The organism is Psychrobacter sp. 1U2, from assembly GCF_051847575.1.
The window spans coordinates 57,672-115,342 of record NZ_JBPYDC010000003.1 but is presented as its reverse complement, the minus strand read 5'-3'; the positions used below and the strand labels follow the sequence as shown (position 1 = coordinate 115,342).

Annotated in this window: 53 protein-coding genes (1 of these 53 only partly in view); 21 read left to right on the top strand and 32 right to left on the bottom strand. The window is 44.6% G+C overall.

Annotated features, from left to right (window positions below; translation table 11 throughout):
• Nucleotides 1-135, top strand: the 3' portion of a protein-coding gene (gene truD, locus ACS8FD_RS02590) for a tRNA pseudouridine(13) synthase TruD (RefSeq protein ID WP_439274313.1). 1,035 nt of this gene lie to the left of the window's left edge; 135 of the gene's 1,170 nt are visible here — the last part of the coding sequence; its start codon lies beyond the left edge, outside the window; it ends in the stop codon at nt 133-135.
• A gap of 52 nt (nt 136-187) precedes the next feature.
• Here the strand turns inward: truD and ACS8FD_RS02585 are convergent, their stop codons facing one another.
• Nucleotides 188-1,633, bottom strand: coding sequence for a GGDEF domain-containing protein (locus tag ACS8FD_RS02585; RefSeq protein WP_439274312.1), 1,446 nt, complete (start codon nt 1,631-1,633; stop codon nt 188-190).
• Between the two features lie 187 nt (nt 1,634-1,820).
• A complete protein-coding gene (locus tag ACS8FD_RS02580) occupies nt 1,821-2,708 on the bottom strand; it encodes a PHP domain-containing protein (protein ID WP_439274311.1) in 888 nt (295 codons plus the stop codon).
• Between the two features lie 161 nt (nt 2,709-2,869).
• Between ACS8FD_RS02580 and ispZ the strand changes: the two genes are divergently transcribed.
• The 6 genes from ispZ (at nt 2,870) to ACS8FD_RS02550 (ending at nt 7,734) form a co-directional block, all read left to right on the top strand.
• Complete coding sequence (ispZ, locus tag ACS8FD_RS02575) at nt 2,870-3,421, top strand: septation protein IspZ (protein ID WP_439274310.1); 552 nt, start codon at nt 2,870-2,872, stop codon at nt 3,419-3,421.
• A 166-nt stretch (nt 3,422-3,587) separates the two neighbouring features.
• A complete protein-coding gene (locus tag ACS8FD_RS02570) occupies nt 3,588-3,899 on the top strand; it encodes a YciI family protein (RefSeq protein ID WP_439274309.1) in 312 nt (103 codons plus the stop codon).
• Nucleotides 3,896-4,348: a hypothetical protein gene (locus ACS8FD_RS02565; protein WP_439274308.1), complete on the top strand. Its 453-nt coding sequence runs from the start codon at nt 3,896-3,898 to the stop codon at nt 4,346-4,348. Before ACS8FD_RS02570 ends, ACS8FD_RS02565 begins: the two co-directional genes overlap by 4 nt.
• A gap of 151 nt (nt 4,349-4,499) precedes the next feature.
• Entirely contained in the window at nt 4,500-6,560 is a 2,061-nt protein-coding gene (gene mnmC, locus ACS8FD_RS02560; RefSeq protein ID WP_439274307.1) for an FAD-dependent 5-carboxymethylaminomethyl-2-thiouridine(34) oxidoreductase MnmC, read from the top strand.
• 12 nt (nt 6,561-6,572) lie between these two features.
• Entirely contained in the window at nt 6,573-6,998 is a 426-nt protein-coding gene (locus ACS8FD_RS02555; protein ID WP_439274306.1) for a secondary thiamine-phosphate synthase enzyme YjbQ, read from the top strand.
• A gap of 118 nt (nt 6,999-7,116) precedes the next feature.
• Nucleotides 7,117-7,734 (top strand): hypothetical protein, encoded by a 618-nt coding sequence (locus ACS8FD_RS02550; protein WP_439274305.1) that lies wholly within the window; start codon nt 7,117-7,119, stop codon nt 7,732-7,734.
• Between the two features lie 47 nt (nt 7,735-7,781).
• Here the strand turns inward: ACS8FD_RS02550 and ACS8FD_RS02545 are convergent, their stop codons facing one another.
• From ACS8FD_RS02545 to ffh, 7 genes are all read right to left on the bottom strand, one after another.
• The gene (locus ACS8FD_RS02545) at nt 7,782-8,429 is read right to left on the bottom strand and encodes a DUF4112 domain-containing protein (RefSeq protein WP_439274304.1); all 648 of its coding nucleotides are present in this window, start codon (nt 8,427-8,429) and stop codon (nt 7,782-7,784) included.
• Complete coding sequence (gene ubiA / locus ACS8FD_RS02540) at nt 8,422-9,360, bottom strand: 4-hydroxybenzoate octaprenyltransferase (protein ID WP_439274303.1); 939 nt, start codon at nt 9,358-9,360, stop codon at nt 8,422-8,424. The genes ACS8FD_RS02545 and ubiA overlap by 8 nt, the downstream gene beginning before the upstream one ends.
• A 14-nt stretch (nt 9,361-9,374) precedes the next feature.
• The gene (locus ACS8FD_RS02535; RefSeq protein ID WP_439274302.1) at nt 9,375-9,614 is read right to left on the bottom strand and encodes a hypothetical protein; all 240 of its coding nucleotides are present in this window, start codon (nt 9,612-9,614) and stop codon (nt 9,375-9,377) included.
• 24 nt (nt 9,615-9,638) lie between these two features.
• On the bottom strand, nt 9,639-10,511 hold the full coding sequence (locus ACS8FD_RS02530; protein ID WP_439274301.1) for a class I SAM-dependent methyltransferase: 873 nt from the start codon (nt 10,509-10,511) through the stop codon (nt 9,639-9,641).
• Nucleotides 10,489-11,331 carry an undecaprenyl-diphosphate phosphatase gene (locus ACS8FD_RS02525; RefSeq protein WP_439274300.1) on the bottom strand — a complete coding sequence of 281 codons (843 nt, stop codon included), beginning with the start codon at nt 11,329-11,331 and terminating at the stop codon, nt 10,489-10,491. Before ACS8FD_RS02525 ends, ACS8FD_RS02530 begins: the two co-directional genes overlap by 23 nt.
• A gap of 96 nt (nt 11,332-11,427) precedes the next feature.
• Complete coding sequence (gene tsaB, locus ACS8FD_RS02520) at nt 11,428-12,144, bottom strand: tRNA (adenosine(37)-N6)-threonylcarbamoyltransferase complex dimerization subunit type 1 TsaB (protein ID WP_439274299.1); 717 nt, start codon at nt 12,142-12,144, stop codon at nt 11,428-11,430.
• 134 nt (nt 12,145-12,278) lie between these two features.
• Nucleotides 12,279-13,841: a signal recognition particle protein gene (gene ffh, locus ACS8FD_RS02515; protein WP_439274298.1), complete on the bottom strand. Its 1,563-nt coding sequence runs from the start codon at nt 13,839-13,841 to the stop codon at nt 12,279-12,281.
• Nucleotides 13,842-14,196: 355 nt separating this feature from the next.
• Here ffh and ACS8FD_RS02510 point away from each other — a divergent pair, with 355 nt between their 5' ends.
• Entirely contained in the window at nt 14,197-14,988 is a 792-nt protein-coding gene (locus tag ACS8FD_RS02510) for a cytochrome C assembly family protein (RefSeq protein ID WP_439274375.1), read from the top strand.
• 44 nt (nt 14,989-15,032) lie between these two features.
• Here ACS8FD_RS02510 and purU read toward each other — a convergent pair whose 3' ends face one another.
• Together purU and ACS8FD_RS02500 are read right to left on the bottom strand one after the other, a co-directional pair.
• Nucleotides 15,033-15,887: a formyltetrahydrofolate deformylase gene (purU, locus tag ACS8FD_RS02505; protein ID WP_439274374.1), complete on the bottom strand. Its 855-nt coding sequence runs from the start codon at nt 15,885-15,887 to the stop codon at nt 15,033-15,035.
• Between the two features lie 308 nt (nt 15,888-16,195).
• On the bottom strand, nt 16,196-21,856 hold the full coding sequence (locus ACS8FD_RS02500) for a beta strand repeat-containing protein (protein WP_439274297.1): 5,661 nt from the start codon (nt 21,854-21,856) through the stop codon (nt 16,196-16,198).
• A gap of 485 nt (nt 21,857-22,341) precedes the next feature.
• Between ACS8FD_RS02500 and rpmB the strand changes: the two genes are divergently transcribed.
• On the top strand, nt 22,342-22,578 hold the full coding sequence (gene rpmB / locus ACS8FD_RS02495; protein WP_339340655.1) for a 50S ribosomal protein L28: 237 nt from the start codon (nt 22,342-22,344) through the stop codon (nt 22,576-22,578).
• 46 nt (nt 22,579-22,624) lie between these two features.
• Nucleotides 22,625-22,780 (top strand): 50S ribosomal protein L33, encoded by a 156-nt coding sequence (gene rpmG, locus ACS8FD_RS02490; protein WP_010201403.1) that lies wholly within the window; start codon nt 22,625-22,627, stop codon nt 22,778-22,780.
• A gap of 158 nt (nt 22,781-22,938) precedes the next feature.
• Here the strand turns inward: rpmG and ACS8FD_RS02485 are convergent, their stop codons facing one another.
• From ACS8FD_RS02485 to ispH, 13 genes are all read right to left on the bottom strand, one after another.
• Nucleotides 22,939-23,250, bottom strand: a complete 312-nt coding sequence (locus ACS8FD_RS02485; RefSeq protein WP_439274296.1) for a hypothetical protein — start codon at nt 23,248-23,250, stop codon at nt 22,939-22,941.
• Nucleotides 23,251-23,380: 130 nt separating this feature from the next.
• Nucleotides 23,381-23,692 carry a hypothetical protein gene (locus tag ACS8FD_RS02480; RefSeq protein WP_439274295.1) on the bottom strand — a complete coding sequence of 104 codons (312 nt, stop codon included), beginning with the start codon at nt 23,690-23,692 and terminating at the stop codon, nt 23,381-23,383.
• A 79-nt stretch (nt 23,693-23,771) separates the two neighbouring features.
• On the bottom strand, nt 23,772-24,104 hold the full coding sequence (locus ACS8FD_RS02475; RefSeq protein WP_439274373.1) for a hypothetical protein: 333 nt from the start codon (nt 24,102-24,104) through the stop codon (nt 23,772-23,774).
• Between the two features lie 264 nt (nt 24,105-24,368).
• The gene (gene rpe, locus ACS8FD_RS02470) at nt 24,369-25,055 is read right to left on the bottom strand and encodes a ribulose-phosphate 3-epimerase (RefSeq protein ID WP_439274294.1); all 687 of its coding nucleotides are present in this window, start codon (nt 25,053-25,055) and stop codon (nt 24,369-24,371) included.
• Nucleotides 25,056-25,108: 53 nt separating this feature from the next.
• Nucleotides 25,109-25,360, bottom strand: a complete 252-nt coding sequence (locus ACS8FD_RS02465; RefSeq protein ID WP_439274372.1) for a TIGR03643 family protein — start codon at nt 25,358-25,360, stop codon at nt 25,109-25,111.
• 216 nt (nt 25,361-25,576) lie between these two features.
• The gene (gene fghA, locus ACS8FD_RS02460) at nt 25,577-26,467 is read right to left on the bottom strand and encodes an S-formylglutathione hydrolase (protein ID WP_439274293.1); all 891 of its coding nucleotides are present in this window, start codon (nt 26,465-26,467) and stop codon (nt 25,577-25,579) included.
• Between the two features lie 241 nt (nt 26,468-26,708).
• Nucleotides 26,709-28,118 carry a C13 family peptidase gene (locus tag ACS8FD_RS02455; protein ID WP_439274292.1) on the bottom strand — a complete coding sequence of 470 codons (1,410 nt, stop codon included), beginning with the start codon at nt 28,116-28,118 and terminating at the stop codon, nt 26,709-26,711.
• Nucleotides 28,119-28,391: 273 nt separating this feature from the next.
• The gene (gene htpG / locus ACS8FD_RS02450) at nt 28,392-30,353 is read right to left on the bottom strand and encodes a molecular chaperone HtpG (RefSeq protein ID WP_439274291.1); all 1,962 of its coding nucleotides are present in this window, start codon (nt 30,351-30,353) and stop codon (nt 28,392-28,394) included.
• A 219-nt stretch (nt 30,354-30,572) separates the two neighbouring features.
• Complete coding sequence (locus ACS8FD_RS02445) at nt 30,573-32,093, bottom strand: catalase (RefSeq protein ID WP_439274290.1); 1,521 nt, start codon at nt 32,091-32,093, stop codon at nt 30,573-30,575.
• 249 nt (nt 32,094-32,342) lie between these two features.
• On the bottom strand, nt 32,343-32,495 hold the full coding sequence (locus ACS8FD_RS02440; RefSeq protein ID WP_439274289.1) for a hypothetical protein: 153 nt from the start codon (nt 32,493-32,495) through the stop codon (nt 32,343-32,345).
• A gap of 11 nt (nt 32,496-32,506) precedes the next feature.
• Nucleotides 32,507-33,322, bottom strand: a complete 816-nt coding sequence (locus tag ACS8FD_RS02435; protein ID WP_439274288.1) for a thioesterase family protein — start codon at nt 33,320-33,322, stop codon at nt 32,507-32,509.
• 76 nt (nt 33,323-33,398) lie between these two features.
• Nucleotides 33,399-33,641 carry a hypothetical protein gene (locus ACS8FD_RS02430; protein ID WP_439274287.1) on the bottom strand — a complete coding sequence of 81 codons (243 nt, stop codon included), beginning with the start codon at nt 33,639-33,641 and terminating at the stop codon, nt 33,399-33,401.
• Between the two features lie 35 nt (nt 33,642-33,676).
• Nucleotides 33,677-34,633, bottom strand: coding sequence for a 4-hydroxy-3-methylbut-2-enyl diphosphate reductase (gene ispH, locus ACS8FD_RS02425; protein ID WP_439274286.1), 957 nt, complete (start codon nt 34,631-34,633; stop codon nt 33,677-33,679).
• A gap of 301 nt (nt 34,634-34,934) precedes the next feature.
• Here ispH and gmk point away from each other — a divergent pair, with 301 nt between their 5' ends.
• Nucleotides 34,935-35,561, top strand: coding sequence for a guanylate kinase (gmk, locus tag ACS8FD_RS02420; protein ID WP_439274285.1), 627 nt, complete (start codon nt 34,935-34,937; stop codon nt 35,559-35,561).
• A 259-nt stretch (nt 35,562-35,820) separates the two neighbouring features.
• On the top strand, nt 35,821-36,081 hold the full coding sequence (gene rpoZ, locus ACS8FD_RS02415; RefSeq protein WP_025644612.1) for a DNA-directed RNA polymerase subunit omega: 261 nt from the start codon (nt 35,821-35,823) through the stop codon (nt 36,079-36,081).
• A gap of 185 nt (nt 36,082-36,266) precedes the next feature.
• Here rpoZ and ACS8FD_RS02410 read toward each other — a convergent pair whose 3' ends face one another.
• Nucleotides 36,267-36,392 carry a hypothetical protein gene (locus tag ACS8FD_RS02410; protein ID WP_439274284.1) on the bottom strand — a complete coding sequence of 42 codons (126 nt, stop codon included), beginning with the start codon at nt 36,390-36,392 and terminating at the stop codon, nt 36,267-36,269.
• 13 nt (nt 36,393-36,405) lie between these two features.
• On the opposite strand from ACS8FD_RS02410, the gene ACS8FD_RS02405 reads away from it, so the two are divergent.
• The 6 genes from ACS8FD_RS02405 (at nt 36,406) to ACS8FD_RS02380 (ending at nt 46,027) form a co-directional block, all read left to right on the top strand.
• Nucleotides 36,406-38,586 carry a RelA/SpoT family protein gene (locus tag ACS8FD_RS02405; protein ID WP_439274283.1) on the top strand — a complete coding sequence of 727 codons (2,181 nt, stop codon included), beginning with the start codon at nt 36,406-36,408 and terminating at the stop codon, nt 38,584-38,586.
• Nucleotides 38,587-38,638: 52 nt separating this feature from the next.
• Nucleotides 38,639-39,019, top strand: a complete 381-nt coding sequence (locus tag ACS8FD_RS02400; protein WP_439274282.1) for a RidA family protein — start codon at nt 38,639-38,641, stop codon at nt 39,017-39,019.
• 240 nt (nt 39,020-39,259) lie between these two features.
• The gene (locus tag ACS8FD_RS02395) at nt 39,260-41,515 is read left to right on the top strand and encodes a primosomal protein N' (RefSeq protein ID WP_439274281.1); all 2,256 of its coding nucleotides are present in this window, start codon (nt 39,260-39,262) and stop codon (nt 41,513-41,515) included.
• A 167-nt stretch (nt 41,516-41,682) separates the two neighbouring features.
• The gene (locus tag ACS8FD_RS02390) at nt 41,683-42,837 is read left to right on the top strand and encodes a cation diffusion facilitator family transporter (protein ID WP_439274280.1); all 1,155 of its coding nucleotides are present in this window, start codon (nt 41,683-41,685) and stop codon (nt 42,835-42,837) included.
• A 533-nt stretch (nt 42,838-43,370) separates the two neighbouring features.
• Nucleotides 43,371-44,075: a hypothetical protein gene (locus ACS8FD_RS02385; protein WP_439274279.1), complete on the top strand. Its 705-nt coding sequence runs from the start codon at nt 43,371-43,373 to the stop codon at nt 44,073-44,075.
• 65 nt (nt 44,076-44,140) lie between these two features.
• Nucleotides 44,141-46,027 (top strand): monovalent cation:proton antiporter-2 (CPA2) family protein, encoded by a 1,887-nt coding sequence (locus ACS8FD_RS02380; RefSeq protein WP_439274278.1) that lies wholly within the window; start codon nt 44,141-44,143, stop codon nt 46,025-46,027.
• A 3-nt stretch (nt 46,028-46,030) separates the two neighbouring features.
• Here the strand turns inward: ACS8FD_RS02380 and ACS8FD_RS02375 are convergent, their stop codons facing one another.
• Nucleotides 46,031-46,960, bottom strand: coding sequence for a DUF2628 domain-containing protein (locus ACS8FD_RS02375; protein ID WP_439274277.1), 930 nt, complete (start codon nt 46,958-46,960; stop codon nt 46,031-46,033).
• Between the two features lie 346 nt (nt 46,961-47,306).
• On the opposite strand from ACS8FD_RS02375, the gene trmB reads away from it, so the two are divergent.
• From trmB to ACS8FD_RS02360, 3 genes are all read left to right on the top strand, one after another.
• On the top strand, nt 47,307-48,158 hold the full coding sequence (gene trmB / locus ACS8FD_RS02370) for a tRNA (guanosine(46)-N7)-methyltransferase TrmB (RefSeq protein ID WP_439274276.1): 852 nt from the start codon (nt 47,307-47,309) through the stop codon (nt 48,156-48,158).
• 1,174 nt (nt 48,159-49,332) lie between these two features.
• A complete protein-coding gene (gene recA, locus ACS8FD_RS02365; protein WP_439274275.1) occupies nt 49,333-50,400 on the top strand; it encodes a recombinase RecA in 1,068 nt (355 codons plus the stop codon).
• A gap of 50 nt (nt 50,401-50,450) precedes the next feature.
• On the top strand, nt 50,451-51,578 hold the full coding sequence (locus ACS8FD_RS02360) for a regulatory protein RecX (RefSeq protein WP_439274274.1): 1,128 nt from the start codon (nt 50,451-50,453) through the stop codon (nt 51,576-51,578).
• A 163-nt stretch (nt 51,579-51,741) separates the two neighbouring features.
• Here ACS8FD_RS02360 and ACS8FD_RS02355 read toward each other — a convergent pair whose 3' ends face one another.
• The 6 genes from ACS8FD_RS02355 to ACS8FD_RS02330 form a co-directional block, all read right to left on the bottom strand.
• Nucleotides 51,742-52,467 (bottom strand): YidB family protein, encoded by a 726-nt coding sequence (locus ACS8FD_RS02355; RefSeq protein ID WP_439274273.1) that lies wholly within the window; start codon nt 52,465-52,467, stop codon nt 51,742-51,744.
• A gap of 225 nt (nt 52,468-52,692) precedes the next feature.
• Nucleotides 52,693-53,160 (bottom strand): hypothetical protein, encoded by a 468-nt coding sequence (locus ACS8FD_RS02350; RefSeq protein ID WP_439274272.1) that lies wholly within the window; start codon nt 53,158-53,160, stop codon nt 52,693-52,695.
• 82 nt (nt 53,161-53,242) lie between these two features.
• Nucleotides 53,243-53,518: an FAD assembly factor SdhE gene (locus tag ACS8FD_RS02345; RefSeq protein ID WP_439274271.1), complete on the bottom strand. Its 276-nt coding sequence runs from the start codon at nt 53,516-53,518 to the stop codon at nt 53,243-53,245.
• A gap of 124 nt (nt 53,519-53,642) precedes the next feature.
• Nucleotides 53,643-54,545 (bottom strand): dihydropteroate synthase, encoded by a 903-nt coding sequence (folP, locus tag ACS8FD_RS02340; RefSeq protein WP_439274270.1) that lies wholly within the window; start codon nt 54,543-54,545, stop codon nt 53,643-53,645.
• 244 nt (nt 54,546-54,789) lie between these two features.
• Nucleotides 54,790-56,685, bottom strand: a complete 1,896-nt coding sequence (gene ftsH, locus ACS8FD_RS02335) for an ATP-dependent zinc metalloprotease FtsH (protein WP_439274269.1) — start codon at nt 56,683-56,685, stop codon at nt 54,790-54,792.
• Between the two features lie 305 nt (nt 56,686-56,990).
• On the bottom strand, nt 56,991-57,623 hold the full coding sequence (locus ACS8FD_RS02330; protein WP_439274268.1) for an RlmE family RNA methyltransferase: 633 nt from the start codon (nt 57,621-57,623) through the stop codon (nt 56,991-56,993).
• Nucleotides 57,624-57,671: the final 48 nt, after the last annotated feature.

Here is a 57,671-nt window from a genome sequence, read left to right as displayed (position 1 = left end):
CTACGCCTGCCGGTCGAGGATTTGAGTTGGCACTGGACAGATGAGCAGACGCTAGTGCTCGACTTTACTTTAACCACAGGTAGCTTTGCCACTAGCGTATTGGCAAGCTTGGTTAGGCATTTAAACGTGCGGTAGCTTATAAACGTTTAAATGCCTATTTCTTGCTACAAAGTTAAAAATTGCGACTTTATACTTCTACTGCTAGTAAATCATTAGCACTGACGACCTCATTGCGCCCTCTATCTTTGGCTTCGTATAGTGCTTTGTCAGCGCTACTGATCAAGTATTGGCAAATATCTTTGGGCAGCTGCTGAATGTCAGACAAGGCATTAGCAGAGCCGCTTGCGTTATTTTGGCTAAATGCTGGTAGTCGCGTGCGCGTTTGCTTCGCTTGCGAGCTGAGTACTGCTTTTTGTTTTAAGACATGCTCTTCTTTTATCACCCCTAGCTCATCAGCCGTTAAGGTATAAATCCCTAAGCTCGCAGTCACTTTGACGCTAGCTTGTTCCTCGGTTTGTATGATGTGTTCAGCGATGCTTTCTCGTAACTGCTCAGCGATGCTTAGAGTCTCGACATGCGCTGTATTAGGGAGAAAAATCAAGAACTCCTCACCGCCATAACGACTAATAATCGCGTCTGTCGCCGCTAGTGAAGCGATTAAAACTTGCGCCACTTCGCGTAATACTTGATCGCCTACTTGATGTCCATAGTTGTCATTAACTTCTTTAAAAAGATCTAAATCTAGTAAAATCACACTATAATCTTGCGTATTGGTCGCTTCTGCTAAGGTCTGCTGCATTTGCGTCAAGCCATAACGGCGGTTATCTAAAGTCGTTAGCTCATCCTTATGAGCATGCTCCAAAATCTCTTTTCTACTCTGATCCAAGATATATAGCAGCTTACGAAAAATATAAACCGTAAAAAGTGCTTTGGGAAGCGCCAAATAGACATGAGTTGAGCGCCAAAAAAAAGTCGATGAACGCTGTAGCTCACTAATATCATCCCAACCTAACGTTTTTTTCGTAAACATAAAAGCGGCAATAGCGTTTTCGATAGTCATAATCTCGTTATAAGTGAGGTAACTATAAATATCAATAAGCGGAGCGATGACAGGCATTTGCCGCAAATTGGGCAAACTGATACCAAAGTAAGGAGAGATAATGGCCAATAGCACTAAAAATATCTGCAATAAAAATATGCGCCAAACATAACGACGCTTTATAAGCATCATCCCCAACATAGCACCGCCAATCAGCGATACGCCAGCGACTAAACTACTATAGCCGACCATGACAATGATAGAAGTGATATAAACCGTGTAGAGTAGAACCAATATAAGCTGCCAGCGCAGTAATAGCTTATAGTTGCTTTTTATGCGCGATAAATAGCCAATCATCCACCATAAAAGAACCCCAGTGACCGTAACACCTAACCAAAGCGGGTAAAACAGATGCATATCGACGTAGGGTCTAACGGTATCTCGGCACAACCATACCACCAAGAACCACAACCAATGTAAAGCAACTTCTATAAAAATAAATAAGGCAAGTAGCGAGGTACGATCTGCTATTTGCCATTCAAATATAATCTGAGAGAGCTTCTTATAGCCTAATTGATATATCGAAATAGCCATGGATACGCAGCCGCATGCAGGTTTTGATAAATAAATCGAGTTTTTTTATTGATATTATCGAATGTACGGTCCTGATACAATCATAAAACGCTCAATAGCTTAAAAAACTAACAGACCTAAGTTTAATATTTATTGAACATTCGGCCTTAAGACTGATAAACGCTCAATAGCTTTAAGTCATTCGCTATTACTGGCGAGATAATGAGTCAAAAGATTGCCAAATCCCTTGCTGCTCCTCATGCAAAGTAGGCACATCACCAAGGCGTCGCCAAGGCATATTACTCCCATGAAAGTCGCTACCTATAGAAGTGGCTAGTTGATGCTCAGCAATAGTGCGATCGACCATACGCCGAGTACTTACTGGCTCACTATTAGCCGGTAGCTCGCAGGCATCGCCGCCAAGCTGGGCAAATTCGCTAATAAGCTTACGCACTCGCGTAGCTGACAGCTGATAGCGGGTAGGATGGGCGAGCACTGCTTTACCGCCGCAAGCATGAATAAGCTCGATACCGCGTGCCATACTTAGTGCCTCAATCGCCACATAAGCCGGTTTGTTATCTGCCAGATACTTGTCAAAAGCCTTCTGTACCGTTTTGACCTCTCCGCGCTCAAACAACACTTGCCCAATATGCGCGCGGCCCACTGCTTGCGGATTATCGCCCGCTTTGGCTAGGACGTCTTGCCACAGCGCATCATAGTTGATATCCAAAAGCTCGCTGAGTTTTTCAGTGATCCGCTGACCGCGTGTCGCACGGCTGTCTTGTAATTGCTGCAAGGTGGCATGCATCTGCTTGCGATCAGCAAAGTCAAGGCCTACTACATGAATGATTTTATTGGTGGATTTGTTTTTGCCATAACCGCCCGTTAGCGTGTGCTCACAGCTAATCTCAACGCCGTTAATCAGCTGCATGCCACAAGCAGTAGCTGCAGCTCTCGCTTCATCGATACCGAGCAGCGTGTCATGATCAGTCAAAGCCAATACCTCAACGCCAGCATTATGAGCACGTTGTACCACCTCAGTAGGCGCATAAGTGCCATCAGAGCAAGTACTATGGCAATGTAAATCTATTTTCATAAAGCGGGCCTTAAAGTTTTATTGTCAGATCAAAATAAAGAAGAAAGGTATGGGTTATATCTGAATTGGTCATATATAGTTATTGCAACGTTGATTGCTTTTGTTTCGTACAGTAGACGTGTAAACTACACTCTACGTTTTTGTTGGACATCCCATCTGCTATGAAAGCCTTATTAGATTTTATTCCCTTAATTGCCTTCTTTGTTGTTGCTAGGCAAAATGGTATTTTGGCAGCGGCAGGCGCTTTGCTTATCGCTACGGTGCTCGTTTATGCCATTCACTTTATTCGCCAAAAAGGCAAGTTCGATAAGCAGCAGTGGGTGGTTTTATTATTGACTATCGTCTTTTGTGGCGGCACCTTGCTGCTACGCGACGACATCTATTTGCGTTGGAAATCCCCTATTATTAATGGCATCTTTGCCTTAACTTTGTTTGTCAGTGCCGCTATCAATAAACCCTTGATGCAGATGGCGATGAAAGAGGTCTTCACTCTGACGATGAGCGGCTGGAAAAAGTTGACTGTCGCTTGGGCTTTATTTTTTGTATTAATGGGGGTACTTCATTATATCACGGCATTTACGATGTCTGATGAGGCTTGGATTAATTTTAAAACCTACGGCTGGATACCTATCATGCTAGTGTTTATTATTGCCCAGTTTGCGGTATTAAAAAACCATATCAATCCGGCCTTAACGGATCAAAAGTCTAAATAGCGCTCATGATTCAATCTCTCGCTCGATACAAAAACGATAAAGCTCATCTTATTATCAGGTGTTTTTTGATGAGCATCGACTATATATGAATAACAGCACTTTCTTAAATGCTAATTTTGACAATAATTAGTCGTTATTATTCACTATTATTCTTAGAGGAACCCTAATGTCCTTATTCGTAATTATTGGTCATGATGTGGCAAATAGCAGCGCCCAGCGTAAGATCACACGCTCAGAACACGTCGAGCGCCTGCAAGCTCTAGATCGCGATAAGCGCTTGGTTATCGCTGGTCCTACGCCTATCGAGTACGGTCTTGAGGCGATGTCGGGCAGTGTTATTATCGCTGATTTTGAGTCTTTGCAAGCAGCGCAAGCTTGGGTTGACGCTGAGCCGTATCTGCGTGATGGCGTTTATAGCCATGTCGATGTCAGACCTTTCATCCACACCCTACCTAGCGATAAGGTTTCGTCATCGTGAGTCAAACGTCCTTAGCGCCAGCTTTTGCTATTAAGTGCGCCCTACTTAGTCTACTGGCTATGGCTTTACTTTTCAGTGCTGTTAGTGCGCAAGCCGCATCAGTAGTACCTTCTACAGAGCCGGCAACAGCACAACCCGAAATAGCGCCAACTGAGGCTGCAACGACAACGACGGTGCGACCAGCTGCTATTATAGATGCCGATGGCAAACCGACGCTAGCCGCCGAGCTACAGCCAACAGATAAAGCACTGTCAGCCGCGAATCAACAGCTACTCAGCCGTAACGCGCAATTGCAACGACAAGTTAATGACTTGCAGACGCAGGCTAATGTCTTAGTGTACGAGAGCAAAGGTCAGCTGTTTTTATACGGTGCCTTTACGGTTTTGATCAGTTTATTGGTCGGCATTTTTATCTCTTGGCTGGTTTTTGTACGCCGAGAGCGCTGGTAGTTTTAAAAAATTTCGATAGTTTCGATAGTTTTGATAACTTTAAGCGTCCCTATCTCTTACTAACACTGCTAAGTTATTTTATAAATTGAGCTGATATCGATTGTTATGTCAGCTATTTCCTTTCTTATTCCTCTCATCTATTGAGATCCCTATGTCTACCAATGTTACCGACACTAGCGCTTATCCAAATGTGATTATTCCTGCTAATATAGCATGGCAGAGTGATGATAGCGGTAACCGTGTGCCGGTATCTGGCGAGTTTGGCGATGTCTATTTTTCTAATGCTGATGGCTTAGCAGAGTCGCGTTATGTCTTTATTGAGGGCAATCAGCTTACTGAGCGCTTGACAAATCTTAGAGCTAATCAGTGCTTTACCATCGCAGAATTAGGTTTTGGCACCGGTCTTAATCTGCTAGCCGTCTGGCGACTATGGCAGCAACTGCGAGGCACTCATACAAACCTAGCAACAGCGCGTCTACATTTTATCACTACTGAAAAACACCCTATTACGCTCGAAGACTTACGGCAGATATTGGGCTTATGGAGCGTGCGCGCGCCTGAGCTGGCACAAAACATTGAGCGCTTTTTAGCTATATATCCTAGCCTTATCGAAGGCTGTCATCGTCTGCATTTTGAGGAAGATAATCTCACGGTAGATATTTGGCTTGGCGAAGCCCAGAGTAGTCTAGCTAAATTAGCAACGGACACTGCAGATACTGAAACTAGAAGCAATAAACCGCAAGTAGACGCTTGGTTTTTAGATGGTTTTGCCCCTTCTTGCAATGAATCGCTGTGGGCAGCGACTATTTTCGCGCAATTACAGCGTATCTCGGCGGTTGGCACGACTGCGGCAACGTATAGCTGTGCGGGAGTCGTCAAACGCGGTTTACAAGAGTACGGCTTTACGATAAACAAAGTCAAAGGCTTTGGCCGTAAGCGTGAGATGCTGACTGCGAGAGTCAGTGAGAGCTTGCCGACAACTCCTACTCAAGATAACTCTAACCGAAGCTCTACCTTAGACAACAATCACTATATCGTTATTGGTGCTGGCGTTGCAGGATTAATGATGGCTTGGTCATTAGTCAATCGCGGTATCAAAGTCACTTTACTCGATAAAACAGCGCCGTTAGCAGGCGCATCGGGTAATCCGCGTGCCCTGCTCGCGCCGAAGATGACACCTGTCCATCATGTCGATGAGCACCTGCATACCATCGGTTATCTCTATAGTAGTCGCCTCTATCATCAGCTTAACGAACAAGCAAAAAAGCAGGATATCGTACCTATTATTGAGCCAACAGCGGCGCTTGATCTATTATTAAAGGCCAATATCGACAGTACTCAAATCGCTGATTATCCTGATGATTTAGCGACGACCTTACCGGCTAGCGAAGCAGAGGTATTATCAGGATTAACGGCGCAAGACTTGACCGAAAACTTGTATTTGCCGCAATCAGGGCTCGTCAATCCGCAAGCTTTAAAATATATTATTCTGAGTCATCCGCTGATCAGTTTCATGCGCTTAGAAGTAACTGAAATAGATGAGGGAAAAAATAATATCAGTGTTATCGGTTATGATCACAAAGAACAAAGTGCTAACCAGATAGCGCTGCAAGCAGATAATGTGGTGATTTGCGCGGCGTTTGAAAGTCATTATTTAGACAAGCGTATCTTTGATTGTCGTAAGATACGCGGGCAGCTGTCTTGGTTTACGCCAACTCCTGAACAGCTCGCCAGCCTGCCGAAACTACCGCTTAAGTATGGCGGTTATTGTAGTCTTTTTACGCCAAAAGCTGGTGATGCGAAGCTAAACGCAGTAATAGAAGGCCAGCCGCAGTTTTTACTAGGCGCAAGCTTTGTACGTAATGACACCGACACTGGTATTCGTGCAAACGAGCATGAAGTTAGCCGAAATAAACTAATTGAAGCCATTCCTGAGCTTGATATTATTGTTCCGAGCGATACACAGTCTTGGCAAGCCCGTGCAGGCGTACGCACACAGACGCCGGACTATCATCCTATCATCGGACAACTAGCAGACAGTCAGCGCATATGGGTCATGAGTGCGATGGGCGCGAAAGGCTATGCTTTTGCACCGATATGTGCCGAGGCTTTGGCTGATATCATGCTAGGAGCGTTTGCACCTTTGTCTAGCGAGATGCTCGGCAAATTGTCGCCCGATCGTGCACGCCTGCAAACGCCACTCACTTCATAGCGAGACCATCTGATGGCTTATCAACAAACCACTCTAACCCTATCCGCTTACGCTCGCGGTATTCATATCATCACGCCGCAGATTAACCAAGCTATCGATCAGCTGATATCAACAGAGACAAAAACGGGCTTAGTGCATTTATTTTTGCAGCATACCTCAGCCAGCCTAGCTATTAATGAAAACGCCGACCCTGATGTGCGCTGGGATACTGAGGATTGGCTCAATAACATTGCACCCGCTGATCAACCTCAGTATCGTCATACGCTTGAGGGCTCTGATGATTTGCCGGCACACTTTAAGAGTATGATGTTTGGCGTGAGCTTGACCATACCGCTAGTGAATGGATCATTAGGGCTAGGCACTTGGCAAGGAATTTATTTGTGTGAGCATAGGGATTATGGAGGCTCGCGCCGAGTCGTTATTACGGTCAGCAGTTGAGTTTATACAAAGAAAAATGGCTAGATAAATAAATGGTTAGCTCAATAATAGTGTGTTTAAATTTAAGTAATCTGTTACGAGCTACAGCGCCTCCATTATTAATAATAAGATACCAACTATGAAAAATTCATCTAAGATTCAAGCTAAAACTTGCCTGCTACCCATTATCGCGTTAAGTTTATCAAGCTTAGCATTGACAGCTTGTCAACAAGAGCCGGAAACTGACACCGTAGTGGTAGAAGAATCAGCAGCACCTGTAGCCACTCCTGATGCAGAAACCGTCGTCAATAATGAAGCAGACCAACAAACTGAGGCTACAACTATAGAAGATACGCCAAGCGAGCGCGATGTTGAGCTTAAGTCACTTGAGAATAATCTTGGTGCAGCAGGCGTGACTCCCAATGCCGAAATGACAACACCTAGTCCTGAGCAAGCGATAAAGGGCACGCAAATTACCGATGTAGAGTATCGAAGTGCGTCAGGTGAGAGCTTATCCGTAGTTTTTGAGACCTCGGCAACAGGCGTGCTAAATGCTATTGTTACCCTGCCTAATAAAGCAAAAGTGACGTTAAGTGCGCCTGAAGGCCAAGGCAACAACCCAACTTATCGCTCCAAGGACGGCAGCATAGAGCTGGTCAGTCATGGCGGTGGTAGTAGTATAGATGTGCTGCAGAATGGCAAAATCACAAGTTATGAGGCGACTAGCGCTGAGGCGGAGGTAGTGACTCAGACTTAAGGTATAGCGCTAATTAAATGACAAAAGACTAAGCAATATTCAGCTTATTAAAACAGACCAATTAACCACTTGATTATTGTCCAAAGTCCCAACACCACAAAAATAATAATAATGAGCCCTAAAATATCAGGAATATGTAGATAGAGCCAAGCGACAACCGGATTACGCCAAAAACCACTTTGCCGCTGTTTATCCTCTAAGCTCTGATGTAGAAATGGCCGATCCATATGGGTGGTCTCAGTAATGCCGTACTCGTCTTGCAAATGCTGATGCACGATAGTCAAAGTCTTGCGACTCGGACGAATAAAGATATCGAGTAAAGTACCAATACCAGGCACGATACCCACTACGGTATCGACCAACGCTAGTTGCACCGCTGGCGTCATCTTGCTGGCTGGAACCCCTAACTGCCGTCCTAAAATAAAGGCGTAACTGGTCAATATCAGTCCCGCTATATCGCCTGCTAGCGGAATAGTTGACAGCGCCGCATCCGCGCCTAGGCCTTGCTGAGTGAAAGGAATGCGCACCACCGAGTCCATGGTATTGGCAAACTTTGCGAGTTTGCGCTCAGTAGCGATGACTTGCTCGCGGGTTAAACCGTGCTCAGCTAAATTGATCTCATAAGCCGTTTGCACCTCATTCACTGCTGGCTTTTTAGTCGAGTAGCGCTTTAGTGATTTGGATAATTTACCCATTGAAGGTCGTCCATAGACAAGCGATAGCAGTTAAGGCAAAGACGTAACGTCCGACCCAGATATTGGCCAAAAAAGCTTGAAAACAAGGTATCGGCTGGCGACTAGCGCAAGCGTTGTTTTGCTTAGCGAACATCATCGCCACTAATGCCAAACCAAAGACCGGAACGATATTCAAGCTCGTTGGCGCAAAATAGTGCCACAATACCACGCCCATTATTAATAAAAAGAGTACTTGCAGGATAGAGATGATCACGATATCGAACCGGCCAAAGAGTATCGCGGTGGATTTAACCCCTATCCTTAGATCGTCTTCACGATCCGCCATCGCGTATTGAGTATCATAAGCCACCGTCCAGCACATATAAGCGATAAACAGTAACCAAGCCCAAATATCGGGCGCGCCTTGCACCGCCACATAAGCCATCGGTATCGCCCAACCAAAGGCCGCCGCCAAAAACACTTGCGGCAAGTGGGTAAAGCGCTTCATAAACGGGTAAATAAAAGCCAGTACCACCGCGCCTAATGACCAATAAAATACTACTATCGGTAAGAAAAACAACAGACCAGCACTCAGCATCACTAATACTAAAAACGCTGCTATCGCCTCACGACCAGAAAGCCGACCATCGGCAAGCGGACGACCTTTCGTACGCGTCACATGACCATCTACTTTACGATCGGCAAAGTCATTAATGGCGCAGCCTGCCGCCCGCATCAAAATCGCTCCAAGCGCAAAGATAATAAATACGCGCAAACTCGGCAGACCGGATACTGAGCCCTGCTGCTGAGCCTGACCCATAGCGGCTAGCATCACGCCCCAAAGCGTCGGCCATAGCAATAGCTCAATACCGACTGGCTTATCAAAACGGGTCAATTGCATATAAGCGTGTAGCTTTTGTTTTAGGCTCAAGTCTAAAGACGTACTACTCATAACTTTCATGCTCTTTACAGGTTTTCATACAGACGATTGGCTTCGATCAATGACAGCTCAGGATACTGCTTACGCAGCGCCTTAATTGCTGCGACTTTGTTGCCTTGGACGTTTTGTTGACGCAGATAAGTCATATATTCTTGCGGGCTACGCAGCTTTCTTAGCTCACCTTCTAAACGCAAAATACGGGTGCGCAGGATAATATTAATGAGTAGTAATACTGCTCCTACCGCCCAAATAATAATGGTTAACATCGCTCTCTCCTAAGCTGAATGCTACTAAACAAAATATCCATCAAAGCGGACTGCCGCATTATGCCAACTCTCATCGGGGCTTTGCCTAGCCAAATATGGCGCTTGCTGCGGACGCTTGATGATAACTCGGCCGTGTCCTTCTTTATTATCGGCCACCACGGCCTGCGCTTTGTTTAGTAACCCTATCTCTTCGTCTAAAGTGGGCGGACAAGCTAGATGATGCAGCGCTTGCATCTGCTTACCTACCTTTGCACCTTTGCCGGTTTTGCTGTCTTGGTAGCTATCCTCAGGGAACATCGGATCTAAATAAACGACGTTAACATTTGCTGCTTGCCCAGTAGCGCCCTTCTGCAATTGAGTAAAATAACTTAGCGCATCCGTGTTGATAATAGTCAACCGCGCCATCAGCTTTTGCCAATTAGGCTGCGCACTCATGCGCTGCTGCTCGCTCAATAATAACAGTGCCATCAGCGGTTGCTGTTCTAGCATCGTCACCTCTGCACCCGTGCTCGCTAGTATCAAGCTATCATGGCCGAAACCTGCGGTCGCGTCTAACACTTGACTGTCTGCGCTGATTTTTGCCGCCTTTAGAATCAACTCAGACTTGCGCCCGGCGCTCACTACGCGCCGCTGTAATTTATCCCACTCTGGCGCTACGCTTAGAGCACCGCTTAATAAAGATAGCTTATTTTTGTTATCCAACAACAAAGCAGCTTTATCGCCCTCACTGTTTAATTCTGCTAGCCGCTGTTTGATTTTACCTTCAATGAGCTCTAAATCGAGTATTATCGGCAGTTTATTGTCAGCGATTAAGGTCTGCAAGCGCTCAACAGCTAACAGCTGCGACTCGTTGACATAAAAAAGTTGTATAGAATTATCCTGCAAATTGATACCCAAACACCCAAGCCGCTAGTAACACGATAACTCCGGTGACAATACGTAGCCAAGCAAAAATAGTAAAGTCGCGGCGGCTGACCCACGCCACGAGCCAGCGAATACAAAGTAACGCCACGATAAAGGACACTATCGTGCCTATCGCTAATACCAGCCAATCCTCACTACTGGCTAGTACTTCATGGTGTTTAGCTAAATCAAGCAAGCCTGCGCCAACGATCACTGGTATACCTAAAAAGAAGGAAAACTCCGCCGAGGCCTTACGCGAAACACCAAGCCAGAGCGCACCAATAATAGTCGCACCTGAGCGTGAGGTACCTGGTATCAAAGCTAAACACTGAAATAGACCTATCATTATCGCGGTCTTAAAGCCAACCTCTTCTGCTTCTTTAGCAATAATTGTTTTCGGGCGCTTTTCTACATAGAATATCAGCAGACCACCAATAATCAGCATAATAGCGACGACGATAGGATTAAACAGGTACGCTTTGATCTGATCGGCAAAAGTAAAGCCGACGATCATCACTGGAATGGTCGCAATAATCAGGCTTAAACCCAGCTGACGCGGATTAGCCATAGTATCTGACTTACCGGTAATGAGCCCCATCAGCGCTTGCCACAGTCTGCCCCAATAGTCGTAGATGACCGCAAGGATAGCTCCTAGCTGCACGACGACGACGAATAGGTCGACCTTATCTTTCGTCCAAAAACCCATGATATCAGCGGATAAAATCAGATAGCCGGTGCTAGAGATGGGTAAAAATTCAGTGATACCTTCGACGATACCCATGATGACGGCTTGAAGTAATAAAATGATATCCACGTTCACTTTCCTAGCGACAGACTCAGCGCCTGCTTTGTATGATAATATTAAAGGTTATTTTTGTTCGCAGAATGCCAGTCCCTAATTGATCAGACGTTAAGCCTTGCCTTGTTCTTTTAAGGTTTTCCATGCTTGATTGCGTAGGTATTTCGGTAACGCCCCAGCCGCTTGTGTGCCACCATCGCTCATAAATTGGGTGATGCCAATTTGGCCAATAGTGATCGCATCTGGCCAAACATCCTCGTGAGTGACTTGCCTATCATGCAAAGTTAGCAAGCTTGCGCCATTGCTTACTAACGGCAAATTAAGCTCAGTTTGACGCTCATAATCCATTAAGCGCTCGGTACTGTCCTCTTCATTCGCATCCGTGTCAATGCTATTGAATACGGGCCGCATCATGGGGTTATCACTGTCGTTATCTGCTAGCGCATACTCTCCAAAATACACTTGCTGCATGCGCGCATCAAGAGCGCTATAAACGTGCGTTAAGCCGTATTGCTTATATGCAGTCTGCGCGATAGCTTGTAGGCTCGATACACCAATACAAGGAAGATCATGCGCGACCGATAGCGCTTGCACCACCGCCGTATTAATACGAATGCCACTGAAAGCGCCTGGGCCGCGATTAAATATCAAGGCCTGTATATCGCTAAGCTGAATGTCGCTAGCCTGCAAAGCCGCCTCTATCATCGGCAGTATTTGCCGTGTTTGCTCACGTTTGCCTTTTTCGGTTTGGTTAAAGACAACTTTACCTTCGCCATCCAATATGGCGACCGAACATTGATCAAACACGGTGTCCATAGCTAAAAACATGATAACCTCAGCTTATCTTAAAGACTTCGTTATTTCGCTGGCAAATTGACAGCTTAAAATAGCGCTTATCATAACATAAAGCCTCAAAGCTAAAGCTAGCTTTGAGGCTTTGTTATGCATCATTATAACGGTTGTTAAAAGCGCTTTTTAAAGCCTTTTGGCATTTGATTTTGCATCTCTTGCATCTGCTTTTGCATGTCTTCCGCGCTTGGCATATTATTGGGATCTAGTCCCATCTGCTTGGCCATTTCGGCTTGATTGACATTTTTCATGCCGCCTGCACCTTGCCCTTTAGCATTGTTACCGCCGCCGAATAACGGGCCGCCGCCACCAGATGCGCCGCCACCGCCCATCAAACCTTGCATGGACTTCATCATCTTGCCGATACCTTCAGGTTTCGAGATCATTTTCATCATCTTAGCCATTTGCTTATGCTGCTTTAAGAGACGATTGACGTCTTGAATCTCGCGGCCTGAGCCTGCAGCGATACGGCGCTTACGACTCGGGTTAATCTTATCAGGGTGTTTACGCTCAAAAGGCGTCATCGAATTAATCAAGGCTTCCATTTCGCGTACCTTCTCTTCAGGCTTCGCATCTTCAACGGCCTTTTGCATGTCAGAGCCGCCCATACCCGGCATCTTATCTAAAAACCCTGCCATGCCGCCCATGCTCTTCATTTGCTGAAACTGGGTCAATAGATCCTCAAGGTCGAAGTCACCGCCCTTTTGCATCTTTTTCGCCATTTTTTCGGCTTTATCACGGTCAATCTTTTGCTCGACCTCTTCAACCAGACTCAGTACGTCGCCCATGCCAAGGATACGTTGAGCAATACGCTCAGGATGGAAGGCCTCAAGCGCGTCTAACTGCTCACCGCGGCCCAAGAACTTGATAGGCTTGCCAGTGATAGCGCGTACCGACAAGGCCGCACCGCCGCGCGCATCACCATCGGTTTTGGTGAGGATAACACCCGTTAGTGGTAGCGCGTCGTTAAAGGCTTTGGCAGTATTGGCCGCATCTTGACCGGTCATCGCATCGACGACGAACAGCGTCTCAGACGGATTGACCGCCGCAGTCAGCGCCTTAATTTCGTTCATCATCGCCTCATCGATCGCAAGGCGGCCGGCGGTATCGATGATCAAGATATCTTGATATTGAATTTTCGCCTCTTCGATCGCGCGCTTGGCAATATCAATCGGATCTTCTTCCACCGTAGAATTGACAAACTTAGCATTCACTTGGCCGGCGACTTGCTCAAGCTGCTTAATCGCTGCCGGACGATAGACGTCGGCTGAGACTAGCATGACTTTCTTCTTTTGCCGCTCTTGTAGATATTTAGCCAACTTACCGGCGGTGGTGGTTTTACCCGCACCTTGCAGACCGGCGAGCAAGTAAACGACCGGCGGTTTGCCTGTCATCTCAAGCGTTTGGTTGGCGCTGCCCATCATCTCGGTCAGCTCGTCATGGACGATTTTGACAAAGGCTTGTCCTGGCGCTAGCTCTTTGAGCACCTCTGCGCCTAGTGCTTGCTCTTTGACGCGCTTAACAAAGTCGCGAGTTACTGGCAGCGCCACATCGGCCTCTAATAGCGCCATGCGCACTTCGCGCAGCGTGTCCTTGATATTGTCTTCGGTAAGCTGTCCGGTACCAGCGATATTGCGCAAACTCGATGATAAGCGTTCGGTTAAGGTATCAAACATAAGTATGTCTCGTATTTCAGTGAATGTTTTATTGTGTTCTGTGTTCTGTGTTCTGTAGCTTATAGCAGAAAAATTATTAATAAATAAATAAGGGTTTTGGCTTTATAGGCTAGCTTTGTGCATCAGCGGTAATAAGCAATTGCTCGTTCGACTCAACATAAAAATCATACAGCGGGACTAGAATGAAGGTTTTGAGGCTTATTGCAAAAAGAATAAATGAGATGATCCTCAATTAGGGACCATTTTATGATAAATTGAACGATTATTCTAATCATATCATTTTAGCAGTCACTTGAGCGCCGCTAAGTCATAATAGCGATAGTGCTGCGCTGCTGCTACTTTATGAGGCATGCCTGTGTTACTTGCGTTTGTGATTGCCAGTACGGCTTATATTGCGGTCAGCCTGTATATCGGTTGGGCGCTGACGATGAATAGGGTTATCCATAAATCCGTTAGTTTGAGCCTTTTGCTGCTAGGCATGTTAGCTCACGCGGCGCTGTTATATCCTTATATTGTCACCCTCTATGGCTTAAATTTTAATCTATTTAACGTCCTTAGTCTAACCAGTTTATTTTTCTTATTTTTCTATGTGCTGTTCTCATTGTACCGCCCTATCATCAGTTTAGGGATTTTGGCAGCGCCTACTGCCTTGCTGGGTATGACAGTAGGCTATATCGGTCGCGCGCCCTATCAGCCCTTAACTGATGTCAGCTTAGGCTTAGAGACGCACATTATTCTCTCATTCGCCGCTTACTGTGTGCTACTGATGGCCGCGGTACAAGCGCTATTTTTACGTCTGCAAATTCGTGAGCTTAAGCACAAAACCATCCACCGCTTTTGGGTCAATAAACTGCCCTCCTTACAAAGTATGGAAGGGCTATTATTTGACATGATCTTAGTCGGCTTTATACTGCTTAGTGTGGCTTTAGGTATCGGCTTTATCTACGTTGAAGACCTTATGGCCCAGCACATCGCCCACAAAACCGTATTCAGTGTCCTGTCATGGTTATTATTTGGCTTATTGTTGATAGGGAATTGGCGCGCCGGCCTAAGAGGTAAACGTGCTGCCAACATCACCATCTACGCCTTTATTCTTTTAGCGGTTGGCTTTATTGGCAGTAAGTTCGTGTTGGAGTTAGTATTGTAGAGTCCAGTTAAAGCATCGACTATTGAAGCTGCAACAAAGTCTTCCTAATTAAACACCACCGTTTTATTACCAGCGACTATCACCCGATTTTGTACATGCCAATTTACCGCACGCGCTAACACATTACGCTCGATATCGCGGCCAATAGCTCGCAGTTCAACCACTCCTTGTCTATGGGTGACGCGGTGCACATCTTGCTCAATAATAGGACCTTGATCAAGCTCCGCGGTCACATAATGAGCCGTCGCGCCAATGAGCTTAACGCCTTTCTCATACGCTTGACGATATGGATCTGCCCCTACAAACGCTGGCAAGAACGAGTGATGAATATTGATAATTTGCATCGGCCAACGCTTCACAAAGTCCGATGACAATATCTGCATATACCGCGCCAGTACTAACAAATCATTGCTCGCCATTAACTTATGGATCTGCTCTTCTGCCTCTGCCTTATTCTCCTTGGTCACTGGGACATGATGAAAGGGTATACCGAAGTTTTCAACTGCTTGTCGCAAGTCCTCGTGATTACTGACCACCATAGTAATAGCACAGTCTAATAAGCCGCGCTGATGTCGCCACAATAAGTCAAGCAAAGCATGGTCAAACTTTGACACTAAGATACCGACTTTGGTCTTAACGGCATTGTTATGGAGTCGCCATGTCATATGATGGCGCTTGGCAACGGTATGCGCGAAGCTGGCCTCAAAGTTATCAATAATATCGCCCAGTTCCGCTAAAGCAAACTCTAAACGCATAAAGTATTGACCGCCTTCGTGCGCGGTTGAATACTGATCGAGCGTAATAATATTACCGCCATAGCGATGAATAAACTCAGACACCGCTTGCACGATGCCCGCTTGGTCGCGGCATTTTATGAGTAGCGTTGCGGTGTCGGTCATAGCTGTTACCGTTGATGTTTTATTTAAGATATGACTTGGAGCTTGATTGGAAATACTTTCGATAGTATCTAACATAAGTGACCTGATCTAAGAATAGGTTGATAATCTAAATATATAATTAAGCTATTACATCTCAATCGTAGTAGCCTAACAAACGACGTATTTTAGTTGATTTTGTGACTTCTTGCTGACTGATTGGGGTGTTTTGGCAGCTCTATTTTTAAGACTTTGAATCGTTTACTTTTATAAATAAAAAACTCCCAGTGCATTAGTCGCTGGGAGTTTTCTTGTCTTTATAAAACTAGTTCTTAATCTATTTTCAGTACTCTAGAAAAACTAAAGCCATTACTACTTACATTTATTCTAGCACCAATATCAAAGGCTTGATTAAAATCAACAATATAGAAATCTTGATTTGCGCTAGCCGTATTACTCGTCACCCCATCAATAGAGACTGAATAGTTTGGTCTATAAGGTGAAAGAGATACGGTTGTAGAGTCTTCTTGAGCATTGACGGTCACGCTCATACTATTAACACAATTGGCACCGCCACTACCGAATGGACTGCTATTACCTACCCAAGGACTAAATAGGTTTGTCTCTTCTACTCTTAGATCATCCGCTAAGTATGGTAAGCCATAGTTGATACTCTGAGTGTTCTCACTACCATTTAATAAGGTCGAAGCATCGAATCGTACTTTCACCCAGTTTGAATAACGAATAGGATAGCGTATTTCGAAGTCAGCTCGTCCTTCATAATTGGTTACAAAGGAATATCCGTCGTCATCAGATAGTTGGCCACCAATGATAGCAACAGGGTTTATAGTCTCAAGAGTGCCGTTATTGTTGACGTCATCATCCTGATCTAACGTATAGTTGTAGTCTGGGTCTTCTGTGGTTTTCCAACCAGACTCGAACAAGATAGGCACTTGCTCAGAGAAAGTAGTGTTAGCGAAAGCTAAATCTGTGTATGAGACGTTACTATCTAATAAACAAACTTTACCTTGAGCATATTCAATCGCATAAGATTTGATAGAGACTTCTTTATTAGGAACAGCACGCCCCGAACCATCCATGACTGATATTGAGCCACGTACCGTATAATATATATCATCAGATGAGAGCTTATTAGCAAAGGCTAAGGTGGTATAGACCGCTTCCTCTGATACGGTAATTTTTGCCTCTTTTGGAGCCACTCCAGTATTATCTTCTAATAAACGAGCATTAATCACCACTCCGCCAATAGGAGAGCTTGCATTGGCTAAATAAACGACACGCGCTTCACCTTTACTATCAGTAACTGCAGTGGCTGCAGATAGACGACCCGCTGACGAATCCGAGGTACGGCTAAAGACAACCGTTTGCCCTTCTACTGGCACATCGTTTTTGTCTTTGACAGTAGCGACAAGCTCAGTACTACTTCCCGGAGTAATTACGGATTTAACGGCTTGAAACAGCATCTTCGCAGGCGTAGTCGCTCTGAAACGTGTATCTACAGTAGTTTGATACTTCAATTCACTGTTAGCACTTCCACTCAATACTCCCAAGACTTTTGCTTGCAATACTGCTGTACCTGCAGATTGAGAATTTAAAGTGACCGGAATCGTAATAACATTATTGTCAATATTGCTTGCAGCAATAGTTTTGGTAGTGATGACTCTACCATTATCGAACTTACCGAGTGTTGTTTGCACTTCTAAAGATTTGCCAATTAAAGCGCTAGCTTGTGCTGCTGTGTCTGTACGTACTTGCACATTGATCGTTTGAGGTTTATTAACATCGTAAAGCTCTTGTATATTGACGAAACTTATACCCGCGCGCGATATTTTAAGCAAATCGATACTATTATTACTACGCTGAGTCACTAGTTGCTTTTCGCCTACTGCTTTAGCAAAAATACGTAGATTTCCGTTACTGTCAAAGGTTAAATTACTTTCTTGAATATTAAAGCTTACCTCTCCATTAGCGTTAGTAGTAGCAATAGCATTCGGCGAAATAACAACATCATTAGCGTTTACTAACTGCATTTCAGTGTTAGCAATAGGTCGTCCTGATCCATCTACTATTTTTGTAGTGACGATAGTATTGGCGTTGTCCTGTAGCTGAGTTACTGTTGCTTCAAGCGTAATTACTGTGCCTACCGCTGACAAGCTTAGCGACTTTTCCTCGCGTATTTGCATAGTCACCTTACCATTCGCATCGTATTGTGGAGTGACAATCCTAGCATTGATGACTACACTATGATTTAAACGAGCATTTATAGTATTGGCGGCCAGCAATAAACCAACATCAATCTGACCATTAGCATCAGTCGTTACTATACTTGGAGTAGTTAATGCCGCACCGCTAGCCTCTAAGTTATCGATACTTAACTGTACGGGGACACCAGTTAACACGCCGCCACTACTGTCTGTAACTATGAAGGTTGCGTTAGTCTGATCACCACCAGTATTTAGAGTAGACTTATCAGAAGATACCAGAATCTGATAATTATCAATCGTTGCGGTATCGACAGCTACAATATAGCTTTGTACCAATTCCGTGTTTTCGGCGGTGGTAGTTGTTGCTGTCAATCCAATACCATTTTCTAAAATATCTTGATTAACATTTGCGCCCGGCTCTAGCGTTAAATTAAATGTAGCCATCCCATCACTGTTCGTGGTAGCGCTACCATTAGCTGCAATAGTGACACCTGTTTTGATAGGGTCATCAACGTTCAAGCGTACAACACGACCAGCAATACTGCCTTCATCATCTTTGAGTCGGACGAATACCTTAAAGGTATCACCTTTGGTATTAACCACTTTGTTCGCGCCAATGGTTAGACTCTCTTGAGTTCCAGTAATATCTGGAGTTTGCGTGCTGACTGTAGCGCTTTGAGTAGTAATGTTGCCACTAGTATCGGCCGCAGATAAACCAACCACAAAACTGCCACCAATATCTTGCTTTTGTTTATCCGTTAGATTATTAGGCACAGCAAGAGTAAATATAGCCTTCCCTGAATCATCAGTAGTCTGACTGCCACCTGACACTAGCGTCACTCCATTACTAGCAGCAGCTGCTGGCAATGCTAGGAAGACTTTTTGACCCGCTACAATGTTATTTTTATCATCTTGAGCCACAACCTCAATTTGAGTTTCGCCACCATTTAAGTTAAGCAGTTTTGATGAAGTCGCTGATAATGAGACAGTAGAGGTCATGGACTGCACTTTGATTTTGACTTGTTGCTCTTTACCAGTAAGAGTCTCAGTCAATGTCGCTGTAAGTGGCGCTTTACTTAGAGCAGCCTTTTCTTCAGCATTTAGGTCATTTGGTACGACTACATCGAAGCTAACCAGACCGTTTGCGCTAGTATTTGCTGTAATCGTTGATGAACCAATTTGACCGTTCACTGTCAATAATCCAGCTAAAGCTTTATTAGCAAATTCCAATCGGATAGGCTGACTAGCGATTTGCTCACCAGAGTTTTGATCGCTTAGCTGCGCTTGTATGCTAGCACTACTGCCGACGTTATTTAGAATATAACCGGCTTGATTGTCGATATTATTGGTAGCATTTAGGACATTTAGGGTAACCGCAGGAGTAATAATAGTGACTTTGGTAGCGGCAGAATTATAAACAATACCTTTTTCGACATAAGACAGTTGATAGTTAACCCCAGTCTTTTTGAGGTCAGCACGCTGGGTAGCGGTTAGGTTGCTTGGTATGTTAACTGCAAATATCGCGTTACCACTAAAGTCGGTCGTCGCCGATTGCGTAACAGTGACTCCATAACTAAGCGCTTTGGCGCCCAATTGAATAGTAATCTCTTTATTTGTCACAGGTACCGTGTTGCTGTCTTTCGTTGTAAGCTTCACATTGATATTGCCATCACCACCAAACTCGCTAATGCTTGGGGTAGCAATAGAAGCGAACTGAATACTAGTCACTGGTTGTTGAACTTTAATATTCCCTGACACGCTAGACTGAGTGCCGTCATTATCAGTTAGTACCGCAGTATAGCCAATTCCTGACTTAATCAAATTATTGCGCTGCGTTGGCGTCAAGCTTTTGCTAATAGCAATATTAAACTCTGCGATACCGTTGCTATTGGTGATAAGCTCATTACCAATAATGGTAATGCCGGTACTCGTACCATTAGTCAGTACTAGTTTGACAGTGCGCTCTACTGCCGCGCTGCCATCTTTACGCTTGCCAGCGACTTGTAATTTGAACTGTTCTGCTAACGCACTCACTGTAGCTGGCAAGCTTTGCGCGGTTAGTTGGATATCGCTTTGACCTATATCAGAGCCAATACGAATACGCTCACTAATGGCAGTGCTTAGTACTCCTGATGCTTCAGTTATACTTGCAGACAATACAAAGTTACCTAACTTATCGATACCTGAATTCTCTAATTGTATTTTCTGTGCGTCTGTTAAGTTGCTAGGGACGCGTACGGTATAGCTGACTTCCCCATTACTATCTGTAGTTTGCTCAGAATTATTTTGCAGTGTTAACAGACCAGCTTTGGCTAAATCTTCGGGCAAGCTTGCGGTGACTTTTTGGCCTGCAATGATACCGCCGCGTTTGTCGTTAACTCGGAAACTGATAACCGCACTACCACCCGAACTAGATAGCTGTTTTTTATTGCTCTCATTAAAGTTAATTTTATATTCTGCAGCCGGTAAATAGACTGCACTAGTAGCTGTTTTTGGCGTTGTTGAACGGTTAGGTTCTGTTAAGACGACCGTATAACTAATGCCTTCTTCTATAAGCGTTTTGCGGTCATCTGCGCTCACAGTATTAGCAATATTTAAGGTTACATTGGCTTGCCCTTGAGCATTTAGAGTTACTTTGTTAGCACTTAAACTTACGCCAGTCACTGCATCATTGAGCTTGATGGTGGCAGTCGACCCATTAATAGTCGTTGGTACTTTAGTATTTTTGGCAGTTGCATTAATAGCAATAGTTTGGCTGTCACCGTAAGCGCTAAGTCGACTTGGACTAGCAGTCACACTCACCGCGTAATCAGAGACAGGTAGCGCTGCTTTGAATGCACCTTTAGTTTCTTTTGTCGCACCGCTATTTTCTGCAATATTGATAGCATACGCTATGGTTTTGCCTACTAATGCCGTACGATCAGCAACTGATAACTTGTCATCTACTTGAATGGTAAAGGTAGCTAGACCATTAGTATCAGTAACCTTTGTACTGCCACCAACGATGGCGACGCCTTTGACGTTCGCAATACCTAAGCCCACCGCTACGTCCTTAACGCGAGCGCCCTTGCTATTTTTGGCAATGACACTGAGAGTCGCGGTGTCACCGTATACATTTAAGACGTTATTAGAGACAGAGCTAGTCGTCAACGACGTGCTGATATCAAGCTCACTTTCAACGACTTGCGTACCATCGCCGCTACCTTGTTTACTAACACGCACGGTATTAGTCTGAGTAACTTGACCGCCTTCGTCCTTATTAGCCGTGGCTATTAATTTGAAACCGTTTGTTAACAGCGCGTCTTCATCAGTAATAGCTTGCGGATTGAGTTTAAGTTTATAAACGGCATTACCTTCGCTATCTGTAACCGCAGTACTAGCGCCCTCAATAGTGACACCATTAGTCTCAGACCCTTCTACCGTTAAGCTAACTTCTTTATTAATCATTGCCGCAGAAGTTGCTTTTTGTACTGCCTTCACCGTTACCGTAAACACAGTTTCTTCATCTGTTAGCTCTATGACAGTCGGGCTTACGGTGAGTTTTTGAAGAAAGAAATCAGGCTCTTCAACTGGCGTTTGTTCCTCACCATCATTATCGTTATTTCCATTATCGCCACTACCATTGTCTGGTTGCACCCCCAAATCAGGCTCAGGCGCAATCGTATCGCCGCCACCATCACCGCCACCACAACCTGCCAAAGATAACGCGAGACTCAGCGCCGTGAACTTAAATAATGTAGAGCTGAGAGGTAGTGAGCTATAGAACATATTTGGAACTCCGCAAAAGCGACAATTTATTTGACAAAGCAAACAGAAAGAATGAGATAACCTATGGTCTATAGGCAAAGATAAACTAAGAATGCAATAATATACTACATATTAATAGTTTGTATTGATTTTATCACAGTAACTTTACTGAATTTTATTGAAACTTACAATCGATAATTAGATTTTAAAGTCACTTAATCGCTCCCCTATAGATACAAATTCAAGGTATAATAGGGCCCATTGAAATCGACTATTATTGTAAAATAATTTGAGTAATTCGCTATTTTATGGTATAAATGTCGCCTTTAAAATTTTCTGAATTGGTCACTCTGTTATTTGCCTTTAGATAACAGTAATGCCAGCTCAACCTTCATATAGTTTTGTTTGGTGCAAAGATGCCGCTTGCTGTGTCCATGCCGCATATTCGCGCAACTTGCCCAGACTGGTGTGGGAGTCCCCCATGCCTCATAGATTAGGAGTTCGCCATGTCTAGAGTTTGCCAAGTGACTGGAAAGCGCCCTATGGTGGGTAATAATGTTTCGCACGCGAACAACAAAACCCGTCGTCGCTTCCTACCAAACCTTCATCACCATCGTTTTTGGGTAGAATCTGAAAACCGTTTTGTCCGTCTACGTGTTTCTACTAAAGGTATGCGTACTATCGACAAACTAGGTATTGATAAAGTGCTAGCAGATTTGCGCGCACAAGGTCAAAAAGTTTAAGCCACATTTAAACTTAGTGCTCTGCCACTTTTAAAGGAAAATTATCATGAGAGATAAAATCAAATTGGTATCAACTGCTGGTACTGGATATTACTACACGACGACTAAGAACAAGCGCACCATGCCTGGTAAAATGGAAATCAAAAAATTTGATCCTAAAGTACGTCAGCATGTGATCTTCAAAGAAGCTAAAATCAAATAATCTTTGTTTATAATAAACGCTGATATTTGAACGTAAAAAAGGGTTTATCAAATGATAAACCCTTTTTTATGCGCTACGTTTTATTGTTTGGTGCGAGTTAACTCAAATGCGAGTTAGATTAAATAAAGTGTGCAATTAACTATAATGCGTGGGCTCTTTTAACTATAATGCGTGGGCTCTTTGTCGTAGACATGGGCATGCCACTGGCTCATCTGCTTTTGCATAATGACCTGAATAGCGGCATGAATCATGTGCTGACCGATAGATTGCGTATCGCTGCCCAATAAGTCTTTTAGCTTATCAGAGAAATCAATCGTCATTAGCGCTTCTTCATTTTTATCCGAATCACGCAATAGTAGCGTACCATCATCGGCCTCTACCAGCTCGAGAGTCGTCTCTTTGGCAAATCCTGAAAACGGATCGGTATTGTCAGTCTCCACTTCTATCTCATTATCAATATCGTATGGCATTACATTTTTCCTCATTATCCCGTAGGTTACTGTCTTGAAAACTAATGATTTAATTCTCTACAGCGCTCGGGTAAACTCTTCGTTACTTCATACAATGGACGCTTTAGCTATCAATTTCAAGGGCTAATGTTCAACGCCAGTAGCGCAGTTTGGCGATGGTGAATAAAAACGCCACAAACATCCCTAAATAATACATGAGCTTGATCTCCAAAGTAGGATCGCGGTATTTAAAAGGTAAGGCTATTGCAGCAGTTGCTGTTGGCAGTATTAGCAGCATCAACAGCCAGTTCTCTATCACATTAAGCCAACCTTCAACGCCCGTGCCTTTACTTAATCCAGCAAGCCCTAGCAATAAGCAGGCGATAATAAGACTCGTAAAAAGACCATCTGGCAGATCTTTAGGATAAATAATATCGGCAATGCGAGTGGGCATAATTTGCATACAAAAAACTCAGTCGTTTTTATGGTCTAAGCTAGTAATAGCTTATTGAAGATAAGAAAAATTACTGTGTAAGACAAGATTAGCTATAAGTGCCCATCAGCCACAATAGGGAGATACAAGAGGTCAGATATCCCAAACTGATCGCGTTCCAGCCTTCGATGTTAGCGCCATTAATTTTATTAAACAGCTTTGAGCCTAACCAAAACAGTAATGGAATACCGATAACAAAAGCTGGGACTAACACAGCAGCATGCAGCATAACCTCGCTTACGTCATGCCCCGCTATCAGGCGAAAACCATAACCTGCTAGACTCAAAATAAGTGCAAAAATAGCTAAACCTATGGTGATGCCTTTCGGCACTAAGCTGCGCGCGCTCAAAGTCGCTTCCTTGGAAGTTGACTCAGAGTTCATGCTAGTATTGTGGGTATTCGTTTGCGAGTCCATAATTCACCTCAGTTAGCAGTGCGATTACAACTATAGTCAGTTGAAAGTAAAAATATTATAAATTCAAACGCGCTACTGGTATAAATTTTACTGGCGTGCTGCGTCCCCAGAGGCGGCGTAAAATTCATCCCAGCAGCGCTGTATTTTTTCATAGCGCATCGACTATAGTCATAGCTAGTCCTTATTGTATGGAGGCTGACCACTGTAAAAGCAAGAGCCAAACAGTAGAGACTACTCGCCTGCCTTCGCTAGCTCTGCACGCATAGTGTCAATAGCGACTTTATAATCCTCTTGGTTGAAGATTGCAGAGCCGGCGACAAACATATCAGCTCCCGCCTCAGCGATAGCGCGAATATTGTTGGCCTTAATACCGCCATCCACCTCTAGCCGTATGTCACGGCCACTAGCGTCGATACGCTGACGTACTTCGCGTACTTTATCTAAGGTACCTTCGATAAATGACTGCCCGCCAAAGCCAGGGTTCACGCTCATAAGCAGAATTTGATCCACCTTGTCCATCACATAATCTAAATAATGTAAGGGAGTCGCAGGATTAAATACCAAACCGCACTTAGCGCCGCCGTCTTTGATCAGCTGCAGTGAACGATCGATATGGTCGCTAGCTTCAGGATGGAAAGTGATAACGCTAGGGTCGGCGGCTAAAAACTGCTCAATCATGCCATCGACAGGCGCTACCATCAAATGCACATCGATAGGCGCTTCGATACCATAATCGCGTAATGCCTGACAGATCATGCTACCAAAAGTTAAGTTCGGCACGTAGTGATTGTCCATAACATCAAAATGAATGACATCAGCACCTGCTGCTATAACGGTTTCTACTTCTTCGCCCAAACGAGCAAAGTCAGCGGACAAAATAGAAGGGGCGATTAAATACTGCTTATCAGGACAAATCATAGGAAAACTACCTAGTTAAGGGGTATTAAAAATAGGGCATCATTTAAGAAGTATTAACGCGGTTTATATTGGGTTTTGCAATAAGCGCGGCCAACCTCGAAGTCGCGTTTGGCGTCATGCTTAGTATTGCGGCCCGTTACGCGCTCACGCCACAAACGAAAAGAAGACTGCTTTAGCTCTTGACGCATGAGCTTGATGACGCTTGTCTCATCAAGGCCATAGCTGTGCTCTATCGCGCCAAATGGCGTTCTATCTTCCCATGCCATCTCGATGACCCTTGAAGTCTGTACTGCGTCTAGTACTATATTGCCATCTGCATCGATTGGTTGCGCGGCGGTTAGCGCGTGCTCAGCACTATGAGCCGCATTAATTTGCTGCTCATCCTCTAGCTGCTTTTTCGCTAATGCTGCTGCCATATCTGCTTTCATAGTCGCTAATGACGATTGAGTTTCTATATCCGCTGGCGTTTCGGTCATAAGGTTTGCCTTATTTGTTATTTAACTTAAGGGCTGCTTTCTCGTTTAACTCAGCTGCGCTTGGCGATAATGGTGCCAAATGTGGTCTTCAATGACCGTTTGAATAAAATAATAACTATGATCATGACCCGCTTGATAACGTAATGTCAAAGGCTGCTGCGCATCTTTGCAAGCTTGTTGTAGCTTTTCGGGCTGCAACTGCCCCTCGCTCAAAAAGTTATCGGCAGCGCCTTGATCTACTAATAAGCTGGCATATTGCTGCCCTGCTTCTTCGATGACCTTAGCAGCATCGGCTTGTTGCCATAACGATTTATCATCACCGAAATACTCGCTAAAAGCGGCTTGTCCCCAAGCGGATTCGCTCGCTGCACACACCGGTGATAACGCTGAAACACTGACAAATTTACTAGGATATTTAAACCCTAATAGTAACGCGCCATGACCGCCCATAGAATGGCCAGTAATACCGATGCTGTTCACCGGAAACTCATTACGCAGCAGATCATAGAGCTCATCGACGATGTAACTTTGCATGTTGAAATGCTCTGACCACGGCGCTTGTGTCGCATCGACATAGTAGCTTGCGCCTTGTCCAACAAAGTAACGCTCATCATTTGGCACATCGATATCATCGCTACTACGCGGCGAGGTGTCTGGCGCGATAAAGATAATACCAAGCTCGCTGCATTTTTGTTGAAAGTGCGCTTTGTGCGTGACGTTATCCGCATTACAGGTCAGTCCTGATAAATACAGTATCGCTGGACAGCGCTGACCAGCTAACGCCTCGTCTGGCAAATAAATACTAAAGGTCATGGGCGTCTTAGTCGCTGATGACTCATGGCGGTAATAGTGCTGCTCACCATTGAAGCAGCGATTAGCGCTAACTTGTGTCAATTTTGAGCTGACAGATAACTTTGGATTAGAATAATGACTCATCACTGATATCCTTTTATATTTACCGTTTTTATCGTTGTATAGTTACTTCTAAATAAAACAAACACATTAAATTTATCGTGTTATTTAAGTGCTGTGAAAAGCAAACTCGCTACTCAAATAATGAATAAGACTAAACCTGATCCCTATTATACAAGCTATCTGCAGACTATCTATTGGCTTTGTTTGACTCTTTGTTAAGGGGTGGTGATATCGTAGCCTTGCTTATTAGAGCGTGATATTTTTATTCCATATCGACCATGACAGAGGGCTGCAGTGCTCGCTGCTGATCAAATAATACCTGCTCAAAAGCGGGTAATGCCGTTTCCATTAAGCTGCCAACAACCATTTGCGGCTCTGATGGCTCAAACCCCATAAAGCTTTCGCGCTCTTGTATACGTATGCTCGCATCTTTAAAGGCGGCGGCAAAGCTGGTGTTTTCACGTAGACTCTCAGCAAAGAAAGCTTGACCGAAATAAGTCATCTCAGCGCTATTGGTACAGCCAAATGACATTTTATCAGCTGCTGACGCGGTGATAACCACTGTGGTTGGAGAGATCAGCTCGTCGATAAAAGAACCTGAATAGCAAGCCGACACGACGATGACACGCCAGCGGATACCAGATTCATCCAAGGCCGCGCGTAGCCATGCCGACTCCAAATTATCCATCGCCACAGGCGCGTTTGCCAATTGAAGAATATCTTCGTTACCGTGCGATGATAAGGTGAGCAGCAATACATCTTCATCGCTATTCATCTGTTGGCCGATCTTTTTTAGGCCTCGCAAAATACTGGTCTTCGTCGCTATGGGTTCGTCCGTCCAGCTGTAGCGGTTATTTATTAAAGATAAAGAGCGCCCGCTCGTGCCAAAACGGACATCAAATAGCTCGCGAGCATTATTAATCTCAGAGCGAAAGACATCCTGCCCGGCAAATCCTGCGACGCCCATAAAGTACCATTCCGTCTTACCTAAGATACTAGCATCAATACTAGCTAAGGCGTTTTGTAGTAACTCAGGCTGCTTATAAATAGCCGCTTCTTCTAATATCGGCTCAACTGGTATGGGTTTGAAAATAGGCTGATCGGCAACGTTTTTTTGCCAGATAGTGAGCAGAGCCACGGCCCCTATCAGCACGATAATGCGCTCCCACCAAGGCGTACGCAAACGCTGTGAGAAGATCCATAACAGCGCTAGGGTTTGCCATAAAAATAATATTAAAAATAATATCGGTAAAAACGAATAGCTCCAATCCGGTAACCAACCACGGCTGCCAAAGAACTGCACTAAGCTTTGTAGCAGCGCTGAGATACTATCTGCCACTAACCATAATACGGCTGGTACGAATAATAAGCTTTGGTTTCCGGAGCGCCGCGCTAGAATAATACCTGCTAGCAGAATAATCACCGGCCAAATCAGGTAACTGACTAAGCCTTGCTCATTAAAAACGCTACCACTCTCAGCCGCTAACCAAGAAAAGAGTACATTGCTCCCAAGCGCCAATAGAGCAAACACGGCAAACTGTATAAAGGTAGGTTTCACCCAAGAAAAGGCTCGCGTAGAGCCGATCAGCATCCAAAAAGCGGCTATAATATTGGCCGCAAAATTAAGAGAGAAGCGCTGAAGGGAGACGGTTTTTAGAGACGAGAGTGACAAAGACTTAAACCTCTATCGAGTCAGATGAAATAAGATAGGATGCACCACTTATAATTGCTGGCTTATTAACGTCCTAACATAACGCAATTGTAACGGATTGTCGGTTCAGACCATAAGGCTGATTTGTAAAAACCATTTTGCTCTCTACTATTACCGATCCTACCTAACCGTAAAACTCGCCGTAAAACCCATTCATAAAAACTAGTCATAAAAAAGGAGACCTCAAACGAGATCCCCTTTTTAGTTAACACTTATAATTCAACTACTCTCAAACTAGCGCATCAAGAGCTCGTTGACGCGTTTCAGATAAGCGGCTGGATCTTCTAACTGACCGCCATCAGCCAATAGCGCTTGATCAAAAATCACTTGCGCAAGATCATCAAATTGCTCGCTGCTCTCGAGTTTTTTGATCAGCGGATGCTCCGGATTGACTTCCAAGATAGGCTGAGTGTCTGGTACTTCTTGACCCATTTGCTGCAGCATCTGAATCATTTGCGGCGACAGATCACCTTCTGAAGTGACCAAAATCGCTGGGCTATCGACGAGACGATTAGAGACGCGCACGTCTTTGGCGCGCTTATCTAGGGCAGTTTTTAGCTTCTCAACTACCGGCTTCATGGCTTCCTCGGCCTTCTCAGCTTCTGCCTTCTCTTCCTCGTCCTGCAGATCACCTAAGTCTACCGCGCCTTTGGCAATGTTTTGCAGTGGTGTCTCATCGAACGAGGTCAAGAAGTTCATCGCCCACTCATCAACACGGCTAGTCATGAGGATGACTTCGATGCCTTTTTTCTTGAACAGCTCAAGTTGCGGGCTATTCTTAGCAGCGGCAAGATTATCTGCAGTCAGATAGTAGATAGCTTTTTGACCCTCAATCATGCGGCCTTTATAGTCCTCAAAGCTAGTGGCAACTTTGTCATCTGTGCTGGTGGCATAACGTAGCAATTTAGCGATACGCTCTTGGTTGCCCATGTCCTCGCCAAGGCCTTCTTTAATGACATCGCCAAACTCGCTATAGAACTGAGCAAATTTGTCTTGCTTATCGCTGTCCTCGCTATTGGCTAGGCTTGCCAGCATCGTCAAGACGCGGCGGGCGTTACCGTCACGGATAGATTTCACATCGCGCGACTCTTGCAAGAGCTCACGGCTGACGTTGAGTGGCAAATCAGCTGAATCAATCACCCCTTTAACAAAACGCAGGTACATCGGTAATAGCTGCTCGGCGTCATCCATAATAAATACGCGCTTGACGTAGAGCTTGAGACCATGCTGCTGTTCGCGGGTGTAAAGATCCATTGGCGCTTTTTTAGGGACATATAACAGCTGGGTATATTGTACGCGACCTTCTACGCGGTTATGCGTCCAAGTGAGTGGCTCATCCATGTCGTAGCTGATGTTTTTATAAAAATCGATGTACTCGTCATCGTCAATCTCGGACGCTGAGCGCGTCCACAAAGCGCTGGCTTTATTGATAGTTTCCCACTCGTCGGTCAAAACCATCTCGCCGCCAGCTGGCGCGTCGTTACTATCGTTTTCGTCCGCACCTTCGTCTTTAACATCTTCTTGCCAGACCTCTTTACGCATCTGAATCGGCAGGCTGATATGATCTGAGTACTTATTAACCAAACGCTTGATCTTAGTGCGATCGAGATAATTATCTTCGCCCTCGGTGTATTCTTCTTTTAGGTGTAAGGTGATGCTGGTGCCACGGATTTCTTTAGTAATATTCTCAACTGTAAAGCTACCGCTGCCATCAGAGACCCAGCGTACGCCCTTGTCCGCAGACTCACCAGCTTTGCGCGATTCTACCGTAATAGTGTCGGCAACGATAAAACCTGAATAGAAACCCACGCCGAATTGACCGATGAGCTGACCGTCTTGCTTTTGTGATTCAGATAATTTGTCCAAGAACGCTTTGGTGCCAGACTTAGCAATCGTACCTAAGTTTTCGATCGCATCAGCTTCATTCATACCGATACCGTTATCGGTAAAGGTGATGGTTTTGGCATCCGCGTCTACAGCGATGCGAATCTTTAACTCACCATCGTCTTCATACAGGCTGTCGTCATTGGTCGCTTCAAAGCGCAGCTTATCGCAAGCATCTGAGGCGTTTGAGACGAGCTCACGCACAAATATATCAGTATTAGAATATAGCGAATGCGTCACTAAATGCAGCAACTGCGCTACTTCCGCCTCAAAACTATGTTTTTTTAATTCTGGGTTGTTGTCTTCACTCATAAAAAACTCCTTGATGGGAAAATTGAGATTAGCGTAAAACAGTAGCACTAAATAAGAGTATCAAATAGCGCTAGGCTGTTTATACTAATAGGGTCGCGACCAAATATTTCAAGTTCAAAAGTCTTGTTATAAAAAAGTTAGCTAAAAAAACACCGCCTAAGTTTCCTTAAGCGGTGTGGTTACTTCTTAAAATGTTTTAACTCAACAGCTGATTATAAACTACAAGCAGCTTGGCAAATTACGGGCAGGGTCGCTATCACGAGCGGCTAGCGCATCTTCAACGCTCAACCCTAGTGCTTTGGCAACGCCTTCGCCATAAGCCGGCTCACACCAATGACAGTTACGAATATGACGATACTTAATAAAATCTAGCGCATCACCCATCGCTCTTGCCGTATTATCAAATAGTACCTGCTTTTGCTCATCGTTCATCAGGTTAAATAGCGCACGCGGCTGACTAAAGTAGTCATTATCGTCTTCACGGAAGTCATAATGATCGGCGTAACCATCAATCTTGAGAGGCGGCTCAGCATACTGCGGCTGCTCCTGCCACTGCTCAAAGCTATTTGGCGTATAGTGCGGACGGCCGCCGTAGTTGTCATCGACGCGCATCAAACCATCACGGTGGTTGCTATGCACAGGGCATGTCGCTTTATTGACTGGTATCTGCTTATGGTTGACCCCGACACGGTAGCGCTGGGCATCGGCATAGCTAAATAAGCGCGCTTGTAGCATACGATCCGGAGAAGCACTGATACCAGGCACGATATTATTTGGAGCAAACGCCGCTTGCTCGACATCGAGATGATAGTTGTCAGCATTTTTATTGAGCTCAAACTCGCCCACCTCGATGAGTGGATAATCCCCTTTTGGCCAGACTTTGGTCAAATCAAACGGATGGTAAGGCACATTATCCGCTTCCTCTTCCGGCATAATTTGCACATACATTTTCCATTTTGGGAAGTCGCCGTTATCGATGGCATTGAGCAAGTCTTCTTGATGGCTTTCGCGATTGCTCGCGATAATATCAGCGGCCTCAGCATCGGTTAAGTTCTTGATACCTTGCTGAGTCACAAAATGGAATTTGACCCAAAAGCGCTCATTATCACTATTGATAAAGCTATAAGTGTGCGAGCCAAAGCCATGCATGTTTCGATAAGAGGCTGGAATACCGCGCTCACTCATGGTAATGGTCACTTGATGCAATGACTCTGGCAATAACGTCCAAAAGTCCCAGTTATTGGTTGCCGAGCGCATATTGGTACGTGGATCACGCTTGACCGCTTTGTTCAAATCAGGGAACTTACGCGGGTCACGGACGAAGAATACCGGCGTATTATTACCGACCATATCCCAAATACCTTGCTCAGTATAGAACTTCAAGGCAAAACCGCGGATATCACGCTCCGCATCGGCGGCGCCGCGCTCGCCAGCTACGGTACTAAAGCGCGCAAACATCGGCGTCTGCTTGCCGACTTCGTCAAAGATACCAGCGCGAGTGTATTTCGTGATGTCATTTGTTACGGTAAAAGTACCAAAGGCGCCAGAGCCTTTGGCGTGCATACGGCGCTCAGGGATAATCTCACGGTTGAGATCAGCAAGCTTTTCGTTAAGCCATAAATCTTCTGCTAAAAGCGGGCCGCGTTTACCAGCCGTTTTACTGTTTTCGTTATCAACAACTGGGGCACCGTTGCTCATTTTCAGTGGGGTCGGTGCGTAGGGACATTTTTTATCGCTCATGATCGTACTCCTATAAAAAACAAATGAAAGTGCCAAACCTATACTGAATACGCCTCTAGCAGTATATCTAGAATGCTTGTCAGTTTGTTTGAAAAACGGTGATTTTTATTCATAGTAACTTGTGTAGTAAATCTCATAGTCACCTACCAATGCAGTTGTGTTGTCTTGCATGTCGTTTGCTTAACTACTATTACAACCGATTAGTATTGTTTTGTATAATTAATTAATCACATATTTTCGTTTTGTTTTTTAGAACCAAAAAACTCCATTCTTATGTATCTCCCATAGCTTACGCGTACTAAAAGCACCGTCTGCGATACTGTCTTTTGCTATGAAGCGCCTTATGACAATCGGCGTGGTGACAATTAGCACTGTGATAAATGCTGTTTGTACGATCATCAACCGTATCTATCCTAGTGCGGCATTGGACGAATCGTAAGGATCTGCTCACTTCGACCAAACGGCCCATGTACATCATGTAGCACCGCGCTGGTAAGCCCTATCCCGTCATCACCGTACTGCTGTATCGCTTCAATACCAAGCCAGCGACCTTTTGGGGCACGATGCATGTGGATTTGCAAATCGGTATTAGGAAATATCCATTCAAGCTTTGTCAGCCCAAGACCCAATCTTTGCACCACCCCATTAGCCGTATCGACCATACCTAACAGCTTCACTAGATCGCTGGTCGGCTCGCCTTCGATCATATCAGTCTCGTTAGTAATCCACACCATACCTTTGCCAGAACGGCGATCTTCTTCAGCGACTAAATTAACAGATTCAATAAAACCACCTGGCCATTGCTTCATGCCCTCCCATACCGGCAGCGCTTCAGGTTGATGCTTCGCGGTCGCATCTTCAAGCCCAGCAATCTCGCTAGTGTCTTGCGTAAGCAGTCGCCAAGCGCGCGCAATAATACAATCGCGGCCCCGGCTCGTCATCACCGCTTCGATAAGCTCAATGGTTCTGCCGGGTCGGATACAGCGCGTGGTAATCGTAAAGTCGCTAAGCGGAATCAACCCCAAAATATCAAGACTAATACGGGCTATACGCATATTGTCTTGCGGATTGAACTGGTTCAGCTCATAAGTGAGTAGCCCTGTCGCTGGCGCCATGTGCTGCTCGTGCTCGTTCCAAGCACCTTGAACGTTTTTGGTCGGCTGATAATAAGCGATACAAGTACCATCTGGCTGCTGCTCGCGTTTGCTAAATTGGTAATACGCTGACATAGCTGTCCTATATTTTTATTTGCATTTATATTTTTATCTACGTTTTTTGACTATTACGAGACCGTATCTCATTTTGTTAACTGAGCTCTTGCTTCCTTAATTTGAGAAGCTTACGACTTTTAAGAGTAAAGAAAAGCAAAACAATCATAATAGCGACAAGTACCCCATAAAAAACACTGTACTCTTTTATAAAGTGCGCTAGGTCTAAGAAAAGCATTATGACCAATACGCCAATGACAAACATATTGACATTTAATTGTTTGTTAACTTCATTAAGACTCGCTTCTGCTAGTACAAATCTTTTTTTCTGTTTTTTCATCTTACTTTACCCGTAATAGATAGTTCTCATCCACTCTACTTACCGACCTCAGTTACCGGAATACGCAAGGCTTTTGGTAGACTGAAAGTGACATTCTCTTCGATACCAGAGAGCTCATCAGGCTGCTTACCGCCCCAATCTTGTAATTGTTGTAATACCTCTTGGATGAGAACTTCAGGAGCGGAAGCGCCCGCTGTGACTCCTACTGCCTCTACGCCATCGAACCAAGCTTGATTCATCTCGCTGGCGTTATCAATGAGATAGGCCTTACAATTCATGCGCTCGGCAAGCTCACGTAGACGGTTGGAGTTTGATGAGTTTGGCGAGCCTACGACTAACACTACCTCACAGCGACCCGCTAAGTCTTTGACCGCGTCTTGTCGGTTTTGGGTGGCATAGCAGATATCATCTTTTCTTGGGCCTTGAATGCTTGGGAATTTATTACGCAGTGCGTCTATCACTTTTGCCGTATCATCCATTGATAAGGTCGTTTGCGTGACAAAGGCTAAGCGCTCAGCGTCTCTTACGCTAAGATCTTCGACATCTTTTTCATCCTCTACTAGATGAATATGCCCCCCATGTACCCGATTAAAGCGGCCCATAGTGCCCTCAACTTCTGGGTGGCCGGCATGACCAATCAGTACCGCGTCCATACCTTCTTGCGCGAACTTCGCCACCTCGATATGCACTTTCGTTACTAACGGACAGGTGGCATCAAACACGGTAAGATCGCGGCGATTGGCTTCCTCTTCGACCGCTTTTGATACCCCATGCGCAGAAAATATCACAATAGCGCCATCAGGCACCTCATCTAGCTCCTCAACGAATACCGCGCCGCGATTAGCAAGATCTGAAACCACAAATTTATTATGCACCACCTCATGGCGCACATAAATGGGCGGCTCAAAACGAGTCAGCGCTTCGTTGACAATCGCAATGGCGCGATCTACGCCAGCACAAAACCCGCGTGGATTGGCAAGATAAATTTGCATAAGACAGCCTATCATTAGATAATTTGGAATCAGTGGTTTAGCACTTAGCACTTAAGATCAGGGCTCAAACTTAAACTAGCGCTCAAACTTAAATTGTCACTTAAAAGAATCAGTGCTTAAAAATTCAGTACTTAAAGCAGTTATCAGGGCACAAATACATAGATTCAACGCACCTACCCCTACTTTATCATAATATATTCTCATTACGCTTTAAAATGCTATGCCATCAGTATTATAATTGCCGTCGCTATCAGCTACTTTATTGAAAAAAAACACTTATCATTATTTTATTGGGATACTTATGACAGGCTCACTGTTTATTATTACCGCGGCCTCTGGTACGGGTAAGACCTCTTTGGTCAAGCAGCTACTTGCGACCACTAATGACTTGACTGTCAGCATCTCTCATACCACTCGTGCGCCTCGTCCAGGTGAGATCGATGGTCATCACTATCATTTTATCGACAAAGATGTGTTCATTACCGCTATTGGCGAAGGCAAGTTCTTAGAACATGCTGAGGTGTTTGGTAACTACTATGGTACTGCAGAGGCCAGCGTGCGTGCGCAACTAGAAGCGGGTATTGATGTAATATTGGAGATTGATTGGCAAGGGGCGCTACAAGTTAAAAAAATATTTACCGATGCCACTATGATTTTTATCTTACCGCCTAGCCTCTCAACTCTGCGCCAGCGCCTATCTGGTCGTGCTCAAGACAGTGCGGAGGTGATCGAGCAGCGGCTTGCCGGCGCCGTTACTGAGATGGCGCAATATGTACATTTTGACTTCGTGATTATTAATGATAACTTTGAGGTGGCACTGACTGAGCTTAAAGCCATAATCGTCGCTGATAGGCAGACGCTTAACCGTCAGCAGCGCCATCATCGCCGTATCATCAACGCTTTGTTGACTAATGAAAGTGAAGAATAGCTTTCAAGTAATGCTCAAACACTAATAGTTTAAGTGACTATATTTTAAGTGATAATAGCGACTTTAAGGCTTTGGCAATCAAGTATAAAAGCTATGACGCGACTGGCGAAAAAATGCTATAATAGCCAGTTATTTCCCCTATATCTTTCTATATTTCTGCTCCTATACATTAGCGGGCGACCTATTGGCATATTATTTATAGTATTAATTTATAATATCGATACCACCTGCTAATCATAAATCACTGAGGTAATTAACTATGGCACGTGTCACAATTGAAGATTGCTTAGAGAATGTAGACAACCGTTTTGAGCTGGTACTTGTCGCTAGCAAACGCGCTCGCCAACTAGCAAAAGGTATTGCTGAGCCACTTGTTGAAGTCGATAACGACAAACCAACAGTTTTAGCCTTGCGCGAAATTGCAGACGGCAAAATTACTCGCGATATCTTAAACCAACCTGAGCATAGTTTTGCGACTAGCTCATTGGACTTAGCGTTATCAGGAGATCATAGCTTCTAAATAATAGTTGCTAAAAAACAGCTGCTAAGATAGGTTTCTGTAAGCTGACATAGCTACCGATGCACTCGAATAGCGCTAGAGAACCACAGTATTAAGCTGTGGTTTTTGTGATTTAAAAAACTGTTTTTTGCTATTTACAGAGTGAATGCGCTTAGTGGTTGACATTGCAGGTAATTTGCGATTAATTAGAGTGTGGAAAGCAAAAACGTTTTAGAGTCTATTTTATTCATTTTTGGCTTGTTTTTTAACGAAACAATAGCCGCTAAATCCATTGCCAAGCTATAGGCGCCCACCGATAGGCGCTCAGTCATAGGACACTCCTGTATGAGCCAAACTCTTCCCAAGCTCAGTCATCGTTTAGTGGACGAGGCTCAATATAATTTGCTGCGCTCGGTTGGGTATTTGAGTAGTGACGATCGCCGTGACATTATCGATGCTTGTGAGTTTGGTGATATCGCTCATATCAAGGACAAACGCAAATCAGGTGAGCCTTATATTACCCACCCTATTGCTGTTGCTGAGATTTTGGCGGGTTTTCGTTTAGACAGAGATACGATTATTGCCGCGATTTTGCACGATACGGTCGAAGACACCGAAGTGACTGGTGAGCAGATTGAGCAGCGTTATGGCAAAGTGGTCGCTAGATTGGTTGATGGTGTCACTAAACTTAAATCCTCAAAATATAATAAACAGCAAAATAAAGCGGCGACCTTTCATAAGATTCTGACCGCCACTTTATTAGATCCGCGCGTCTTAATTATCAAGCTATCAGATCGTCTGCACAACATGTCAACGCTGGATGCGGTCAGCTCTGAAAAGCAGCGCGCCACCGCGCAAGAAACTTTAGATTTTTACGTGCCTTTTGCCCGCTTGATGGGCATCAATGATATTGCTGATTATATTGAGGTGCTCTGCTACCGCAATCTTAATTCAGTGATGTATAACAAGCTGTCTGATAAATTATTGCAGCACGGCCTTGGCCGTAATTTTCAAAAAGAAGCCATCCACCGCTATTTGGTTGTGGTATTAAATAATTTAGAATTAAACGGTCACGTCAAGATCTTAGATAACCGCGTTGCGATGTACCGTCAATTCTTTCGTAACCGCGGTGAGATTAATGCCTTATTGCGTCACTACTCCTTTGAGATTGTCCTTGATACGGTAGAGGCCTGTGACAAGCTGGCTTATTATCTCATCAAAAAATATCAAATCGAAGATGCGCATATTCAGGACAACATTCGCCGCCCACTACCCGGTGGCAATCAATCTTTGACCTTACTTTATGAGCGTGACAATGACTGTATCAAAGTAGTCATCATGACCAAAAAGATGCAGCATGCAGCGCGTCTAGGCGTAATCGGCGCTGAGCACGCCTCTGATGTCAGTCAATCGGTGATTCAAGCCTCACTACGTAATATGAAAGAGCTGGTCGATGAAGAAACCTTAAATGAGAATGACCCTGACTTTACCGCTGCAGTATCTACTATCAACGAGTTGATGGACTACCTGCATTCTAGTAAGATCCTCTGCTATAGCCCGCAAGGCCGAGCTTATGAGCTGCCACAAGGCGCAACCGCGCTTGACTTTGCTTATGCCGTCGGCCCCATGGTCGGTAATGTCGCCGTCGGCGCTAATATCGACAATGAAAAAGCCAAACTCGGTACGGTAGTCAAAAACGGACAGTTAGTCGAGATCGAAATCGATAGCGACTCTGAGCCCAAAGCGGAGTGGCTTGGCTTTGTGGTAACCAACAAAGCCCGTGAACAGATTCTACGCTGGTTTAAAGACTTAACCACGAGTGAAAAACAGCGTCATGGCCAACAAGCGCTAGATCGCGCGCTAAAAACGTATAATAAAAGCTTAGCTGACTTGCACGACTCTGAGTGGGATAACCTACTTGAGTGGCGTGGTCTCAATGATAAAAACACCCTGTTTGAGCAAATAAGCTCTGGCACCTTACTGCCGCAGCTCGTCGTTTCGCGCTTATTCAGTGATGAGATGACAAGTTTGCAAGCGGTGGACAATGAAGCTTCGCAGCCGCAACAACTGATCGTCAATACTGCTGGTGTTGAGCTTAATTTTGCCAATTGCTGTCACCCTATTTATGGCGACCCTATCGTTGGCCACTTATCACGACATGGGTTAGTGGCCCATCGACATAAGTGTTTTTCGCTCGATGATATTCGTAAGGACAATCCTTACCAAATCATCCAGCTACGGTGGCGCGACGATAAAGCGGTTAAACAAAACGAATCTGATGATGTCAGTAATAAAATACGTTTTCCAGCTTATCTCAAGCTCTCCATCTCGCTAAGCGATGAGCAAATCAGCGAAGTGGTGTATCATTTACGCCAGTTAAATATCGGTGTAGAGACTATCGATGTACGCCATAGCGATACTATCGTCCATGTGGTCGTTCGTAGCCGTGTGCACTTAGCCCAAGGTATACGTGAGCTCAGATCGCTATTAGGCTTCCCTAATATTATGCGTCTGTATCAACTATAAAAAATTTATCCCAAATAACTACACCCCTATTGACTTACTATAAGGAATAATCATGAGCCGTCAAACTATCCAAACCGATAAAGCCCCAGCCGCTGTTGGCACTTACTCACAAGCGGTAAAGGTTGGTAATACTGTCTATATCTCAGGACAGCTTGGTTTTGACCCGGATACGATGGAGCTAAAAGAAGGCTTTGAAGCGCAAGCTAAGCAAGTCTTTGAGAATATTAAAGCGATTTGTGAAGCTGCTGGTGGTACTATCAATGATGTGGTCAAATTCAACGTCTCCTTGACCGATTTGAACGACTTTGCAGCGCTGAACGAAGTATTCGTTGCGAATCTAAGCGAGCCGTACCCTGCCCGCGCCGCGGTACAAGTCGCCGCTCTACCTAAAGGCGGCGTGGTTGAGATTGAATCGATTATGCATATAGAATAGCTGATATCATTAAGGCTGAAATTATCAAGGCTAAAGTCATAAAGCCAAAGTCAGTCCTATAAAGTTAAAAAAGCTGAAGCCCAAAGTGCGGTTATCGATAACGGCAATTTGGGCTTGCTTGTTTCTGCTGCTTATATTACGTACAAATAAAATTAGTGCCTCATCTATTAGTATTCTTCACTCAACTTTTAGCAATCAATCCCTGTAATTCAAGTATTAATAAGGCTGCGAGCGTCATTTATGTTAGTTCAAGTTGCTCTACCCGTTCCCCTTTATCGGGTGTTCGACTATAGCGTACCTACAGACTTTTCATTACCTAAGATAGGTAGCCGTGTCGAAGTTTCTTTCGGTAGGCAAACTCTAATCGGTATCGTCATCGCTCAGATTGTGCAAGCGGATAGCGATGTTCCGGCGAGCAAGCTCAAAGCTATTAATCAATGCCTAGATGATGAACCTATCGTCGATAGCGCCATGCTTAGCCTCGCGTACTGGCTCGCGCGTTATTACCATTATCCTTTAGGCGATGCACTCGCCGTCATGTTGCCAAGCTTAGTGCGACAAGGTAAGCCGCTCGACTTACTGATTACCCATTGGCGCATTTTGCCGCACGTCACTGATGATGACTTTCATGCCAATGCAAAGAAGCAAAAACAGCAGTTCGACATGCTCAAATTACATGGCGAGCGCGGGGCGAGTGAAGATGTGCTGCTATTAGAAGGGATGCAGCGTAGCTTTTTGAAGACGCTAGAAGATAAAGGCTTAATTGAGCGCTACATAGAGCACAAATCAGCGCCAAAGCCAGTCAGCCTAGCGAAGATGCCGCTTGATCTAAGCACAGAGCAACAGCTTGCGGTTAAGACTATTACTGCCGCTCATAGCGCAGAGCAGTATCAAGGTATTTTGCTAAACGGTATTACCGGTAGTGGTAAGACAGAAGTCTATCTACAAGCGATGCAAGCGGTGCTAGAAGCTGGTAAACAAGTACTCATACTCGTGCCAGAGATTGGCTTAACGCCGCAGACGCGAGCGCGCTTTGCCAGTCGCTTTGCCGCGCAAATTGTTCTGCTACATTCAGGTATGACCAATACTTATCGGCTGCAAGGTTGGCAAGATTGCCGCACCGGTCACGCACAAATCATCATCGGTACGCGCTCAGCTGTGCTGTATCCTTTTGCCAATTTAGGACTCATCATCGTTGATGAAGCGCATGATGGCTCCTATAAACAACAAGATACGCTGCGCTATCATGCCGCAGATGTGGCGCTATACCGCGGCCTTCAATATAAGATTCCTGTAGTGCTCGGAACCGCGACCCCAACGCTTGAACATCTAAAACTCGTGGCAGATGGCAAACTGATAGAGTCTCAGCTAACGTCTCGCCCTGGCAGTGCCAAACCTGCAACTATGCAGCTTATCGATGCTCGTTTACAAACCACGCATCAACAAACTGAAGACGATGGTACAAACTATGATACTGGTCTGACTCATGATCTGATCAATGCTATTCGACAAACGCTCGAAGCTGGCGATCAAGTCTTAATATTTCTCAACCGACGCGGCTACGCGCCCGTATTACTGTGCGCCGCTTGTGGCTGGCAAGCAGACTGTCCACGCTGCGACGCGCACTTGACGGTGCATTACAGTCGCCAAAACCACAGCAGCTCTTATTTAAAATGTCATCATTGCGATTGGCAGGCTTATATCCCAAGCAGCTGTCCTGATTGCGCAAGCCAAAACTTAGATACCAAAGGGATGGGGACGACAAGACTTAGCGAAAACTTACATGCGCTGTTTGCTAATCCGCAAACCAGTAAAATACAATATCCAATCATTCAAATCGATCGTGATACCACTCGGCGTAAGGACAGCTGGGAGAATATCTATCAGCGTATTAACGAAGGTAAGCCGGCGATTCTAGTCGGCACGCAAATGGTCGCTAAAGGTCATCACTTTCCCAATGTCACGCTCGTGTGCTTGCCTAATGCCGATAGAGGCTTTTTGTCCGCGGATTTTCGCTCGCCTGAGCATACCGCGCAGCTGATGATTCAAGTCGCGGGCCGAGCCGGCCGCGGCGATAAGGCCGGCCGTGTATTAATTCAAACGCTACAACCTGATAACCCGCTGCTGCTTAAGCTGGTCAAGGACGGCTATTACTCCTTTGCGCAGTCGCTATTGCAAGAGCGCAAAATGATGGGCTTACCTCCCTTTAGTCATGCCGCTTTAATTCGCTGTGAAGGCAAGACGTTAGCGGCGACCACGCAAGCGCTAAAAGACGCCGTGGCTCATTTACCCACTGGGCACAAGCTTGCAGTACTCGGCCCTATCGATGCGCCGATGAGTAAAAAGAACAGCCGTTATCATTCGCAATTGCTGCTGTTAGCCAAAGAGCGCGCGCAGCTGCATCATATTCTCAAGCTCTGGTGGCAGCCTGTGCTGGCTTTGCCTAGTACTAAATATCTCAAGCTGACCTTAGATATTGATCCTGTCGGTTGGTGATTTTTTAATACGTTTATGGTGTCTTGTCTACTTTATCTTCTCTATACCTCTTCGTTTTCTCTATACAAGGTTTAGCCGTTACGGCAGCGTTACAGCTTCTTATTGCCAGTTATGCTAAATTCTAAGCTATCGATTTCCCATCCACTGCTTTGAGTGTGAGAAGACTAATGAGTACCGACCATTCAAACCCTAAACATAAGCCTTATACTGATAATAGTGCTAACCGTAAGGCTCATAACAAGGCTGAACATTATCTCTACAACGATGAAGACCAGCATGATCATGACGAGCATCTAGAGCAGACTACCGCGCCGCGAGATACCAAAGGCTATCAGCGCACGCTATTGATTAGTTTTATTATCATTACCGGTTATATGATTATCGAAGCTGTTGGCGGTTTGCTGACGGGAAGCTTAGCGTTATTATCTGATGCCGGTCATATGCTCAGCGACGCGGTAGCATTAGGCGCGACCTTGCTGGCCTTTAAAATCGGTGAAAAAGCAGCGACTCATCAAAAGACTTTTGGTTATAAGCGTTTTGAGATCTTAGTTGCTGGTGTCAATGGCGCAACCTTAGTGATTATTGCGCTGATGATTTTTTGGGAAGCCATCAAACGCTTTAACTCGCCGCCAGATATCGCTACTCAAGGCATGCTGATCGTCGCTACTATCGGTATGCTCGTTAATATCCTAGTGGCTTGGCTAATGCACCGCAGTAAGAGTGGCGGCAGTCATGCAGGCCATGATCATAACTCAGTCGCTGAGAGCAAATCAGGCACCAAAAAACCAACCAACCTCAACATGCAAAGCGCCTATCTACATGTCTTAAGTGATTTGATGGGCTCAGTGGCCGCAATTATCGCCGCGCTACTGATGATAGGCTTTGGATGGTTATGGGCGGATGCGCTCGCTTCGGTCATTGTTGCTGTTTTGATATTGGTCAGCGGTTATCGAGTGGTGCGTGATTCGGTACATATTTTAATGGAAGGCACACCAAAAGGTATCTCATTAGAAGCGGTTGAACAGCGCTTGCTCGATCATGAACAGGTCGAGAGAATTCATGATTTGCATATTTGGAGTATTACTAGCGGCCTGAATGCTTTATCTTGCCATGTGGTGGTCGATGGTGAGATGAGCATCACTGAGTCTAGTGTGCTGATTAGCGAGCTTGAACAGCGCTTGCAGGACTTAGGAATTAGTCATGCGACTATTCAGGTCGAGAGCCTATCGCATCCTCCGACTATGGCTCACAGTGACGCGCTTGTCTGTGATATCTCCGAGCGTGCACTGAGTGATACTGGACATATTGGCCATAATCATTAACTAAAAATTTCGGACAAAAGATTGAGTGGGCAAAGTTTATTTAACTATCTTAATGAGCTTAACAAGGTAGCGGTAAATAATCCTTATCAACCAAATGACAGTGATTAACCAAATAACTAAGCCAGATACCAACAACAGCATTCTTATTCCAATGTCTAAGCCCCCATTCATTACTCGCGGCAAATAAACGGGCCCCATATTCGACGCCATGATGAGCCAAAACCCAAAAACTAATGCTAGTATAGATATCAGTATGGTACGGACAATATTCATGATGATTTTGCTAGCGATGGCTAACCCAGAGTAGCGTTTTCTATGTTTAGATAAAGCGTTTTTATGGGACATGGCGTTTCAAGTTCCACAAGAGCTATTTTAAAATATCAATCATTATAAAGGTTTAAATTTAGAACTAAATTAAACGTATAGCCGTTTATGTGGTTATAATAATGATAATTTTATCTATAATGAGCGGCTTTTTGCTATTATTTAGTAGTGATCGCAGCTTTATCAATTTTCAATAATGAGCTATTGCCATGTCTAGACGCTCAGCACCTTTTGTTGCTCCCGACTACATCGATGATCCTGTCTCAAAAGACGGCAAAAAGTACGCCAAAGTACTGCTATCAACGTTACAAGAAGATATTGCCAGCTTTCGTAATGAGCAGTTTCCGCCTGATGTTCTACGGCAAATTCGTGATATGCCTATCTTTGAGGGTAACCTTAATGAAGTGCAAGCTTATCAGCAGCGCTGGCAAAGTTTATTGGAGCGCGCCAAGGAGTTTTATCCTGCCGCAGATATGCCCCCTGATCATTTGCCACTACCTGCCAGCCTTGAGATTCCGCAGTTTATTTTTAACGTGCAGCGCTTACATCTGACCAAAACCCGCGCCAAAGAATCTAAAAGCTTTGGCTCAGTCAGTGCCTTGATTGATAAATGCGGCGATTATACTGCGCAAGAGGTTGAGCGTATGACTGCCGTATTCGAGGCAGATGATGAAGCTAGGTTAGTTGCCCATCGAGAGTTTATCGATCTACGAGCCTACGTGTTCTGTCGCGATAACAAAGGTGAGATGCTAGAGCCTGAACGCGTTCGTTTTTATCGTACCGGTCTAATTGTCCATGCGTTGCCTGATTTCAAGATCGTGGATAGTCGGCAGACACCGCGTAAACGCCGCAATGACGCTTATAGCAACCCGATCGCGGACAACTCAGTATGGAAAATTTATCGAAAAAAATAAGTCGCCTTTTTGCTATTTTATTTAACCATGTTGGTACGCTTGATACTGATTGCTAAGGATTTACTATGTTCGCAGCCGCCGCCGGCTCTCCAAACTTAATGCTACAAGCGACTATTTTTTTGGGAGCAGCGCTGCTGTTTGTACCGCTTGGTAAACGTTTCGGTATCGCTACCGTTTTAGGCTATCTGATTACCGGCTTGATATTAGGCCCAAGCGCGTTAGATGTCGCAGGCGATGCTGAGAGCTTGTTGCATTTTTCTGAGTTTGGCGTAGTGATGCTACTGTTCATCATCGGTCTTGAATTGCAGCCTTCTCGTCTATGGGCACTGCGCCGCTCAATCTTTGTGCTAGGCGGTCTGCAGGTCGGTCTGACCGGTATAGTGTTAATGGCGATTTTATATCAGTTTTTCTCATTACAACTTGATACAGCCTTCATTGTCGGCTTTGGTTTAGCGCTCTCCTCTACCGCGTTTGTGCTACAAATTTTGACCGAAAAGCAGCAACTCTCCAGTACGCATGGCCGCGAAGCTTTTACTATTTTACTGTTCCAAGATATCGCGGTTATTCCGCTACTCGCTGTCATTCCTTTCTTATCCGGGGTGCGTGAACAAAGCTATGATTTGATTTATTTTGGTAAGGTTTTTGCCGTCTTTGCCGGTTTGATTTTTTCTAGCCGTTATATCGTTAGACCTTTCTTCAAGTTCGTGGCGTCTAGCGGCGCAACTGAGCTGCTAACGGCTGTAGCGTTATTTATCGTCATGGGCGTCTCTATCTTAATGGAGCAGATCGGACTATCAATGGCGTTAGGCGCGTTTTTGACCGGTGTGCTATTGGCGGACTCAGAGTACCGTCACGAATTAGAAGCCAGTATCGAGCCCTTTAAAGGATTGCTGTTAGGTCTGTTCTTTATGTCGGTGGGTATGCTGACTGATGTTAAGCTTATCCTTGCCAAACCTGTCTTTATCGTTGGCTGTGCTCTAGCGTTGATGGTCATCAAGTTCGGCGTAGTAGCGGCTATTGCAAAAATCTCAGGTAATCGCTGGCCGACGAGCATCCGGCTTGGGGTGACCTTAGCGCAAGGTGGTGAGTTTGCCTTTGTATTATTCAGTGTGGCAAGCGCGCAAAACGTCTTGCGGCCAGAGCTGGCTAACACACTTAATTTGGTAGTGACTATCTCCATGGCGCTAACGCCGCTCGCGTTTTTATTACTCGAAAAAGCAGGCGAACCTTTATTCGCTAAGAGTAAACCTAGGCGAGAATACGACACCATTCCTGATCATGAACATCAAGTCATTATCGCCGGTTTTGGCCGTATTGGACAGATTATTGGCCGAGTACTGCGTATGCATAATATTGAATTTACTGCCATTGAACGCTCAGCGAATCGAGTGGACTTTGTACGTAAATTCGGTAACCAAGTCTATTATGGCGACCCCAAAAACCCCGAGATTCTACGCGCTGCTGGTATTAATAAAGCAAGGTTATTTATTCTAGCTATCGATGATTTAGAGCGCTCTATCACGACTGCTGAGTATTTACGCAAGAATTATCCAGATTTGATTGTTTTAGCGCGAGCGCGGGATAGGCAGCACTATTACCGTTTGCGTGAGGTTGGGGTTCGTCATATTTGGCGCGAGACTTATTTATCTTCTTTAGATATGTCACGTGAGTCATTGCAGTTATTGGGCATCTCTCCTGAAAAAGCGCGCGAAACCGTACAGACTTTCCGCGATTACGATGATGATTTAATTGAACGCCAGCAAGCCATCTATGACGACGAAGCGAGTATGATTGAATCGGCGCAATCAGCGATGGCAGAGCTTGAAAGTCTCTTCGATGAGGATATCGGTAAGGCACGCACAATGGATCTAAGCGAGTTTTACGAGGAGCTTAAAGGCCAAGCCACACCGATTGATAAGGATCAAGAATCCCTACCCCATTCAAAAAATTAATGATTAATCAGCAACACAATAGGCAGGTGCTTGTTTTTCGTTTAACGAGCTCGTACAGCGCCAATTCTCCTCGTTTGGCAAATGATAAAACACTAGTGTCTGTCCATTCAAATAGCGCAGCGGAAACCTCACGTTTTGAATAGTGCCCGTCACTGCGCAATCGGTTTTTGGTACGCTTGGCGTTTGCGTAGCAATGGTCACTTGTATTTTTGGATTGCTAGTGGCTATCGGCAGCTCAGTAGGACAACGCCCCGTTTGCTGATAAGCTAGCGCCACCTGATTTTGTGCAGTTTTAGTGACATCATAAGCATCAAACAAAACTTCATTTTCTTTTGGCTTAGCGATAATGGGCAAAAACTGCACCTTAATAACCGTCAAGGCAAAGGCAAAAATAGCAAAGCCCAGTCCTAAACCGAATAGGCTAACGCCACCTTCACGCCGTAGCATCGCTTTTTGCGCCGCTTCATCACGCGGATACTTATCTAAAGCATCGGCGATCTCACGCCTTGCCATCCGGTAATAATAAGCATCCGTCCAGCGCGCCACCATAAACGACCAATAAAACCAAATTATAGCCGCTATCGCAACTCTTACTGGCATCTGATAAGCGTCCGGAATAAAAGACATCGCCGCAAACTCAAAAAACACCAAAACGATCGTAATCGTCAGCTGAATAAAGGACCAACCCGCGACGCTATAGACGATCGCATCCATATAACGCTTGCGATAGAGCAACCAAGGAAAGGTAATAAAAAATGCTGCCCAGTGCCATTTAGGGGATAAATAACCTTGCTCATCAAACTGAGCAAAACGCTTGAGATAATAGTCTTGGGTACGATGACCAATGAACCATTGATCCAGCTGCTTACGCCGAGCAGCAGTTAGCTTTTCTTGATAAAAGGGTGGCGGCGAATCCGTCTCGATAAATAACATAGCATGGGCCCTATTGTTTTTTGGAGCATTGGGGCTTTTTTAAAATAATTAAAGGTAGTCTTAAAAAGCACCTTCAGAACAAACATACTTAGCACATCATGTGCAGGTTGAGCTAACTAGAATTATCCTTAGGTATTATAGAATATTGCTAAGTTGCATGCATCTACTAGTCAAATGGTAGTCGGTTTTGAGGTCTGCACTTTGGAGCCGTGCAAGCCCTATTGACACTGCAACAGACCCTTTGGCCCGTATTTGGTCTCCTGCTAGCTATATTTCACTTAAAAACCCTATAGATTTAACTTATAATACTTGTCTACTTATTACTTTATAAAGTCTTAGTCATCTTATGAGTCCACAATCTTCCTCCGATAACCCTATTGATACTCCAGTTGCTAGCCCAGTAGATATTTCATTAGAGAGTACTAGCGATAACCTTTCTAAAACCGTTAACACTGCATCTATAACTGACGACTTAGAGGCCAATAACGATAAGCATATTCGTATCGTTAACACTTTTATGAAGCGCCGCACACATATGAATAAAAATGCGGAGCAAGCGTTAACCGATCCTAGATTTGCAGAGTATCTAGTCAATAACAGCTTTGGCGATGGCAATCTTGACGGCATTGATGATCTACGCGTCTTATTCAAGGATAGTCCAAACGGTAGCGCTGCGCCGCTTACGGTAGAGATAGGTTTTGGCCTCGGCGATTCACTGATTGAAATGGCAATAGCCGACCCGACTCGTAACTTCATCGGTGTTGAAGTGCATGAGCCTGGTATCGGTAAATGCGCTTATATGGCAGGCACACAAAACTTGACTAATATCAAGATTATCAACGGCGACGCCATAAAGCTACTCAAACAGCTTCCTGAGAATCATATCGATCGCATTCAGCTCTATTTCCCCGATCCTTGGCGCAAAAAACGTCATTTTAAGCGCCGCTTTGTCAGTGCCGAGCGTATGGCGATTGTCACTCGCACCTTAAAGCTTGGTGGCTGGTTTCATACGGCGACCGACTGGGAGCATTATGCTTTTTGGATGCTTGAGGTACTCGATAACTTTACAGGACTTAGCAATCAAGCCGGCAAAGGCAACTTTACTCCTCGTCCTGACTTTCGGCCAATGACCAAGTTTGAGCGCCGCGGTATCGACCGTGATCATGGCGTATGGGATTTAATTTATACTAAAGACTAGCTGTCATCAGACTCTTTAAATTTATCATTTCGACTCCTATTTGAATACCCATAGCGACTGTTACCAACAGTCGCTTTTTTGCATTTTAGGCTACTCTATCGAAGGCTTAAGGCAAGATAGCTAAGAGCATTAGGATCTTTATTAAAAAATAGCTTAAATATAATAAATCCTAAATAAAAGAGTACGACTGTGATAGCGTGCCACTAGTACAAATTTTCCTTGCGTGCTGTATTCACAGAGGCTGCGCAAAATTCATCCTAGTGACACTGTATTTATTTTATAGTGGATCGATTATATAGTGCTGACTACATGTGAAACCTTGCACTTAGAGGAATCTAAGCCCTGTATAACGGAAAGTCGTTGCCTACTTTCATCGCAACTTCATAGCCGCTGCTTATTTTAAAATCTGCGCAAACATTGATAGTATAAGGGGTTACAGAGTTCTCCCCAGAAGCTGTGGATAACCCTGTGGATAACTAAGGGCTTGACAAGGATTTGACTCGATAGCTTAACGCTTTAGGTAAAATTGGTTACTTTTTATACAATTTATTTTGTCAAATAAATCAATGTCTTAAGATGTATTTAAAACAATAAAAATTTATTTCTAATTATTTTAAAATAAATTCAACAGCTTTCTATGTTTCACAGCGAGCAAAAATTTATTTTCTTTTTGCTGTGGACAACTGTATTTGCTATTGACAAATCTGTAGTTTTTCAAACTAAATAAGTTACGTTATCTGAACTTAAAATAAGCTAAACGAGCGATAGCAAAAACCTATAAAATTCTGAAAGTTATGCGACATCTATTGTCGCTTAGAGTGCGACAAACTCATTATTTGCCTTGGATTTTGTTATAATTACCTTATCTAATAAACGAACAAAAAGCTTATCCTTATAGGTCTCTTAGTTTTCAACTCTATCATTTGTTTAGCAATTTTAATAAAACTTTCATTAGCGGTTAGTCAACTAGGCGGCTAACCTACTGACAGTAACTCTCTAAACTTAATTTTACTGCTAAGCCTATTTTTTTTACTGTATAGTAAAGATAGATATCTAAATCATAGCCTTAACCGTTTCAACTATTTTAGGCTCATAAAAGCTATCCCTACTCATTTAGCAACTCCTATATCTTAAAACATACTTGTAAATCATTCATTACTGAAAGGAGTCCATTATGGACGACAACAAAGCTAAAGCACTCAAAGCGGCACTAGGACAAATCGAAAAGCAATTTGGTAAAAACACTATCATGCATCTCGGTGACGACTCCGTTGCTATGGATGTTGATGTGGTCTCGACAGGCTCTCTAGGCTTAGACATTGCTCTCGGAATCGGGGGCCTACCTAAAGGACGTATTATTGAGATCTACGGCCCTGAGAGCTCAGGTAAAACCACCATGACGCTACAAACGATCGCCCAATGCCAGAAGCAAGGCGGTACTTGTGCCTTTATCGATGCTGAGCATGCGCTTGATCCAGTTTATGCGCGTAAGCTAGGCATTAATACTGATGATTTGCTAATCTCGCAGCCTGATAATGGTGAGCAGGCACTTGAGATTACCGATATGTTAGTACGTTCAGGCGCTGTCGATATGATCGTTATTGACTCGGTCGCGGCTCTCACACCGCGTGCAGAGATTGAGGGTGAAATGGGCGACTCGCATATGGGTCTACAGGCACGCCTGATGAGTCAAGCGCTACGTAAGATTACTGGTAATGCTAAGCGCTCTAACTGTATGGTGGTGTTTATTAACCAGATCCGTATGAAAATTGGCGTCATGTTTGGTAGTCCAGAGACCACTACGGGCGGTAATGCACTGAAGTTTTATTCTTCTGTACGGATGGATATTCGCCGTATCGGTGCGGTCAAAAACGGTGATGACATCATCGGTAACCAAACTCGTGTTAAAGTCATCAAAAACAAAATGGCGCCGCCGTTTCGTCAAGCAGAGTTTGAGATTACTTATGGCGAAGGCACTAACCACTTAGCCGAAGTCATCGATCTTGGCGTTGAGATTGGCGCAGTAGGTAAAGCGGGCTCTTGGTATAGCTACGGCGATGAAAAGATTGGTCAAGGTAAAGCCAATTCTGTGATCTACTTAAAAGAAAATCCTGCTATCGCAGAAGAGATCGAAGCCAAGATTCGTGCCGAAAAGTTAGGGTCAGGGACTGACGAGCAACTCGGAGCTAATAATAAAGATATAGACGCCGGTCAGGACTTGGAAGCAACGCCCATGCAGTAATGGCTTAAGCGCAAAAAGCTACATGCTATTGAATATCTTATAGGTTAAAAATGCAGATTAAAACATTAGCCGAAATACTAGCCGAATCGGAGTCCGATTCGGCTAGCTCTGCTGCTAGCAGCAAACCAAAACGTCATAATAACAATAAAAGCTCAACTACCAGAAAAACCGAACTATTTAACCGCAGAAAAACAAAAAAAACACAGCGCACTAAGCTACAAAGCTCAGAGCCTTTTTCTGAGAGTAAGAGTAATATTGCGTCAATAGAGGACATTGATGCAGAGCTCTACGCTGATGACTTATCAAATACCCAACCTTTAACTCAGCCTTTATCAAAACATTCTAAGGCAAAATCTACAAAGCGTAAAAAGCGTAAAAAACGCTTTCATGCTGCGGCTACTTTTGTTGCTGAGCCTAGTGATACTCCAGTTTATGTGGCACCCGAAACTCAGACTATCCAGCAAATGTTAGCTGAGGTTAAAGGTAGTATTCATAAAGAGGGTTCGCAAGCTAATAATGAACACTCTAGCGATGCTAGCAAAAGTAACAATTATGTAGAAGACTTAACCACTAGCGACATTGACAACCTACCCTCAGCGCTCAAAGCCTACCTGCGCACCCCTGAACAAAAGCAAGCCGAGCTCGATGCTATCAAAGCTGAGAGCCGTTTGCGCTGGCTGGCTTTTTATTATTTGTCACGCCGAGAATACGGCAAAGCAGAGCTCAAACAAAAGCTAATCGATAAAGAACAAGATCCCGATAGCATAGATAAGCTACTCGATGAGTTTAGCGACAAAGGCTATCAAAGTGACTATCGCACTACGCTTATGCTCATTCGCGAAAATATCCGTAAAGGCCGCGGACGCCAGCGTATCAAGCAAGAGTTTTATAAAAAGAAAATAGCCATGCCGAGTAATATTGATGAGCTCATCGATATGGCAAATAGCGAATCTGAAGAGTTTCGCGAGTTCGTTGATAATGATGACAGCTTAGTTGAAGGTGTTGATTGGCTCAAATTAGCGGTAGAAGCTCGTACTAGAAAGTATGGCGACACTGTACCAGTGCAGCAAAAAGAAAAGGCTAAACAGCTAAGATTTTTGCAATATCGCGGTTTTAAAACGGATATCTGCTTTCAAGCACTCAACTATACCCTAGACACGCTAGACGAGCGCTTTTAGGGTGATATAAGTGGCAGACTCATATTGAATCATTACTTGAGCAGCTAAATCACTTTTAAATTCAAAAGGAGCCTCTACGGGTAGGGACTCCTTTTTTCGACGCTGTTTTTCAATCTTATGTAGCTTGATGACGTCTTATTTAAGAATGCTTATTTGAGAGTACCTACTTAAGAGTACCTAAGCGACTCGATAGTTGACCAATAATTTGATCGATTTCTTGATTCGCTTCTCTTTCATTATCCAAATTACCATTCGGTGTTAGCTGATTCATCACCTCAGGCAATAGCTCTGCCAATCCTTGTCGGACTTCGCTATCATTGGCTCCTGTTTGTGCCGCTACCTGCTGAATTTCATTTTCATCGAATAGACGGTTGATCTCATTAGGATCTAGATTATCATTTGGCTCGTTAGTACTCATCCAAGAGCGCGCTTGTGCCTCATGTCCCATACCAGTAATTTTTGATAGGGCGCCACTTAAGCCACCATTACGCTGTATCCAGCTCAGCACCATCGGCATCAGCGCTGCTATGAGCATGCCTTTACCACCGAAGCCGCCGCGGCTACGCTGACCACCGCCCAACACACTGCCTAAGATATCGCCAAGTCCACCTGAGCCAGAACTCATACCACCGCGCTGCGCCCCGCCTGTTAGACCACCTAATAGGTCATCTAGACCAAGACCATTATCTGCTTGACGACCATATTGCTGCGGATTATAGCCATCTCTGCTATTGGCCCCTGCCGAGCCGCCTAGTACACTACCCAATATATCGCCTAGACCGCCAGTACGGCGCGGGCTAGTGCGCTGATTGACCGGATTACGCTGCGCATCGTTTGGATCCATAGCACTACGCGCAACCTGCGAGACCAAACTCCCTAGTAAACTCATAACACTCTCCTTTTATAATCATTTTATAATCATCGAAACCTTTAATCAGTAGACCTTATGATAAATAAGTCTTAGCTGATTAAGCTTCTATGTTGATTAAGACTGCCAATATTTGGCTTACGATCAATATAACAAATCCCTTTCTATAGCTAGAAGGGTATTTTGTTATGGCTTGTATCGTCTAGTGTTTATAGAGCCGGTATTTGCTTAAAGCAGTTTGGCGCTTTAATCGTCTTTAGTAGCGCAATCGACACTGCTAGCTAAAATACACAGTTGTCGCCACTGTTCAGCGCTCACTTGATCGCGAAATATCGTCACCGTAAAGGAGCGCTGATAAGGCTCAGTTATAACAAGTGTTAAATGTATTAACCATGAAAACTGATGAGCTGTAGACAGCTTAGCTTGCCATAGCTCATCAGCGCGCCCCGTACGCATCAATAGCTGCCAACCTAAATCGACGCGCTTACTAACCAGAGGCTGACTGAGATGCATTAAGATAGGAGTGGATAAGGCTAAATAACTACTGACAGCAGCCGCTACCAGCAGAATTAGTACATACTGCCAAAGCCACAGCTTCGCTAGCCAAGCTAATAGAATAATAATAGCCGCCAAACTGCCATACAATAAGGTACGCAGATAGCTGGTAGGCTGAATAGGAGTATCAATCCGTAGCGATAGGCGTGACATGGACATCTAATTATCCAGTACGTTGAGTCCAGTACGTTGAGTAAAGCGGCAAGTTGTTTGCACCTATAAGGGTGTAAATGTATGCCTGCTACACTAAGTCCTTGCTATGACGCCAGGTCTTAATTTTATTCACTAACTCCCAAACCGCAGCGTCATCCGGCTGACTTTGATTGGTAAAATAATCTAGTAAATCAGGATCTTCATAAGTGAGCAACTCAGCAAAGGTGGCTTGCTCAGCAGCATCAGCCGTTAGATAAAGCTCTTTGACATAAGGATCAATATAAAAATCTAGCTCTTTGAGACCGCGACGGGCTTGATAGATAATACGGCGCTGCTCAGTGGTGGGCTCTGGTTGGGTAGTCATAGATAACTCTTTAGTCGTTAACAAGTGGTTGTTGCTGAAGCGGTTGTTAAGTATGTAATGCGTGTTTGATTTAAAATGAGCTGAGTTTATATTGGTGTCACACGAAATATTAAGCATCACTCACTTAAGCTAGTAAGCTATTATAGCCTGTAAGCTGCTGCCAAAGTGCTACGGCTTGCTGCATCATCGCTACATTATGAGTACGAATGATACCCGCGCCTTGTTGTAGCGCAAATAAACCCGCAGCAGTACTCACCATATCACGTTCGATAGCGGGTGAGTTTTGCACTGCTTCAATATTACTATGGTTGAGGACTTCTGCCAAAAAGCGCTTGCGTGAAATGCCAAACATCAGCGGCAGCTCTAAGCTTTGTAATTTTGCTAGTTGAGTCAACAACGCACAATGATGTTCGTAATTTTTGGCAAAACCAAACCCTGGATCAAGGATAATATTAGCACGTTTGACGCCAAGACTAGTCACTTCCTCTACCCGCGCTGCTAGCTCTGTCATAACCTCGCTCACGACATCATCGTATTGCGCCAAGCTGGTCATCGTAGTCGGTTCACCGCGCATATGCATCAGCATCACTGGTAGCTGCAACTTTGCGGCCATGGCAGCAGCACCCTCACGTTTTAGAGCGCGTACATCATTCCAAATATCTGCGCCAGCGGCGAATGCTGCTTCTATTACTTGTGGACTGCTAGTATCAATCGACAGCCATACCTCATCACCACAGTGTGCGCGAATGGCTTTGACTACAGGTACGACACGTTCAACCTCTGTACTGGTCGCTACCGTTTCAGCGTTCGGACGCGTAGATTCACCTCCGATATCTATAATAGCCGCGCCAGCTGCTATCATCTCTATCGCATGATTTAGGGCGCTGTCTATAGCATTAAACTGGCCCCCATCAGAAAACGAATCTGGGGTCACATTCAAAATACCCATAATCTGCGGCTTCGACAAGTCTAAAGTTTTATCATGTACGCTGATACTATAAGCAGGTAAAGGCTGAAACAATGGCATAATCAATCCCATATAGATAAAAATTTACAGATAAAGCATCATTAATTTTTAGCTTATCATATCAGTAAAATAGCGCTAAACCTAAAATCTCTTAACGCGTTTGGCTGCTAACACTAAGCCTAGACATTTTCTTAAGGGTATCAGATCACTATTCAATAAAAGCTCAAAATTTTAACCAAAAAAAGCCCTTTATAAAAAAGGGCTTTTCATAATTAATTAGTATTCATCAAAGGCATTATCGACGCTACATCGCTGGTAGAGGTGGCGGAATAGTACCTTCAGGCTTGCCTCTATCCTTCGATAAATTAACTTCGTTATGCTGATAAATCTTCGGTGGACGTGGATCTTCACCGGCTAAGATATCTTGCAACTGATCGCGGTCAATCGTTTCCCACTTCATAAGCGCGTCTACCATCGCATGCATCTTATCTTGGTTAGCCTCAATCAGTTCGCGAGCGATATCATATTGTTCTTCTAGCATCCGGCGTACTTCGTCATCAACCTTTTGCTGCGTGGCTTCAGAAATCGTCCGACCACCGCCGCCGAAGTAACCTTGCGAGCTATCATCATCTTCGTAGACCATGATACCTAGCGCATCTGACATACCATACTTAGTCACCATCGCTCGTGCCATCTTAGTCGCACGTTCGAAGTCGTTAGAAGCGCCAGTCGACATCTGATCGATAAACACTTCTTCTGCGATACGGCCACCGAATAAGATAGCGATATCATTGAGCATTTTTGACTTATACATACTCGTCTGATCATGCTCAGGCAACTGCCAAGTGACCCCTAGAGCGAAACCGCGCGGCATAATCGTTACCTTATGCACCGGATCGGTACCCGGTAGTAATTCAGCGACTAAGGCATGGCCTGACTCATGATAAGCCGTGGCACGGCGTTCTTCTTCACGGATTACCATCGATTTGCGTTCAGGACCCATATATAGCTTATCTTTAGCGTCTTCAAAGTCATTCATATCGACGCTACGCTTATTGCGGCGCGCGGCAAATAGTGCGGCCTCGTTGACAAGATTAGCCAGCTGAGCACCGGTGAAGCCAGGTGTACCACGAGCCAAAGCACGCGCATCCACACTAATAGTATTTGGTAGTTTTTTGAGATGCACTTTTAGGATTTGCTCACGGCCTTTGATATCTGGTAAGCCAACTTGCACCTGACGGTCAAAACGGCCGGGACGCAATAGCGCTTTATCTAGCACATCAGCACGGTTAGTCGCGGCGATAACAATCACCCCTTCATTACCTTCAAAGCCATCCATCTCAACGAGCAATTGGTTAAGGGTCTGCTCGCGTTCATCATTACCGCCGCCCATACCTGAGCCACGGTGACGACCGACCGCATCGATCTCATCAATGAAGATAATACAAGGCGCACTTTTCTTTGCTTGCTCAAACATATCACGAACACGCGAAGCACCGACACCAACGAACATCTCAACGAAATCAGAACCTGAGATTGAGAAGAACGGTACTTTAGCTTCACCAGCGATAGCTCGGGCTAGCAAGGTTTTACCAGTACCTGGAGGACCGACCATCAAGATACCACGAGGAATAGTCGCACCAAGCTTAGTGAACTTATCAGGGTCCCGTAAAAACTCGACCACTTCTACCACTTCTTCTTTCGCTTCTTCACAGCCAGCGACGTCGGTGAAATTAACCTTAATCTGATCTTCACTCAGCATTTTCGCTTTTGACTTACCAAAGCTCATAGGGCCGCCGCCTTTACCGCCAGCGCCACCTTGCATATTGCGCATGAAGAATAAGAAGAGACCTATGATCAACAGAATTGGGAAACTGGCAATCAGTAGCTGCATCAGTATGCTTTGGCGTTTTGGTGCTGTGCCTTCAACTTCGACCTGATTTTCACGTAGCATTGGCATTAACTGCTCATCAGCCACGGCAGGTCTAATAGTCTCAAACGTTGAGCCATTTTTCTTCTCACCAGTGATTTGTTCACCGTCGATCTCAACGCTAGCTACTTGATTTTCTGACACTGCGGTCACAAACTCAGAGTAGTTAAGGTTATCCGGCTCAGATGATTGATCAAAGCCGCTAAACACTAGCACTAGAACGCCGATTACCACCAGCCACAATAAGGTATTTTTTACCATGTCGCTCACAAGCTTTCCCATCCCTACTTATTGGTGTGTCAACTCGACACGTGACGCCTTCAAAGCGTTAACCCATTATTTATTTCAGTCTTTATGTTGACTATATATAGTATATGGTGACTAAACGCCACGATTAAAAGATAAAAACCAATATAAATAAACAGTTATTCTTAGACGACTTCATTTTAATGATTGCTTAAAACAAAGCTAATATACCACGATATATGGTTTTAATCGGTACAATTCAACCACTAGATATCATTTTTCAGTTAACTATTGTAGCAAGCCTAGCCGCGCTTTAACCCTATTAAAAACTATCTAATCGCTATCCAAAACATCTCTTTTGAGCGTGGTCTGGAAGCGGCGGGTTTAATACTGCGAACCTTACTAAAGTCACTTTGCATTTGCTGCCTGAGCTCTTGTGTGCCCTCGCCTTGGAATACTTTCATAATTAGCGCGCCGCCTTTGGGTAGCGTCGCCAATGCAAAATCTACTGCAAGCTCGCACAGATACATCATACGTGGCTGATCAACAGCGCTGTTACCAGCGGTATTGGGAGCCATATCAGACAAGACTACATCAACTTGGCTATCGCCGACTTTCGCCATGATAGCGTCAAAAACCTCAGCTTCGCGAAAATCACCTTGAACAAAGGTGACATCAGCTAAAGCATCCATCGGTAAAATGTCAGAAGCTATCAACGTACCAGTGTCGCCTACCAGTCTGCTTGCTACCTGCGACCAGCTACCAGGAGCACTGCCCAAATCAACTACGGTCATACCTTTAGTAATAATTTGAGTTTTCTCATTAATCTCTAGCAGTTTGTAAGCTGCGCGGGCACGATAGCCCTCTTTTTGCGCTTGCTTCACATAATGGTCATCGAGATGCTCTTTCATCCAAGCACGGCTACTTTTTGAGAGTTTTTTATTTTCGATACGGGTAGCCAAGATGCTTGCTCCTATACTGACAACGATGACCTAATGACAACAAGCTGT

What these genes read in the sequence shown, in the direction of transcription:
- ACS8FD_RS02430 (WP_439274287.1), bottom strand. Translation starts at nt 33,641, where the DNA reads ATGAAAAAACAGAAAAAAAGATTTGTACTAGCAGAAGCGAGTCTTAAT.
- ACS8FD_RS02405 (WP_439274283.1), top strand. Translation starts at nt 36,406, where the DNA reads ATGAGCCAAACTCTTCCCAAGCTCAGTCATCGTTTAGTGGACGAGGCT.
- rpmB (WP_339340655.1), top strand. Translation starts at nt 22,342, where the DNA reads ATGTCTAGAGTTTGCCAAGTGACTGGAAAGCGCCCTATGGTGGGTAAT.
- ubiA (WP_439274303.1), bottom strand. Translation starts at nt 9,360, where the DNA reads ATGAGTAGTACGTCTTTAGACTTGAGCCTAAAACAAAAGCTACACGCT.
- ispH (WP_439274286.1), bottom strand. Translation starts at nt 34,633, where the DNA reads ATGCAAATTTATCTTGCCAATCCACGCGGGTTTTGTGCTGGCGTAGAT.
- ACS8FD_RS02435 (WP_439274288.1), bottom strand. Translation starts at nt 33,322, where the DNA reads ATGTCAGCGTATTACCAATTTAGCAAACGCGAGCAGCAGCCAGATGGT.
- ACS8FD_RS02550 (WP_439274305.1), top strand. Translation starts at nt 7,117, where the DNA reads ATGAAAAATTCATCTAAGATTCAAGCTAAAACTTGCCTGCTACCCATT.
- recA (WP_439274275.1), top strand. Translation starts at nt 49,333, where the DNA reads ATGGACGACAACAAAGCTAAAGCACTCAAAGCGGCACTAGGACAAATC.
- ACS8FD_RS02500 (WP_439274297.1), bottom strand. Translation starts at nt 21,856, where the DNA reads ATGTTCTATAGCTCACTACCTCTCAGCTCTACATTATTTAAGTTCACG.
- rpmG (WP_010201403.1), top strand. Translation starts at nt 22,625, where the DNA reads ATGAGAGATAAAATCAAATTGGTATCAACTGCTGGTACTGGATATTAC.
- trmB (WP_439274276.1), top strand. Translation starts at nt 47,307, where the DNA reads ATGAGTCCACAATCTTCCTCCGATAACCCTATTGATACTCCAGTTGCT.
- ACS8FD_RS02480 (WP_439274295.1), bottom strand. Translation starts at nt 23,692, where the DNA reads ATGCAAATTATGCCCACTCGCATTGCCGATATTATTTATCCTAAAGAT.
- ACS8FD_RS02545 (WP_439274304.1), bottom strand. Translation starts at nt 8,429, where the DNA reads ATGGGTAAATTATCCAAATCACTAAAGCGCTACTCGACTAAAAAGCCA.
- ACS8FD_RS02570 (WP_439274309.1), top strand. Translation starts at nt 3,588, where the DNA reads ATGTCCTTATTCGTAATTATTGGTCATGATGTGGCAAATAGCAGCGCC.
- ACS8FD_RS02475 (WP_439274373.1), bottom strand. Translation starts at nt 24,104, where the DNA reads ATGAACTCTGAGTCAACTTCCAAGGAAGCGACTTTGAGCGCGCGCAGC.
- purU (WP_439274374.1), bottom strand. Translation starts at nt 15,887, where the DNA reads ATGACCGACACCGCAACGCTACTCATAAAATGCCGCGACCAAGCGGGC.
- rpoZ (WP_025644612.1), top strand. Translation starts at nt 35,821, where the DNA reads ATGGCACGTGTCACAATTGAAGATTGCTTAGAGAATGTAGACAACCGT.
- ACS8FD_RS02445 (WP_439274290.1), bottom strand. Translation starts at nt 32,093, where the DNA reads ATGAGCGATAAAAAATGTCCCTACGCACCGACCCCACTGAAAATGAGC.
- folP (WP_439274270.1), bottom strand. Translation starts at nt 54,545, where the DNA reads ATGCCATTGTTTCAGCCTTTACCTGCTTATAGTATCAGCGTACATGAT.
- ffh (WP_439274298.1), bottom strand. Translation starts at nt 13,841, where the DNA reads ATGTTTGATACCTTAACCGAACGCTTATCATCGAGTTTGCGCAATATC.
- ACS8FD_RS02380 (WP_439274278.1), top strand. Translation starts at nt 44,141, where the DNA reads ATGTTCGCAGCCGCCGCCGGCTCTCCAAACTTAATGCTACAAGCGACT.
- ACS8FD_RS02410 (WP_439274284.1), bottom strand. Translation starts at nt 36,392, where the DNA reads ATGACTGAGCGCCTATCGGTGGGCGCCTATAGCTTGGCAATGGATTTA.
- ACS8FD_RS02535 (WP_439274302.1), bottom strand. Translation starts at nt 9,614, where the DNA reads ATGTTAACCATTATTATTTGGGCGGTAGGAGCAGTATTACTACTCATT.
- ACS8FD_RS02355 (WP_439274273.1), bottom strand. Translation starts at nt 52,467, where the DNA reads ATGAGTTTACTAGGGAGTTTGGTCTCGCAGGTTGCGCGTAGTGCTATG.
- ispZ (WP_439274310.1), top strand. Translation starts at nt 2,870, where the DNA reads ATGAAAGCCTTATTAGATTTTATTCCCTTAATTGCCTTCTTTGTTGTT.
- tsaB (WP_439274299.1), bottom strand. Translation starts at nt 12,144, where the DNA reads ATGTTTTTAGCTATGGACACCGTGTTTGATCAATGTTCGGTCGCCATA.
- ACS8FD_RS02345 (WP_439274271.1), bottom strand. Translation starts at nt 53,518, where the DNA reads ATGACTACCCAACCAGAGCCCACCACTGAGCAGCGCCGTATTATCTAT.
- ACS8FD_RS02585 (WP_439274312.1), bottom strand. Translation starts at nt 1,633, where the DNA reads ATGGCTATTTCGATATATCAATTAGGCTATAAGAAGCTCTCTCAGATT.
- ACS8FD_RS02485 (WP_439274296.1), bottom strand. Translation starts at nt 23,250, where the DNA reads ATGCCATACGATATTGATAATGAGATAGAAGTGGAGACTGACAATACC.
- htpG (WP_439274291.1), bottom strand. Translation starts at nt 30,353, where the DNA reads ATGAGTGAAGACAACAACCCAGAATTAAAAAAACATAGTTTTGAGGCG.
- ACS8FD_RS02400 (WP_439274282.1), top strand. Translation starts at nt 38,639, where the DNA reads ATGAGCCGTCAAACTATCCAAACCGATAAAGCCCCAGCCGCTGTTGGC.
- ACS8FD_RS02375 (WP_439274277.1), bottom strand. Translation starts at nt 46,960, where the DNA reads ATGTTATTTATCGAGACGGATTCGCCGCCACCCTTTTATCAAGAAAAG.
- fghA (WP_439274293.1), bottom strand. Translation starts at nt 26,467, where the DNA reads ATGAGTCATTATTCTAATCCAAAGTTATCTGTCAGCTCAAAATTGACA.
- ACS8FD_RS02385 (WP_439274279.1), top strand. Translation starts at nt 43,371, where the DNA reads ATGTCTAGACGCTCAGCACCTTTTGTTGCTCCCGACTACATCGATGAT.
- ACS8FD_RS02555 (WP_439274306.1), top strand. Translation starts at nt 6,573, where the DNA reads ATGGCTTATCAACAAACCACTCTAACCCTATCCGCTTACGCTCGCGGT.
- ACS8FD_RS02580 (WP_439274311.1), bottom strand. Translation starts at nt 2,708, where the DNA reads ATGAAAATAGATTTACATTGCCATAGTACTTGCTCTGATGGCACTTAT.
- ACS8FD_RS02390 (WP_439274280.1), top strand. Translation starts at nt 41,683, where the DNA reads ATGAGTACCGACCATTCAAACCCTAAACATAAGCCTTATACTGATAAT.
- gmk (WP_439274285.1), top strand. Translation starts at nt 34,935, where the DNA reads ATGACAGGCTCACTGTTTATTATTACCGCGGCCTCTGGTACGGGTAAG.
- ACS8FD_RS02360 (WP_439274274.1), top strand. Translation starts at nt 50,451, where the DNA reads ATGCAGATTAAAACATTAGCCGAAATACTAGCCGAATCGGAGTCCGAT.
- ACS8FD_RS02350 (WP_439274272.1), bottom strand. Translation starts at nt 53,160, where the DNA reads ATGTCCATGTCACGCCTATCGCTACGGATTGATACTCCTATTCAGCCT.
- rpe (WP_439274294.1), bottom strand. Translation starts at nt 25,055, where the DNA reads ATGATTTGTCCTGATAAGCAGTATTTAATCGCCCCTTCTATTTTGTCC.
- mnmC (WP_439274307.1), top strand. Translation starts at nt 4,500, where the DNA reads ATGTCTACCAATGTTACCGACACTAGCGCTTATCCAAATGTGATTATT.
- ACS8FD_RS02395 (WP_439274281.1), top strand. Translation starts at nt 39,260, where the DNA reads ATGTTAGTTCAAGTTGCTCTACCCGTTCCCCTTTATCGGGTGTTCGAC.